Consider the following 55842-nt stretch of genomic DNA (forward strand, 5'->3'; position numbering starts at 1 on the left):
ACTGCTGCCGGTACCTCGCCATCCATTGTTCTGGAACATCGGTCTTGCGTGCCAGCCGGGCCCGTTCGGCCTGCTCCTCGGCGATGACGCGGGCCTCGGCGGGCAGGCGGTGCGCGATGACGGCGTCGACCGGTCCGGGCGTGGTGTCGACGTGCACCGACGCCAGCCCGAGCCGGCGCTGCAGCGGCCCTTGCACGATGCGCACGCTCTGCGTCTTCGCGTGCGGGACGGTGGTGAGGTTGCGGTACAGCACGCCCTCGCGCACCACGACGACGTGCTCGTCGACGCCGTAGGCCAGCTTCTTCCAGCCGAACGGACGCAGCCAGCGAGCCGGCCGCGGGGCGTGCGTCAGCGGCACCGACAGCGGGTCGGTTCCCGGCAGCACGTGCCGCAACACCTCGGCCGCCTCCTCGTACGTCGCCACTGGCAGCAGCGTGGACGTGCGGTGGCTGTCGTCAGACGACTCGCCGCTGTAGCCCGCGACGTCGACGTCCAGCCGCACCCAGCCCTTCCCTCTCCACAACAACGGCTGGCGCATGGCTACTCCCTGCACCCGGCCGGGCGGGACCGTCTGGTGCTGGGTGTCGAGCAGGCCCTTGCGGATGCGGTAGCCGTCGGGCGACTCGGCCAGGACGAACGCGAAGTTGCGGCCCAGCTGCCCCCACAGCGCGGCGCCGATGGCGATGACGCCCGGCAGCATCGCCGACAGCAGCCCGACCGTCAGTTCGCTGTCGCGGTAGAAGAAGAACGCGACGCCGATGCCGACGATGAACACGACGCCGGCGACGAACGCGCCGGACAGCACCGTCGACCACACCAGCCGATCCAGCGGCACCTGGTGCACCACCCGCTCCGGCGCCTCCGGCGTGTCGGCGTCGATGCCGGCGGCCCGCGCCAGCAGCTCGGCCCGCAGCCGGACCGCGTCGTCGACGGCGAGATACTGCAGCGGCGCCTCGGCCTTGCCGCCGCCGGCCACCTCCAGCCGCAGCTCCGAAACGCCGAGCAGCCGGCCGGCCAGTGGACGGTTGATGTCGACGGCCTGCAGGCGGTCCAGCCGGACCCGCCGGGAGCGGCGGTTCAGCATGCCGGAGTCGATGCGCAGCGCGTCGCCGTCGAAGCCGTATCGGGTGAACCACCAGGACAGCAGCCCGACGATCATCCCGAAGACGGCGAACGCGAGCACGGTGAGGCCGAACCGGCCCATCTCGCCGGAGCGCAGCGCGTCCTGCCCGCCGATGCCGATGGCCAACGCGAGGAAGCCCCAGCCGCGCAGCAGCGGGGTCAGCGGGTGGAGGCGGCGGAAGTGCTCGGGCGTCGGGTCGACCCGGGCGGGCTTGCTGCCGTCGGCCTCGCTCCCCGGCGTGGTGGTCACAGACCGGCCGCCTGCGCCTCACCGAGCGCCGACAACCGGTCGCGCAGCCGCGCGGCCTCGGCGGCCGGCAGGCCGGGGATCTTCGCGTCGGTGGCCGGCGAGGCGGTGTGCAGCTGGACGGTGGCCAGGCCGTAGCGCCGCTCCAGCGGTCCCGATGCGACGTCGACGAACTGCATGCGGCCGTACGGCACCACCGTCAGCCGGCGGTACATGACGCCGTGGGTGACCAGCAGGTCGTCCAGCCGCTCGGCGTAGCCCCAGGCGCGCCAGTTGCGCGGGATCAGCCACAGCCCCCACACCAGCGCGATCAGCGCCGCGGCGACGACCGGGAGCACGCCGGCCGGCCCGAAGATCAGCCCCAGCACGACCCCGGCGCCGCCCGCGACCAGCGCCACCGTGATCAGCAGCACCAGCCGGCGCAGGTCGACGAGCTTGCGCGACACCTGCTGCCAGGCCTCGCCGGGCGGCGCGAAGAGCTCCTCCTGGTCCACGGCGTCGAGGCTACCGCGCTGCTCATCGCGCAGCGGCGCGGCTCAGCGGATGACGACCGTCTGGATCTCGGCGACCGGCAGGTCCAGCGACGTCGGCGGTGAGACCACGGCGCCCAGGCTGCCGCCCGCCACCGGGGTGCCGCCCTCCTGGCCGGACCACGACGCGACGTAGGCGCCGGTGGCCGTGACGGTGTAGGCGAGCCCCGGCACCCGGGCCGACGAGCGGGTGTGCAGCAGGCTGCAGCCGGCCGACTGGGGCATGCCGGCCGCGTAGGACGTGCTCGCCTGCTCGGCCGTGCAGCCCGCCGACGGTCCGGCCGACGAGCGGACCGTGAGGCGGTCGGGGTCGGCGACGACGGTGGCGGAGTTGTCGCCCGCCGTGGCGGTGACCTCGAGCGGGACGAAGCCGTCGCGCGGGCCGTCGCCGGACGCCACCCAGAACCAGGTGGGGAGGTTGACGTAGGACGCGGCGGCCGGGTTGCGCAGGGTGTCGGGCGCCGGGATCGAGAGGTGCTCGAACGCCACCTCGGCCAGCAGCTCCAGCGGAACCGGCGGCTGCGGCGGTGTGCTGCCCTCGGGCACCCAGATGGTGTGGGCGCCACCGTTGGCCGCGACCAACCGGTCGAAGCACTCGCTGGCCGCGTCGAACTCGCCGCCGACGTTGAGCAGCGTGCCGAAGGCCCAGTGACCGGGCTCGTCGCGGTGCGCCTCGATCTCCTCCAGCGGCGGGTAGACGAAGGTCTGCTCGTTACCGGGGCCGACGGGGTTGTCGAGGTCGTCGTACTCCAGCGCCCAGTTCTGGTACGCCCACTCGCCGGTGGCGAACTCCATGACCTCCCAGTAGCAGGGCGAGGGCACCGGCCGTCACGCCGGTGAACAGGGCCACTCGTACGCGTCGCACTGTCGTCTCCCGTGGGGGTGTCACTCGGCCAATAGGGCTGGATGCGGCGGAGCGGTCAACCGCAGTCATGATCGGCTCCCTGCACGTCGGCGACGACCCAGCCGTCGCCGTCGGCGGCCAGCTGCACCAGCACCGGCAGGAGGTCGCCGCGACTGCCGGTGACCTCGGCGCCCGCGGCGTCGACGTCGTAGGTGTCGCGGCCGTCCATGCAGTCCTGGATCGCGGCCGTCGGGCCGCTGACCGAGGCCACGAGCGGTTCGAGGCGCAGCGTGCCGATGGTGCGATGGTCGTCGGCCAGCAACTGTTGCGCCACGTCGACGACGCGTTGGCGCTGCGGGTCGGCGGAGAGGTCGAGCAGCGGCTGGTGAGCGGGGTCGGGCAGGCTCAACGCGGTGAGGTCGGCGCGCCAGAAGTCGAGGTACGCCTCGTACACCGCGAGGTCGGCCGGCGCCTCCGGCGGCTCGCCACCGACGTCGAGCGCCCAGTCCTGCTCGGCCGCCGGGCCGGTCGGGTCGCCGGTCGGCTCGGCGGACGGGTCGCTGGTCGGCTCGGCGCCGCCCGTGCCGTCGTCGCCCGGGGTGCTGTCGACGTCCAGCAGGCCCAGTGGCGGCTCGCCGGGCGCCTCACAGCCCGCCAGCAGCACGGCCGACACCGCCACCGCGGCGACCATCCCACGCACTCGCATTCCGCCCACCTCGCGCGAAAGAGATCCATTGCGACAATCTGCCGAAGGTGAGCGTACCGCGTGTCAGCCGATCATTCCCCGTGCCCCGTGGGCGGGATGTACTCACCCGCTGCGACGTCGACGCCGAGGGTGTTGCCGGGCGGCGCCAGCGGGCAGGTCCACGCGGGGTCGTAGGCGCAGGACGGGTTGTAGGCGAAGTTGAGGTCGGCGACCAGCGCGTCGTGCACCGAGCCGCCGAGGTCGGCGCCCTTGACGGTGTCGAGCAGGTAGCGCCCGCCGCCGTACGTCGCCCGCCCGGCCGACGCGTCCTTGACCGGCACGAACACCCCGCCGCCGTAGGAGTCGAGCCACCACACGTCGAGGTCGCCGAGCGGCAGGTGCAGCCGTCCGGCCAGCACGAACGGCACGACGCCATCGGTGGCCGTGGGCACGTCGAGCCGCCGCGGCTCGACGTCGGGGTCGACCGGGAGCACGAACCGCAGGGCGGGGTCGTACGGCGCGTGCCGCAGCCCCGCGAAACCGGCCCGCGCCTCGGGCGGGACCGGCGACGCGGGATGCGTCCGCACCAGCTCGTCGCGACCGGCGACCCACTGCTCGTGGGCCCGCGCCGGGTCCGTCGCGCTCTCGGCCCGCACGTGGGCGTAGAGCTCGTGGACCCGGCGCCGCCAGTCGAGAACGTCGAGCGCGCTGATCGAGGTCAGAGCAGCCCCTTCTCCTCGAGGTACGCCTTCGCGACGTCGGCGGCCTGCTGCCGCTCGGCGTCGACCTGCGCGTTCATCGTGGCGAGGTCCTCGGTGGTGAGCACCTCGGCCAGCTGGTTGAGTGCGTCGGCGATGGCGGGGTCGCTGGCCGACTCGGTGTTGACGACCGGCACGAGGTTGTCGGCGGCCTGCAGGCCCTTGTCGTCCTCGAGGGTCACCAGGTCGAACTGGTCGAGCGTGCCGTCGGTGGTGCCGACCAGGCCGAGCTGCGCGTCGCCGCGCTGAACCGCCTGCTTGGTCTCACTGGTGCTGAACCCGGTGGCCAGCGGCGGGTCGACGATGTCGAGGCCGTAGACCGACTCGAGCCCCGGCTCGCAGAACGGGCGGTCGGGGCACTCCTCGACCGCGGCCAGCGTGATGGGCTGGCCCAGCGCGGCGAGGTCGGACAGTGTGGTGAGGTCGTTCTGCTCGGCGAACTCCTTCGTGACGGCGAACGCGTTCTGGCTGGCCGCCTCGGCGGGGTCGAGGATGGTCAGCCCGCGCTCCTCGGCCAGCGGCCGCGCCGCCTCGACCGTCTGCTGCGCGTCGGACGTGGCGACGGGCGAGGTAGACGGCGCGTCGGGGCCGTTGACGGCGCCGTTGAGGAACTCGGCGAACGTGGCCAGGTACTCGGGCACGACGTCGATGTCGCCGCTCTCGAGCGCCGGCTCGTAGATCTCCCGGGCGTCGACGGACTGGATGTCGACGTTGTAGCCGGCCTTCTCGAGCAGCGCCGCGTACATCTCCTGCATGATCACCATCTCGGTGAAGTTGGCGCCGCCGACCGTGAGGTCACCGCCGCCTCCACCCTCGGTGGCCGTCGAGTCGCTGTCGCCCTCGAACGGGTCGTCGTCGCCGCCGCACGCCGTCAACGACAGCGCCAGGCCGGCCGCGGCCGCCAGCACGGCCGCTCGTCTCCGCATGGTCATGACATTCACCGGTGTCACCTTCTGTGTCCCGTGCCGGGCATCGGGCCCAGCACGCGTGTCCGGCGAGCACCCTCGTTAGCGCCCGCGTGGAATCAGTCAACTACGCGCCACTGACAACCTCGTCCTGGACCAGCGGCATTCCCCGGTCACGATCGGGTCTCGACCGGCGCCGCCGCGCGCGCCGCATGGGGTCGACGGCCCGTTGCAGCCACGCCATCATGCCCTCGACCGACAGTGCGAGCAGCCCGACGATGATCGCCCCGCCGATGATCTGCGGGGTGTCCTGGCGGCCGAAGCCGCTGGTGATGATGCGGCCCAGGCCGGGGCCGGAGATGACGGCCGCGAGGGTCGCGGTGGCCACGATCTGCACCGTCGCCAGCCGGATACCGCCCATGATGAGCGGGACGGCCAGCGGCAGCTCGACGCCGCGCAGCAGCTGGGTGCCGCTCATGCCCATGCCACGGGCCGCCTCGACGGCGTCGCGGTCGACCTCGCGCATGCCGACGTAGGCGTTGGTGAGGATCGGCGGGATGCCGAACAGCACCAGCGCGATGATCGTCGTCCAGTTCGAGAGCCCCAGCGGGGTCATGTACAGCATCGCCAGGATCGCGAACGTCGGCACCGCCCGGCCGATGTTGCTGATGTTGATGGCCAGCGTGCCGCCCCGGCCGAGGTGCCCGAGCCACAGCCCGATCGGCAGCGCCACGAGGCAGGCCAGCAGCACCGACACGCCGCTTATCCACACGTGCTCCACGAGCCGCGTGCCCACCCCCGTCGGACCGGACCAGTTGTCCCCGTCGAACAGCCAGGCCAGGCCGTCCAGCAGCCCGTTCATGCGGTCACCGTCCGTCGCCAGGGCGTGAGCCAGCGTTGCAGGCCGAGCAGCAGCGCGTCGGCGACCAGCGCCAGCACCACGCAGAGCACGGAGGCCGTCAGCACCTCGGCGTGGAAGTTGCTGCTCAGGCCGCGATTGATGAGGTTGCCCAGGCCGCCGTGGTTGACGATCATGCCGATGGTCGTCAGCGCCACGGTCGACACCGTCGCCACCCGCAGCGCCGCGAAGATCGCCGGGACGGCCAGCGGCAGTTCCACCTTGCGCAGCAGCCGCAGACCGTCGTAGCCCATGCCGACCGCCGCCTCGCGGACGTCGTCGGGCACGGCGTCGAGCCCGGTCAGGATGCCGCGGACCAGGATCGTCAGCGAGTACAGCACCAAGCCGACCACGACCGTGCTGGTCGTGATGCCGGTGAACGGCAGCAGCAGCGAGAACATCGCCAGCGACGGGATGGTGTAGAGCGCCGTCGACGTGCCGAGGATCGCGCCACGCAGCCACCGAACCCGGCGGGCGACGACGGCCAGCACCAGCGCGACCACGAAGCCGATGACCACCGAGATCACGGTGATGTAGATGTGCTGGACGAGGGCGTCGGTGATGTCGTCGCGGCGGGTTCTGAGGTACTCGCCACACACCCAGTCGTTGCGAACGAGGCAGTTGTCGGTCAGGGTTGCCGTATGAACGGGCCCGGAGAGCGCCATTCCGCTGACGCTACCGAAGAACCGATGATTCGTCTCGACCGCGTCTCCAAGCGGTACCCCGACGGCACCGTCGCGGTGCAGGAGCTGACCCTCGAAGTGCAGCGCGGCGAGCTGGTCGTCCTCGTCGGGCCATCGGGCTGCGGCAAGACCACCACCATGAAGATGGTCAACCGCCTGGTCGAGCCGACCGGCGGGCGCATCGTGGTCGACGGCGTCGACGTCACCGACGCCGACCCGGTCGCGCTGCGCCGCGGCATCGGCTACGTCATCCAGAACGTCGGGCTGTTCCCGCACCGCACCATCGAAGAGAACATCGCCGTCGTGCCCGAGCTGGTCGGCTGGCCGCGCAAGCGCCGCCACGAGCGGGCTCGCGAGCTGATGGAGCTGGTCGGCCTCGACCCCGCGGTACACGGCAAGCGGTACCCGCACGAGCTCTCCGGCGGCCAGCGGCAGCGCGTCGGCGTGGCCCGCGCGCTCGCCGTCGATCCGCCCGTCCTCCTCATGGACGAGCCGTTCAGCGCCGTCGACCCGGTGGTCCGGGCGCAGCTACAGGACGAGTTCCTGCGGCTGCAGGACGACGTCCGCAAGACCATCCTGTTCGTCACGCACGACATCGAGGAGGCGGTCCGGCTGGGCGACCGCATCGCGGTGTTCAAGCAGGGCGGCCGGCTGGAGCAGTTCGACACCCCGGCGGCCATCCTCGGCGCGCCGGCCACCGACTTCGTCGCCGACTTCGTGGGCGCCGACCGCGGCCTCAAGCGGCTCTCCGTCACCGCCATCACGCCAGCCGATCTCGAGCACCCGCCGGTGGTCGACGTCGACGACGACCTCGCCACGGCCGGCGCCGCCCTCGGCGACGGGCGCTGGGCCGTCGTCCTCGACGGCGACGGCGGGCTGGCCGGCTGGGTGGGCCAAGGCATGCTGACCGGCGCCGGGAAGGTCCGCGACCACGCGCGGCGCATGGAGGCATGGGTCGAGCTGGACGACTCCCTCAAAGTGGCGTTCGCGGAGATGCTGCAGTGGAACGCCGGCTGGATCGCCGTCCTGGACGACGACGACCACTACGTGGGCGTGCTGACGCCGGCAACACTGCACGCGGCGCTGCGCCGGTCGATCGAGGCCGAGGCGCAGGACGTCGCGCGGGCCGAGGTGGTGCTGGAGACGGTGCAGAACGCCTGACTCAGGCGCTGCGCTCCTGGCGCTGCTGCGGCGCCGGGGCGGCCTTCTTCTTGTGGTCGGCCTCGGGCAGCAGGTCGGTGTTCTTGTCTTCCCACTTGATGAGGTCGACCACCGTCGGGGCCTCGGAGAGGTCGGGCCACAGGTCGTTCCACTCCGCGCCCTCGGCCAGCCGGGCCAGCTCGACGCTCGGGGTGGACGCGCCGGGACGGGCGCTGCGGGCGGCCGCGATCTCGGCCTCCAGCAGGTCCAGCTTCGACCGCATGACGTCGATGCGCTCGGACGCGACGTCGAGCAGGCCGACCATGTGGTCGGTGAACTCGCGGTGCTCCTCGGAGTAGCGGGCGTGTGCCTGGGAGTACTCCGCCGCCTGCTCGGCGCGGACCGACGCCACCTCTACCCGCAGCCGCCGCTCCAGCCGGAGCACGAACCCGCCGAGGACCGCCGCACCGATGGCGCCCGCGGCGGCCGCGATGCGCGGCCACGGCCCGTCCAGGACCATGGCGGCGACCGTCAGCGCGATGGCCGCCGCGGGAGCGGCGACGGCGAGCAGACGGACAGCGGTCAGACGGCGGCGGTGACGGACGGAGGCCATGGGCGTCACCGTACCTTCTTGTACGGCGCGAATCGGACTTCACACGCCGCGCCACACCGGGAACTTCCGTCCCGCGTTCACCACCGCCTGCCGGGCGCCCGCAGGCGGAAACCCGGGTGACCCCAGCGCGCTGTCTGGGTAGGGTCGGGCGGTGCCCGAGCTGCAGCGGCTGCATGCTGATCACGCCCCGGCGGTGCTGGCCTTCGAGCTGGCGAACCGCGCCTACTTCGCCGCCTCCATCTCCGACCGCGGCGACGCGTACTTCGAGCGGTTCGCCGAGCGGTTCCACGCCCTGCTGGCCGAGCAGGAGGCCGGCGTCTGCGCCTTCTACGTGCTGGTCGACGCGGACGGCTCGGTACTCGGGCGGTTCAACCTGGTCGACCTCGAGGACGGCGCCGCGACACTCGGCTACCGGGTCGCGCAGCACGTCACGGGCCGTGGCGTGGCGACCGCGACCGTCCGGGAACTGTGCCGGCTCGCGGCGTCGCGGCACGGGCTGCGCACGCTGCGGGCGGCCACCGCCGAGACGGGCGTCGCGTCCCTGAAGGTGCTGACCAAGGCAGGGTTCGTCCTGGTCGGGCCGGCCGACCCGGACGAGCTCGGCGGCAAGCCGGGCAGTTGGTACCAGCGTGACCTGGAGACCTGAATGAGTGGGTCCGATTGATCGTGGCTACGCGGCCAAGAACGGGCACCTATCAGGGGGCAGTCTGGGCACACCTCGATGCCCGGAGCCGTCTTCGATGGCGAGAAACGTCCGAAAGGCCCCTCGAACACGACTCCCGCCATCGAAGACGACTCCGGGAGTCGAGGACGACCAAACGGCGCACCGGCACGAACGACGAACGCCAGCCAGCCAGGCGAACTGCGCACCCGGGCGGGCTCTGCCCGCACTTCCCCCGTCCCCCTGTGGCCATGACGGCCAACCGCCGCACGACGGCGAACCGTCCACTCACCGTGTGAGATCACTGCGCCGGGTGGGGCGGATCACTGTTCCCCTGGCAACAGCAACGCCACCCAGCACACACAGTGATCCCACCCAGTGACGGCGCGTGTCACCGAACGTGGCTGGTCGGAGCCTAGGCAGGCTAGGCGGGGTGGGCGCCGTTCTCCTCGTCGGACGGCGGCGGGACCTCGCCGGCGCGTTCGAGGCGGACAGCGGCCACCGTCAGCACGACCGCGGCCACCACGACGATGGCGGAGAGGATGGCGCGGTTGCGGCCCATCGGCGAGTCGAGCAGGCCGAGCGCCAGCAGGCCGAGCCCCGTGTAGACGCCGGTGAGCAGGGCGCCGAAGTACGCCGACGCCTTGGCGAGGGCGACGGAGCGGGCGACGCGGAGTGCGTCGATGCGCCGGTCGAAGCGCCGCTCGGTGATCCAGCCACGCACCGCCCGTTCGCCGGCGAACATGCCGATGGCCAGGAACAGCAGCAGCAACGGGAGCACCCACGGGATCGGCGGGAGCGCACCCGACGCGGCGTCGACGATGCGGCCGATCGACCAGCCGACCGGGACCGCCACCACGGCGACCCAGATCAGCGAGCCGATCTTCGTCCGTTGCACGGTGTGCCGCGACCCGCGGGTCAGGCCGGGATCTCGAGCGCCTCGTCCAGCCGGCGTACGCCGGTGGCGTCGACGGCCGAGCTCAGCTCCACGACGCGGCCCAGGCCGGGCACCGCGAAGTCGGGGTCGACGTCGGCCCACGGGATGAGCACGAACGCCCGCTCCGCGAGCCGCGGGTGCGGCACGTGCAGGTCGTCGTCGTCGGAGGTGACGTCGCCGACGGCGAGCACGTCGATGTCGAGCGTGCGCGGGCCGTTCGGGACGTCGCGGGTGCGGCCGTAGGCGGTCTCGGTGGACTGGGCCCGCTCCATCAGCGAGCGCGGCGACAGGGTGGTGTCGACGACCAGGACGGCGTTGAAGAAGTTCGGCGAGCCGTCGGGGGTGTCGACCGGCTCGGACTCGTAGACCGGCGAGACCGCGACCGGCACGATCTCGGAGGAGTCGGTGAGGGTGTCGACGGCCGCCTGCAGGAACTCGAGACGGTCGCCGAGGTTGCTGCCCAGCGCGAACGCCGTACGCCGCAGCGGGCGCAGATCACCCGTCAGGGTGTCGGCGTCGACGACGTTGGGGTTGGGGACATTGGTCACGTTCGGGCCCTTCGAATCGTCACGGTCACGTCGTCGAACGGCACCGCCACCGGCGCCTCCGGCTTGTGCACGGTCACTTCCGCCGCCTCTACCCTGGAATCGTCCAGGCAGAGGTCCGCGATGCGCTGAGCGAGGGTCTCGACCAGCCGGACCGGCTCCCCCGAGACGAGGCCGACCACCCGTTCAGCAAGACTGCCATAGTCCACGGTGTCGGTCAGGTCGTCACTCTGGGCCGCCGCACGGGTGTCGACGCTCAAGGCGACGTCGACGCGGAACAGCTGGCCGTTCTCCCGTTCATGGGGGAACCAGCCGTGATGTCCGCGCGCGGTCAGGCCGCGCAGCTCGATACGGTCAGGCACCCCACGACCCTACTGGCCCGCACACGCACATCGTGCACTCGGACGAGGGTGGGATTGGCCACGCCCGCTCACCCTTGCGCGAGCCGGGCCGCGACGCGCACCGCGTCCAGGGTCGCGGGGACGGTGTGGACGCGGACGCACCAGGCTCCGGCCAGCGCGATCGTCGTCGACAGCGCGTCGGTGGCGGCGTCGCGGCCGACCGGCGGGCGGCGTTCCCCGGTCGCCGGGTCGGCCAGCAGCTCGCCCAGGAACGTCTTGCGCGACGCGGCGACGAGCAGCGGCAGTTCCAGCGCGTGCAGCTCGGCCAGCCGGGCCAGCAGCGTCCAGTTGTGGTCCCACGTCTTGGCGAAGCCGAGCCCGGGGTCGACGGCGATGTGCTCCGGCTTCACCCCGGCGGCGAGGGCGGCGTCGACCCGCGGCCGCAGCTCGGCGAGCACGTCGGCGACGACGTCGTCGTAGGCGATCCGCTCCTGCATGTGGTCAGAGTGCCCGCGCCAGTGCATGAGGACGACCGGCACGTCCGCCTCGGCGACGACGCGCAGCATATCCGGATCGGCCAGCCCGCCCGACACGTCGTTGACCAGCCGCGCACCGGCCTCCAGTGCGGGCGCGGCGACCTCGGCCCGCATGGTGTCGATCGAGACGATGGCGCCCGCGGCGGCCAGCTCGCGGATCACCGGCAGCACCCGGCGCCGTTCCTCGTCCGGTGACGGCCGGTCGGCGCCGGGCCGGGTGGACTCGCCGCCGACGTCGACGAGGTCGGCGCCCTGCTCGATCAGCTGCAGCCCGTGCTCGATCGCGTCGCCGGGCTCGTACCAGAAGCCGCCGTCGGAGAAGGAGTCGGGCGTGACGTTCACGACGCCCATGACGAGCGTGCGGTCCGGCCGCGGCAGCCCCGCGACGTAGCGCACCGGGCGGCCGTCGCTCATCGGCGCAACGCGATGTCGGTGCGGTGGTGGCTGCCGTCGAGCCTGATGTGCCCGACCGCCTCGTACGCGCGGGCCCGCGCCTCGTCGATGTCGTCGCCGACCGCCGTGACCGACAGGACGCGGCCGCCGCTGGAGACGACGGCGCCGTCAGTGTCGATCCGGGTGCCGGCGTGCAGCACCTCGACCCCCTTGACGGCGGCCGCGTCGTCCAGCCCGTCGATCCGGTCGCCGGTGCGCGGCGCCGCCGGGTACCCGTGCGCCGCGACGACGACGGTGACCGCGGCGCCGTCCCGCCACACCGGCTCCGGGTGCTGGGCGAGCATGCCGGTGGCCGCGGCCCGCAGCAGCCCGCCGAGCCCGGACCGCAGCCGGGCCAGCACGGCCTGCGTCTCCGGGTCGCCGAAGCGGGCGTTGAACTCGACGACGCGCACACCGCGCGAGGTCAGCGCGAGCCCCACGTACAGCAGGCCGGCGAACGGGGTGCCGCGGCGCAGCATCTCGTCGATGGTCGGCTGGACGACCCGCGCCATGACGTCGTCGACCAGGCCCTCGGGCGCCCACGGCAGCGGCGTGTACGCACCCATGCCGCCGGTGTTGGGGCCCTCGTCGCCGTCGTAGGCGCGCTTGAAGTCCTGCGCCGGGGTGAGCGGCACGGCGACCCGGCCGTCGGTGACGCAGAACAGCGACACCTCGGGGCCGTCGAGGTACTCCTCGATGACGACGCGGCCGCAGGCCTCGGCGTGCGCGAGCGCGGCCGCGCGGTCGTCGGTGACGACGACGCCCTTGCCGGCGGCCAGGCCGTCGTCCTTGACGACGTACGGCGCACCGAAGCGGTCCAGCGCGGCCTCGGCCTCGGCGCGGGTCTCGCAGACCACGGCCATGGCCGTGGGCACCTCGGCCGCGGCCATGACCTCCTTCGCGAAGGCCTTCGACCCCTCCAGCCGGGCGGCCCGCCCGGACGGGCCGAAGCAGGCGATGCCGCGCGCCTTGACGGCGTCGGCGACGCCCGCGACCAGCGGCACCTCGGGACCCACTACGACGAGATCGGCGTCGAGCCGGGCGGCGAGGTCGGCCACGGCCTCGGGCTGGTCGGCGACGACGGAGTGGACGGCGACGTCCGCGGCGATGCCGGCGTTGCCCGGTGCGGCGTGCACCTCGGAGACCTCGGGGTCGCGCAGAAGGCAGCGCACGAGGGCGTGCTCGCGGGCGCCGGAACCGATGACGAGTACCTTCACGGACGCCGACCCTATCGGGCGAGGGCGGCCGCCACTTCCAGTGTCCGCACCTGGTCCTGCGCCGGGCCGACCGGCAGCACCATCAGCTCGTCCACGCCGGCGTCGGCGAGGGCGCGGAAGGCCCGGCCGACGACCGCCTCGTCGCCGACGACGACGGTCTCGGCGGGGGTCCGGACGCCCTCGCGGTCCAGCTGGGCCCGGTAGCTCGGCAGGTCGCCTGCGATGCCGAAATGCCGCTGCACCCAGTCGCGCGCGCCGTCCGGGTCGCTGGTGACCGCGACGCCGACCCCGGCGACGACGGCGGGCCGTTCGCGCCCGGCCGCGGCAGCGGCGGCGGTGAGCGCCGGGACGACGTGCTCGCCGATCGAGCGCGGCCCGGCCCACATGGTGACGACGCCGTCGGCGAGTTCGCCGGCCACCCGCAGCATCGCCGGGCCGAGCGCGGCCAGCAGCAGCGGCGGCGTCTCCACCCCGGCCACGGTGACCTGCCCGTTCGCCGTCAGCAGCTCGCCGGAGTATTCGACCGGCTCGCCGCGCAGCAGCGGTCGCAGCGCGGTCAGGTACTCGCGGGTGTGCCGGACCGGCCGGTCGAACGGCAGGCCGTACTGCCCCTCGACGATCGGCGCGTGGCTCGGCCCGACGCCCAGCCGCAGCCGCCCGCCGGTCGCGGCCTGCGCCGTCAGCGCCTGGGCGGCCAGCGCCAGCGGATGCCGCGGGTGGGTGCGGACGACGGACGTGCCCAGGCGCACGTCCGGCACGGCCGCGCCGACCGCCGTCAGCAGCGTCAGCGGGTCCCAGCCGGACCGCTCGCTCAGCCACACGGTCTCGTACCCGGCCGATGCCGCCGCCCGGGCCCGTTCGGCCACGGCCGCGACGCTCACGCCGTCGTCGTCGATCCACACTCCGGTGCGCAGGTTGTCCATGTCCCTGAGTCAAGCCGCCGGAACAGTGCGGACCAACGGCCAGTTGTGCTGTGCAGCGATCACGCCCGGTGATCGACACGGGAGGTCGAGGGTGGAGCTGCGCCAGCTCAGGTACTTCGTCGCGGTCGCCGAGGAGCTGCACTTCGGCCGGGCCGCCGAGCGGCTGCACATCGTCCAGCCCGCGGTCAGCCAGCAGATCGGCCGGCTGGAGCGGGAGTTCGGCGTGCGGCTGTTCGACCGCTCGTCGCGCCACGTGCGGCTCACCGACGCCGGCCGCCGGCTGCTGGAGCGGGCCCGGCGGGTGCTGGCCGCGGCCGCCGACACGACCGCGCTGGCGGACGAGCTGGCCGGACGGTCCGGCGTGCTGCGGCTGGGCGCCGGCGCCGGGCTGGAGCGACGGGTCGCGCGCGGGCTGGCGGCGCTACGGGCGGACCGGCCGGACCTCGGGGTGGAGTTCGCCGACGGCCCGATGAGCGCCCACCTGGACGCGCTGCGCCGCGGCGACCTGCACGCCGTCCTGGTCCGCGGCGCCGTCGAGAGCGACGACGAGCTGGTCGCCACGCCGGCGTGGTCCGACGAGGTCGTGGCGGCGCTCCCTGCCGGGCATCCGCGGGCCGGCGCCGACGCCGTCCGCGTCGCCGACCTCGCCGGTCACCCGGCCCGGCTGCCCGCACCACAGTGCGACGGGCCGTTCCACCACCTGCTGGCCGGGGCTGGGGTGCGGCCGGCGCCGGACCGCCCGGCGGGCACTGTCGAGCGGACCCTGCTGGAGCTGGCCGGCGGCACCGACCAGTGGGCTCCGATCCCGGCCAGCGGACCTCCGCCGCCCGCCGGCGTGCGCACGCTCCGGTTCGACCCGCCGCTGCCGTTGCCGGGCGTCGTCGTGACGTCGGCGCGGATGCTCGCGGACTGCCGGGCCGGGCTGGTGGCTGCCTTCGGCGGGCCCGACATCATCGACTACGGTGGACGCTGATGAGCGAACGATGGATCGACCTCGTCGGCGCGGTCAACGTCCGCGACCTCGGCGGGCTGCCCACCACCGACGGCGGCGTCACCCGGTTCGGCCAGGTGCTGCGCTCCGACAACCTGCAGGACCTCATCGGCGACGACATCGGCCGGCTCACCGGCGAGCACGGCCTGCGCGACGTCGTCGACCTGCGCACGACGTACGAGGTGACGTCCGAGGGCCCCGGCCCGCTGGCCCGCGTCCCCGACGTCACCATCCACCACCTGTCGCTCTACCCCGAGACCGGCGTCGCCACCGACGTCGAGGCCGACAGCGTGCTGCCGTGGACCGCCAAGACCGGCGGCGAAGCCAGCTGGGTGAACACCGGCGTCTACTACACGAACTACCTGCGGCACCGGCCCGGCAACGTCGTCGCGGCGCTGCGGACGATGGCGACGTCAGGCGGCTCCACGCTGGTGCACTGCGCGGCCGGCAAGGACCGCACCGGCGTCGTGTGCGCGCTGGCGCTGTCCGTCGTCGGCGTCGACCGCCAGGCCGTCGTCGACGACTACGCGCAGACCGGCGAGCGGATCGACGCCATCATGAGCCGGCTCAAGGCCACGGCCACCTACGCCGCCGATCTCGATGGCCGCCCCAACGACAGCAACGTGCCGCGGCCCGAGTCGATGCACACATTCCTCGACTTCATCGACACCGAGTTCGGCGGGCCGGCCGGCTGGCTGGGGCAGCACGGCTGGACCGACGCCGAGACGGCCGAGCTGCGCGCCCGGCTGGTCGGCTGACGCGGCCGTCAGACACCCCCTAGCGCCGCCTCCAGCCGTGTCCGCACGCCCGGCCACTCGTCGCGCAGGATCGAGTAGTAGACGGTGTCGCGCCAGCTGCCGTCGGAGCGGCGCATGTGGTGACGGAGCACGCCCTCGCGCACCGCGCCCAGCCGCTCGATCGCGCGCTGCGACCGGACGTTGAGGTGATCGGTCTTCAGCGCCACCCGTTCCAGCCCCAGCGTCTCGAACGCGTGCCCGATGACCAGCAGCTTCGTCGCGGTGTTGACCTCGGTGCGCCACCACGCCGGCCCGATCCAGGTGGCGCCCACCTCGACCCGCCGATTCGCGGCGTCGACGTCGAGGTAGGACGTCGACCCGACGACCTGGCCGTCGGCGCGGCGCCGGATCGCCCACGGCACGACCTCGCCATGAGCGGCCGCCGCCAGCGCCCGCTCCAGCGGTCCGGCCAGCCCGTCCGGCCCCGGCCGCCAGATGTAGACCCAGCGGAACAGCTCGTCCGGCTCGGACACGGCGGCGTCCAGCTCGGCCAGGTGGGCCGGGGACAGCGGCTCCAGCTCGATCCAGTCGTTGGCCAGTGGGACGGCGGCGATGCTCGTGGTCACCGACCCATCATCGCCGATTTGCCAGCCGGGGCGGCTTCTGGCCAAGCTCGGTGCCGAGCCTGACGAAAGGACCATCCGCGTGATCATCCGGCCGTACGAGCCCGCCGACAGCGACGCGCTCTACGACATCTGCCTGCGCACCGGCGACAACGGCGGCGACGCCACCGGCCAGTTCGCCGACCCGCGCCTGCTCGGCGAGATCTTCGTCGGGCCGTACCTGCGCTACGAACCGGACCTGGCGTTCGTCATCGACGACGGCGCACCGGCCGGCTACGTGCTGGGCGTGCGCGACACCCCGGCGTTCGAGCGGGTCTGCGAGCGGGAGTGGTGGCCGCCGCTGCGGGAGAAGTACCCGCCCGGCTCGTTCCCGGCCGGCACCCGCGACGCCTCCTATGTCGAGCGGCTGCACGTGTCCCGCACGGCCAACCCCGAGATCGTCGCCGAGTACCCGGCCCACTTGCACATCGACCTGCTGCCCCGGGCGCAGGGCCAGGGCATGGGCCGGGCGCTGATGGAACGGCTGCTGGCAGCGCTGCACACGGCCGGCGCGCCCGCCGTCCATCTGGGTGTCAGCGCGGGCAACACCCGCGCCCTCGCGTTCTACGAGCGGCTCGGCTTCCAGACCCTGTACCAGTCGCCGAACGGCCGCACGATGGGCCGCCCGACAACCTGAGCGGACGGCGTCAGCGCACGAGGTCGCGGACCGCGACGATCTGCTCGCGGCCCGGCCCGACGCCGACCGCGGAGATCGGCGCCTTGCACAGGTCCTCGACGGCATCGAGGTAGCGGCGCGCGGCCGGCGGGAGGTCGGCCAGCGTGCGGGCGCCGCTGATGTCGTCGTCCCAGCCCTCGAAGTACTCGAAGATCGGGACGGCGTGGTGGAACTCCGTCTGCGTCATCGGCATCTCGTCGTGCCGGACGCCGTCGATCTCGTACGCGACGCACACCGGCACCGGGTCGTAGCCGGTGAGCACGTCGAGCTTCGTCACCACGAGGTCGGTGGTGCCGTTGATGCGGGTGGCGTACCGGCCGATGACGGTGTCGAGCCAGCCGCAGCGGCGCGGGCGTCCGGTCGTCGTGCCGAATTCGCCGCCCGCCTTGCGCAGCCGCTCGCCCTCGTCGCCGAACAGCTCGGTCGGGAACGGGCCCTCACCGACGCGGGTGGTGTACGCCTTGAGCACCGCGATGACGCCGTCGATGCGGGTCGGCGGGATGCCCGAGCCGGTGCAGGCGCCGCCCGCCGTCGCGTTGGACGAGGTGACGAACGGGTAGGTGCCGTGGTCGACGTCGAGCAGGGTGGCCTGCCCGGCCTCCATGATGACGACCTTGCCGTCGGTGAGCGCCTGGTCGAGCAGTAGCGCGGTGTCGGTGACCATGGGCCGCAGCCGCTCGGCATAGCCCAGCAGCTCGTCGGTCACCTCGTCGACGTCGGCCGTGCGCCGGTTGTAGACCTTCACCAGCAGCTGGTTCTTCTGCTCCAGCGCGCCTTCGACCTTCTGCCGCAGGATCTTCTCGTCGAACAGGTCCTGCACCCGCAGCCCGACCCGCGACATCTTGTCGGCGTAGGTGGGGCCGATGCCGCGGCCGGTGGTGCCGATCTTCCGCTTGCCGAGGAACCGCTCGGTCACCTTGTCCAGCGTGCGGTTGTACGACGGGATCAGGTGCGCGTTGGCGCTGACGACCAGCTTCGACGTGTCGACACCGCGGGCCTCGAGCCCGTCGAGCTCCTCGAACAGGACGGCGAGGTCGATGACGACGCCGTTGCCGATGACCGGCGTGACGGTCGGCGTCAGGATGCCCGACGGCAGCAGGTGCAGCGCGTAGGTCTCACCGTCGATGACGACGGTGTGGCCGGCGTTGTTGCCGCCGTTGAACTTCACGACGTAGTCGACCTGGCCGCCGATGAGGTCGGTGGCCTTCCCCTTGCCTTCGTCGCCCCACTGGGCGCCGACGAGCACGATCGCGGGCATGCGGTGTGTCCCCCTGTGTCGAGGTGCGGAGTCGTGCGGGGGACCGGAACGATCCCCCGCACGGTCAGCCGAGCGCTTCGGCGGCTTCCGCGCTGGAGTCGCGGAGGAACTGCGCGCAGCGGGCGGCCTCGTCGGTCTCGCCGATGGCCTCGGCGGCCCGGCCGAGCGCGTTCAGCGACCGCAGGAACCCGCGGTTCGGCTCGTGCGCCCACGGGACGGGTCCCTGGCCGCGCCAGCCGGCCCGCCGCAGCTGGTCGAGTCCGCGGTGGTAGCCGGTGCGGGCGTAGGCATAGGACGTCACCGCGTCGCCCGCTGCGAACGCGCGGTCGGCGAGGTCGGCCCACGCCGCCGAAAAGGACGGGTGAGCCGCCGCCACCGTCGCGGCGTCGACGCCCGACTCCAGCGCCTCGCGGGCCGCCGGGTCGTCGGGCAGCAGCGTCTCGGGCGGGCCGGACAGCAGGTTCTCGCCCGGCATCAGCGGATCTTCTGACCGGCCGACCGCAGCTGCTGGGACGCCTCGACGACGCGCTCGGCGAGGCCCGTCTCGGCCAGCTTGCCCCACGCCCGCGGGTCGTAGGCCTTCTTGTTGCCGACCTCGCCGTCGACCTTCAGCACGCCGTCGTAGTTGGTGAACATGTGCGACACGACCGGACGCGTGAAGGCGTACTGGGTGTCGGTGTCGATGTTCATCTTGATGACGCCGTAGTCGACCGCCGCGCCGATCTCCTCGGCCGTCGAGCCGGAGCCGCCGTGGAAGACGAGATCGAACGGCTTGTCCTTGCCGTAGCGCTCGCCGACCGCCTGCTGGATCTCGCGCAGGATCTCGGGGCGCAGCTTGACGTTGCCCGGCTTGTAGACGCCGTGCACGTTGCCGAACGTCAGCGCCACGATGTAGCGGCCGCGCTCACCCAGCCCGAGCGCCTCGGCGGTGGCCAGGCCGTCCTCGACGGTGGTGTACAGCTTGTCGTTGATCTCGTGGGCGACGCCGTCCTCCTCGCCGCCGACGACGCCGACCTCGATCTCGAGAATGGAGTTGGCCGCGGCCGACAGCGCCAGCAGCTCCTCGGCGACCTTGAGGTTCTGGTCGAGCGGCACGGCCGAGCCGTCCCACATGTGCGAGTTGAACAGCGGCGCGCCGCCGTTCTTGACCCGCGAGGTGGACAGCTCCAGCAGCGGCTTCACCCAGTGCTCGACGGCGTCGAGCGGCGCGTGGTCGGTGTGCAGCGCGATCTGGACGTCGTAGCTCTGCGCGACCTCGTAGGCGAACGCGGAGAACGCGACGGCGCCGCGGACGCGGTCCTTGACCGTCGGGCCGGAGATGTACTCGGCACCCCCGGTGGAGATCTGGATGATGCCGTCGCTCTCGGCCTCGGCGAACCCGCGGATCGCCGCGTTGATGGTCTGCGACGACGTCACGTTGATGGCCGGATAGGCGAACGAGCCGTTCTTGGCCCGGTCGATCATCTCGGCGTAGACCTCGGGAGTGGCGATGGGCATAGACGCTCCGTTCCGGTCGGACGGCAGTACCCAGCCGCCCGGGCTCAGCCCCACGTCTACGGGGGGCACGCATGTCAGGCCCAGTATTCACTGTAACCCGGCGGTAACGCGAAACCGCCCGCACCGGCGCCGCGAACGGGCACGCCACAAGGCCCGGCCGATAGGCTGGGGGTCGCTTTACCCACGAGCTCAGCAGAGGAGACGCCGTGCCTGAGCGCACCGCAGTCGTCGCAAGCAAGGCCGGTCTGCATGCCCGGCCCGCCGCGGTCTTCGTCAAGGCCGCCGCGGAACAGCCCACCAAGGTGTCGATCCGCAAACCCGACGGAGACCCGGTCGACGCGTCCAGCATCCTGTCGATCATGACGCTCGGTGTCGAGCAGGGCGACCAGGTGATCCTGTCCGCCGATGGCGAGAAGGCCGACGACGCCCTCGACGCCCTCGTTGCGCTGCTGGAACGCGACCTCGACGAGTAGGCGGCACTTCGCACTTCGCTCGACGCTGCAGGTGGCTCGTCCACCTGCAGCGTCGTCGTTTACGGGTGGGTCCGGCGGCGCTTGTGGTCCCGGACATTACTCGGTTATCCTACAAATCAACGCCATGCCGGGAGGAGTTCACGTGGCCCAGGGGGATCAGCTCACGCGACTGACGGCGCTGCCGCGGCCGCCGAGCCTGCACGAGTCCGTGCAGGCAGCGCTGCGCGACTACATCCTCACCAACGGACTGCGCGCCGGCGACGGCCTACCGGCCGAGGGCGCGCTGGCCCAGCAGCTCGGCGTCAGCCGCAACTCCGTCCGCGAGGCGGTCAAGGGACTGGTGTCCCTCGGCATCCTCGAGACCCGGCGCGGCAGCGGCGTGTTCGTCAAGGACTTCTCGCTGTCCCTGCTCATCGACAACCTCCCGTTCAACCTGCTGTTCGACTTCAGCGAGCTGGCCGACCTGCTCGAAGTGCGCCGCGCCGTCGAGAACGACCTCATCGAGCGGGCCGTGCGCGACATGACCGACCGCACCCGGTCCGAGCTCGGGCAGATCCTCAGCGAGATGAAGGAGAAGGCCGACCGTGGCGCGGACGTGCTCGACGAGGACCGCCGGTTCCACCGCACCCTCTTCGCCGACGCCGGCAACGCCGTCGCGCTGAAGCTGCTCGACGCGTTCTGGCTGACGATGAGCCGCGCGGTGTCGCAGCGCGCCGAGATCGCCGACGACCGGCCGTCCGACACCTACCGCCAGCACGACGCCATCTACCGGGCCGTGCTCGACGGCGACGTCGCGGCCGTCCACGACGCCCTGTCCGACCACTACTCGCCGATCCTGACCCGGCTCGACCGCACCAAGCCGCTCTGAGTCCTGCCGTTGCGGGCGCGGACCTCCGCTGGTCCCGCGCCCGGCTTCGCCCTGCTCTCTTCCGTTCGCATCGATGCCTTCGAGGAGCTGCCATGTCCGTGTCGCCGATGACCCGGCGTGGTGGGGTGGTAGCGAACATCGTGCCGCGCCAGAGCCCCGGCCCTGACGGCCGAAGCCGTCGTCCGGCACTTCGGTTCGCCGAGTCTGTCGGTGCCCGCCCGTAGGGTGGGCACCCTCCCTAGAGGGGCGGGTCATACCTACCCGTCGTTCGCGGCCTACCCGTCGTTCGCACCAGCGCCACTGGCCGCCGGAGTCCGCGGCAGCCGCAACGCGGCCACCAGTCCCAACAGCCCGGCGGCCGCGAGCACGACCATCGCCAGCCCGTAGGCACGGTCCGGCGTGGCCGTCAGCCCGGCCACCAGCACGGTGCCGGCGATCGCCGTCCCCAGCGTCGAGCCGAGGTTCGAGACGCTGCGCGACAGGCCGGAGATCTCACCCTGCAGGTCCTCACCGAAGCTGGACTGGACGACGTTCACCGACGGCGTCAGCATCAGGCCCAGCCCGAGGCCGATCACCAGCAGGCCCGGCGCGAACGCCCATACCGACGGCGACCCGATCACCAGTGCCAGCAGCACCCCGATCCCGACAATCGCCAGGACGAAACCGGCGACGATCAGCGTGCGCTGCGCCCGTCGCCGGGCCAACCGCTCCGCCGTCAGCGACGACACCAGCAGGCCGGCCGTCGCGGCGGTGAAGATCACGCCCGTTTCGATGGCGTCGTACCCGCGCACCACCTGCAGGAACGTCGCGACGACGAAGGACGTGCCGAGCAGTATCAGCCACTGGGCGTTCTGTGTGACCAGCCCGAGGTTCGCGGTCCGGCTGCGGAACACCGCGGTGGACAGCAGCGGCTCCTCACCGGCCCGCTCCTTCGCCCGGATCGACCACACGAACCCCGCCAGCAGCAGCGCGCCGGCGACCAGCAGCACCACCATCAGCACCGCGCTGTTGTCGGCCGCCAGGATGCCCATGACCACCGCCGCCAGCCCGACCGCCGACAACACCGCGCCCCGCACGTCGAACGGACGACTGGGGTCGGGCGGCAGCGGGTCGCGCAGGTCGCGGCTGAGCCAGACGATCACGGCGACCACCAGCGCCTGGAACACGAACGCCGCGCGCCAGCTGATCGCCCACGTGATCAGCCCGCCGATCAGCGGCCCGGCCGCGCCGCCGACCCCGCCCATCGCGCTGATCAGGCCGAACGCCCGCGCCCGCGACGTCACCTCGGTGAACAGCAGCGTCGCCAGGATGTAGACCGGCGGGATCAGCAGCGCCGTCCCGACGCCCTCCAAGATCGAGTTGCCCAGGATCAGCACGCCGAGTCCGGGCGCCGCGGCGCTGAGCAGCGCGCCGACGCCGTAGATCGTCAGGCCGACCCGGAAGCACAGCTTGCGCCCGTACTTGTCCGTCAGCTTGCCGCCCGGGATCATCAGCGCCGCCATCACCAGCAGGAACACGGTGATCGCGACCTGGACGCCCTGCACGCTGGTGTCCAGGTCACGGCTGATGTCGTTGATCATCACGTTCATGTTCGAGCCGGCGAAGCTGCAGATGAACTGCGCGAGCGCGAGCGGGACCAGAACCTTCCGCAGCGCCTTCGCCGGCCGGCCCGACGACATCGTGTGCTCGGCCACGGTGCACCCCTGCCCTTGATGCTGGCACGGCGGCGGGGCCGCGGCCAGTGATCAGCGGCGGTCGGTGATGATCCGCGGCCGGGCCGGGTCGGTGTGGTCGACGACGAGGTCGGCGCGGTCCAGCGGCCGGTCCCGCTCGCGGTAGAGCGCCTGGGCGGGCAGGTAGCGGTGGGTGTACCGCTCGACGACGCGCTGCTCGCCGCCGAACAGGTCGCGGTCGCGGACCACGGCGCGGCGCAGCGTCTCGTCCGGCTCGACGTGCAGGTAGACGCTGAGCTCCCACGCGTCGCGGAGCTCCGGGCGCAGCAGCAGCACCCCGTCGACGATGACGACGGCGTCGGGCGGCGCCTCGGCGGTGGCCCGCTCCGTCGGGCGGCCGGCCCGGTAGTCGAAGGTCGACCGTAGGTAGCGACGATCACCGCCGGGGCCGAGCGGGCGGAGCACATCGTCGCGGATGGCGTCCAGGTCGAACGCGTCGAGGTAGTAGCCCTCCGCCGACAGGGGACCGCGCCGCGACCGCACCTCCGGCGGCTGGTGGAAGTCGTCGACGCCGAGCCGGATCACCGGCCGGACGCCGTCGAGCGTCGCGGCGAGCTCGTCGGCGAACGTCGTCTTCCCGGCCGCGTCCGGCCCGTCGACGGCGACGCGGACCGGGTGGCCGGGATCGCGCGCCCGCAACGTCGTCGCGATCGATTCCAGCAGTCGCTGGCGTTCCATGTCCGGGCCCTTCTCTCGGCGTTCGGCGATTGTCCCCTGGTTGGCTGCGGGTGCGTGCTAGCCTGCCGCGCGGTTCTGCCACCTCTTGCTGGGACGTCCCCCATGTCGTTGTCGTTCGTCCGCCGCGCCGCCATGCTCTGCGCCGGCGTCGTCCTCGCCCTCACCGCATGCGGCTCCTCCGACGACGACCCGTCCGCGGGCGGGACGGACACCCCGGCCCCGACCTCGGCGGCGCCGTCGGAGGAGCCGACGTCGGACCCGACGACCGAGCCGCCGGCGGAACCGTCGGAGCCACCCGCGGAGACGCCCGCCGAGACCCCGGCCGCGCCGCCGGCCGGCGGGTCGGGGTCGCCGGAGACCACCGACGCGGCGATCACGCGATTCGAGACGTTCCTGCACGCGCTCGGCGCGGCCGACGTCCCGACGATGTGCGCCATCGCCGGCCCGGCGGCCGCGCAGGCCGAGGCGGACGGCTTCGGCCCGTGCGAGTCGACCATGGCGATCATGGCGGGCATGGTGTCGGAGGAGCAGCTGACCGCGCTGCAGACCGCCACCGTCGACCCCGAGCTGGTCGACGACAGCACGCCCAGCCAGGTGACGATCCCGATCGAGGCCGTGGTGGCCGACGCCTCGTTCAGCGAGGAAGAGCTGGGCGACACCGTCCTCGCCTACCAGGACGGCGACTGGTTCATCGTCGACTAGGGATCCTTGCTCTTCGCCAGGAAGTAGGCGAACGACCGCCCGGCGCCCTTCGGGTTCGGCTCGTCCAGCCGCGCCACCACCGTCAGCCCCGCCTCGTCGATGAGGGCCGCGATGCGCTCGCCCGGCAGCAGGTACCACTCGTACGAGACCGGGTGCCCGCCGTACGCCTCGGCCGGGCGCAGGTGCTCGTCCTGGCCGAGGTGGGTGGCCAGCAGCAGGTGGCCGCCCGGCGCGAGCACCCGGCGGAACTCGGCGAACACGGCCGGCAGATGCGCGGGCGGCGTGTGGTGAGTGGAGAAGTGCGCGACGAGGCCGCCCAGGCCGCCGTCGGGGAGGTCGAGCGCCGTCATGGAGCCGACCGAGAACGCCAGCTCCGGGTGCGCCGCGCGGGCCAGCTCGACCATGCGCGGCGAGAGGTCGATGCCCGACACGTCCAGCCCGTGCCCCGCCAGCTCGGCCGTCAAGCCACCCGGCCCGCACCCGACGTCGGCCACCGGTCCCTTGCTCTCGGCCAGCACGACCTCGGCGAACGCGCGCAGCATGGCGTGGCCCAGCGGTCCCAGCCGCGACGGCGGGAACCGCTCGACATAGGTGTCGGCGACGGTGTCGTAGGAGCTGCTGATGGCGGCGAGGAACGCGGGTTCGGTCACACGGCCGACGCTAGCCGCCGCCACCGACAGCCTCGCCTGAGTCCCCCTCGGCAACCGGCGGGCCGGACGCAGTCCGCATGAGTGGCCGGAGCGGGTTGTACGGGCGGGGACGGGTGACCTGAGCGCCAACAGTTGGCGCTCATGTCAACACGTCGGATCGCAACAGCCCCAGCACAGGCCGCGGCGGTGAAGAAATCTCCACCCAGCGGGCCGAACGCCGTCGGCATGAGTGGCCGGAACCGGTGGTACGGGCGGGGACGGGTGACCTGAGCGCCAACAGTTGGCGCTCATGTCAACACGTCGGATCGCAACAGCCCCAGCACAGGCCGCGGCGGCACCGGCAAGCGCTTGCCGACGGGCGGTTCGTCTGTTTGACTCCGCTCTGTCAGGTCTAGGCCTCTGCCGAGGAGGACCCGTGGAACTCAGTCGCCGCCGAGTGCTGTCGATCCTGTCCGCCGCGGGCCTGGCCGCGGTCGTCCACCCGCCGCCAGTGGGAGCGGCCCGCGCGGCCGCCACCGCCAACCCGGCCACAGCAGGCACCGACCGGCTGCTCGCCAACACCGGCACGATCTTCGCCGGCACGCCGGACGTCAACGCGCACCCGGCCGTGGCCGCGAAACTGGCCGCCATCGACCGGACCGCCGCCACCTGGCGGGCCGCCCTCGACGGCGCCGGCGCGGGCGAGTTGTTCGCCGCCCTGCCGCTCGGGACCAGCGACCCGAACCTCAACGCGACCTTCCAGCACCTCTACGAGATCGCGCTGGCGACCGCCACCCCGGGCGCAGCCCTGCACGGCGACGCCACCGCCCAGACGCAAGTGCGAGACGGCCTGCGATGGCTGTACGACCACTACTACGGCGACCAGCAGGCCGGCTACTACGGCAACTGGTTCACCTGGGAAATCGGCGTCTCGACGCACGTCGGCAAGACCCTCGCACTGCTCGGTGAGACCGGCGACCTCGTCCAGACCTACGTCGCCTCCATGGACGCGTACCTGCGCAACGGCATCGACGGCGACGTGAACCTGGACTCCCGCTTCCACACCGGCGCCAACCTCGCCGACATCACGACCAACCGGATGATCCAGGGCGCCCTGCTCGGCGACGAGGCGCGCATCCGCAAGGCGATCGAGGACCAGCTCACCGTCTTCGCGACGATCGACCCGTACGCGCTGCGGCACGGCAACACCGACGGCTACTACGCGGACGGCTCGTTCATCCAGCACCACTCGGTCGCGTACACCGGCGCGTACGGCCGCGCGCTGCTGACCCGCGTCGTGCAGACGCTGAAGATCCTGGAAGGCACCGGGTTCGCCGACGGCGCCGTGCTGGCCCCGATCGTGCAGCGGTGGGTGACCGACGGGTTCGCGCCGCTGATCTTCGAGGGCTGGATGATGGAGATCGTCAAGGGGCGGTCGGTCTCGCGCACGTCGACGGGGTACACCGACGTCGCGCAGGTGGTCGAGGCCGTCGTCGACCTCGCCGGCCACGTGCCCGACCCGGCGCCGCTGCGCGGCTACGTGAAGTTCATCCGGTCGACGTCGCGGGCGGCGCTGGACCCGGCGACGTTCGTCTCGCCGGTCAGCGTCGCACGCTTCGCCGACCTCATCGCCGACGACACGGTCGAGCCCGCCGACCTCAACCCGCGCGAGCGCTGCGTCGCCTTCAACGCCATGGACAAGACGGTGCACCGCCGCCCCGGCTACGCGTTCGCGCTGGCCCGCAGCTCGGACCGGATCAGCAAGTACGAGTACATGAGCGGCGAGAACCTGCTGTCGTGGTTCCAGGGCGACGGCGCGCACTACCTGTACCTGTCCGGCGGCGACCAGACGCAGGCGTTCGGCGTCGACTACTTCACGACGGTGTCGCCGTACGGCCTCGCGGGCGTGACGGCGCCGGTCGAGGAGCGGCGGACGATCCCGCAGCTCTACGGCACGCCGTACTACGACAACCCGGGCCACCCGCTGAACTTCACGTCCTCGTCGGAGTCGCAGAACGCCTACGTGTACTTCCCACGCGGCACGAACGCGCACTCCGGCGGCGCGACACTGGACGCGTACGGCGCCGCGGCCCTGGTCCAGTCCAGCGACGTCGCGTGGCGCGACAAGGCGGAGGGCATCCTGCCGGACGACTTCGTCGTGTACCGCAACGCCACGGCGACGAAGTCGTGGTTCCTGTTCGACGACGAGATCGTCGTGCTCGCGGCCGGGGTCGGAGGCGACGCGGGCCGGGCGGCGACGACGTCGGTCGACGCGCGCATCGCGGGGGCGGCGGACCCGGTGACGGCCGCCGGCGCGCTGCGCTCCGGCGGCGCGTGGACCGGGCCCGGCACCGCCGATCTCGCCTGGCTGCGCTGGGCGAACCCGTCCCAGGACGCCGCCGTCGGCTACGTGTTCCTCTCCGCGCAGCCGGTCCGCGTCGCGCTCGACACCATCACCCGCAGCCGCCGCGTCGTCCGCACCGCGAACCCGGACACCGCCGTGACCAAGCGGGTCCTCGGGGTGACGATCGACCACCCGGCCGGCGCGGCACCGGCCGCGCTGGCCTACGCGCTGGTCCCGAACGCGACGGAGGCGGCGCTGACGGCGTACGCGGACGGCCCGCTGGAGGTACTCGCGAACACCACCGGCGTCCAGGCCGTGCGCCACACCGGGCTCCAGCTGACCGGCGTCAACACGTTCACCGCCGGCCGGCACGACGCCGGCGGGCTGCGCGTCGACGGACCGGCGTCGGTGCTGACGCGGGCCCGGGCCGGCCGGCTCACCAACGTCGCGGTGTCGGACCCGACGATGGACCGCGACGTCGTCGAGGTCGTCGTCACCGGCCGGACGCTGACCCGCGTGGCCGGCGACCGCGCCGTCACCGTCCGGCACACGACCGAGGGCACGCTGCTGCGCGTCGCGACCCGGCATGCCTACGGCCGCTCGCTCACCGTGACGCTGCGCGGCTGACCGTCTGCCCCGGACCGAGGAGGTGCGTCAGCGCTTCTTTGTCGACGGGATGATCTCGATCTTGGACTTCGCGTCGGCCTTGGCGGCCTTGTCGGCGCGCTTCTCCTTGAGCGACTTGCCGGCCTTCTTGGTCAGGTGTTGTCGCGGCGACTTGTCGGCCATGGCTGCTCTCCCTGTTCGGGGAGCCTGGTCAGCCCCTTGTGGTGGCCACAGTACGCCTCATTCGCCGTCGTCAGGACTGGGCGATCTTGGCGGCGACGGCCAGCTCGTCGACGAGGTCGTTCATGGGGTCGCCGGAGTGGCCCTTGACCCAGTGGAAGACGACGTCGCCGCGGTCCTCGACGAGGTCGACGAACGGCTCCCAGAGGTCGCGGTTGGCCACCGGCGACTTGGTGGACGTGACCCAGCCGCGCGTGCGCCAGTTGCGCCACCAGCCGTCGCGGAAGCAGTTGACGACGTAGGCGGAGTCGCTGACGACGACCAGCGGGCCGGACAGCGCCTTGACCGCCTCGAGCGCCGCCGTGATCTCCATGCGCTGGTTGGTGGTGCTCGGCGCGGACCCGGACGCGGACCGCTCGCGCGAGATGGCCCACGCCCAGCCGCCCGGGCCGGGCGTGCCGGAGCAGGCGCCGTCGGTGTAGACCTCGACCGCGCCCTCGGGCGCCACCATGGCCGGCGGACGCGGCCGCTTGGCCCGCGCCGGTTTCGCGGCGAGTTCGGCGTCGCCGGGGACCGGGATCAGGGCGGGCGCGCCGGCGCAGGCCGCGTGCACCCAGGCGCGGTTGCGGCCGTTGCCCGAGCTCTCGAGCTCGTCGCCGGGATGGATGTCTCCACCGCACGCACCACACCGGCCGGCGTACTTCGCGAGCACGAGCACCTCTCCCTTCGACGAACGGACTCCCGGCACCTTACCCGCGGCCGCCGACGGGACCGTGGATCACACTCGGCGCCGCAGCAGGACGCTCGCGAGGGCGACGTCGGCGGGGTCCAGCGCGGCCTTGCCGTCCTCGATCTCCCAGAGCGCGTTCTGCAGGACGCGGCCCAGCGTCCAGCCCGCGGCCCGCCGTCGATCGACGCCGGTCAGCTCGCCGAGCAGGTCGAACCGGCGCAGCACGACGCGCTCGAGCCCACCGGTGACGACATCGTCCCAGCGGCTGTTCAGCGCCGGCCACAGGTCGAAGCCGGGATCGCCGGCCAGCGGCACGGGATCGATCGCCAGCCACGGCTCCCGCCCGCCGGCCAGGACGTTCTCGTCGTGCAGGTCCCAGTGCAGCAGGCGGTCGCCGGACTCGGGCAGCAGCTCCGCGACGGCGGCCGCGCAGGTCTCGACCAGCCGGCGTTCGGCGGGGTCGGCCAGCGACGGCACCGCCTCGGGCGCAGCGGCGACCATCGCCGCGGCGACGTCGGCCAGCCGCGGCAGGCCGTCCGGCGCGGGCCGCGTGGTCAGCCGGGCCAGCAGCCCGCCGAGCACCGTCATGACGGCGTCGTCGTCGCGCAGCGCCGCCAGCGGCCGCCCGCCGTCGAGCCGCTCCAGCAGCATCGCGCCGGTGCCGGCGTCATGGTCGAGCAGCCGGACGGCGCCGTCGCCGGCCCACGTCCGCAGCCCGACGACGGCGGCCGCGGACTCCTCGTTGGCCGGCTGCAGCCGGAGCACCGCGGGCCTGCCGTCGGCCCGGACGACCGGCTGGACCAGCGCCGCCATGCCGTTCGCGGCCGGCCCGTCCGGGCGCAGCTCCCACTGCTCAATGGTCACGGCCAGCAGCCGGGGCAGGTCCGCCAGCCAGGCCCGCCCGGCGTCGTCGCGCCCGTACGACGCGACGAGCGTCGGTGGAGCCTCGTCGATGATCACCCCGCCATCGTAGGAACCGCCGCTCAGTCGGCGAGGTAGCGGGCCAGGTACTCGGCGGTGTACGTCGACCCGTCAGCGGCCAGGGCGGCGGGCGTGCCCTCGAACACGACGCGGCCGCCGTCGTGGCCGGCGCCGGGGCCGAGGTCGATCACCCAGTCGGCGGCCGCGACGACGTCGAGGTTGTGCTCGATGACGATGAGGGTGTTGCCGTCGTCGACCAGCCGGTGCAGCAGCGCGACCAGGTGCTCGACGTCGGCGAGGTGCAGGCCGGTGGTGGGCTCGTCGAGCACGTAGAGCTTGCCGCCGACGACCAGCTCGCTGGCCAGCTTCAGCCGCTGCCGCTCGCCGCCGGACAGCGTGGTGAGGGTCTGGCCGAGCGTGAGGTAGTCGAGGCCGACGTCGCTGAGGCGCTGCAGCGTGGGCCGGATCGCCTTCTCGGTGAAGAACTCCAGCGCCTCGGCGACGCTCAGCTCGAACACGTCGGCGATCGACCGGCCGCGCACGAGGTGCTGCTGCGCCTCGTCCTTGAACCGGCGGCCGCGGCAGACCTCGCAGATCGTCGTGACACCGTCCATGAACGCGAGGTCGGTGAAGATGACCCCGGCGCCCTGGCACTCCGGGCAGCCGCCGTCGGAGTTCGGGCTGAACAGCGCCGCCGGCGCGCCCGTCGCCCGGGCGAACAGCGACCGGATCGGGTCGAGCACGCCGGTGAACGTCGCCGGGCTGGACCGCCGCGACCCGCGCACCGGGCTCTGGTCCAGCATGATGGCGTCGGGGCGGACGGCGGGCAGATGGCCGCGGATCAGGCTGCTCTTCCCCGACCCCGCCACCCCCGTGACGACCGTCAGCACCCCCAGCGGCAGGTCGACGGTGACGTCGCGCAGGTTGTGCGTCGACGCGTGCTCGACGCGCACGTGCCCCGACGGCGTCCGTACGGCGCCGGCGTCGCGCGTCACCCGGGCCGCCCGCAGCCCCAGCCCCGTCCGCGTCTCCGACTTCACCAGCCCGTCGTAGGACCCCTCGTACGTGACGGCGCCACCCGCCCGCCCCGCCCCCGGCCCCATGTCGATGCAGTGGTCCGCGATGGCCATGATCTCCGGATCGTGCTCCACGACGACCACCGTGTTGCCCTTGTCGCGCAGCTCGATCAGCAGCTCGCCGAGGCGGTGCACGTCGCGCGGGTGCAGCCCGACCGTCGGCTCGTCGAACACGTACAGCAGGTCGGACAGGCTGCTGCCGAGGTGCCGGACCATCTTCACCCGTTGCGACTCGCCACCCGACAGCGTCGACGTGGCGCGGTCGAGGCTGAGGTAGCCGAGGCCCAGGATGCCCAGCCGCTCGACCTGCTCCGCGGCGTCCTGCACCAGCGGCGCGACCGACGGCTCGTCGATGGCCCGGATGACGTCGACCAGGTCGTCGGCCTGCAGGGCGTTGAGGTCGGCGATGGAGCGGCCGTCGATCAGCGACGAGCGCGGGCCCTCCGCCAGCCGCGTCCCCCCGCAGTCCGGGCACACCCCGCGCGTGACGATGCGCTCGAACGCCTCACGCGTCTTGCCCTTGTAGGCGTCGGCCTCCTTGTGCAGGTAGAGCCGGTTGAACCGGGCGATGACGCCCTCGTAGCTGGTGACCTCGTCGTTCGGCGCCTTCAGCTCGCCCTGCTCGGCGTACATGAGGATGCGCCACTGCTCGTCGGTGTACTCACGCAGCGGCACCGACGGGTCGAAGAATCCGCTCCGCGCGTAGGACCGCCAGAACCAGTGCCCCACGCCGAACGCCGGCCAGTCCAGCGCGCCGTCCTCGAGCGACCGGTCGCGGTCGACCAGCTGCGACTCGTCCACCACGCTCACGACGCCCAGCCCCTGGCACGCCGGGCACATCCCCTGCGGGTCGTTGAACGAGAACGCGTTGGAGTACCCGGCGAACGGCCGCCCGGCACGGGAGAAGACCAGCCGTAGCCGGGCGCCGATGTCGGTCACGGTGCCGACGGTGGACCGCGCGCCGCCGCCGAGCCGCTTCTGGTCGACGACGGTGACGGCGCACAGGTGCGCCATGCGGTCGACGTCGGGCTGGCCATAGCTGGGCAGCCGGTTCCGCGCGAACGCGCTGAACGTGGCGTTGAGCTGGCGTTGCGACTCGGCGGCCAGGGTGTCGAAGACCAGCGACGACTTGCCCGACCCGGACACGCCGGTGACCACGGTCAGCTGGAGTTTCGGGATGTCGACGTCGATGTTCTTGAGGGTGTGCTCACGGGCACCACGGACCTCGATATGGCCGTGTCGGGCCAGTGTCATCGGTTCAGCCTCCGGTAGGCAGCAGCGGACAGCGGCGCGAACACCGCCACCATCAGGATCGGCCATATCACTGACAACTCCTGTCCGTGATCGGCCGGCCAACTTCCACCGGCGACGCCGGGGTTGCCGAACAGCTCGCGCACCGCGTCGGCCGTCGCCGAGAGCGGGTTCCACTCCGCCACGGCGCCCAGCCACGACGGCATCGTCGCCGGGTCGAGGAACACCGTGGACAGGAACCCGACCGGCCAGACCATGATCTGCACCGCCGCGACGGCCTCCGGGCCGGACGCCTTCAGGCCGGCCCACACGCCCACCCACAGCAGCCCGAACCGCAGCAGGAGCAGCAGCCCGTACGCCGCCAGCACCTCGCCCGGACCGGCCGACCACCGCCAGCCCAGCGCGAACCCGGCCAGCGTCATCGCGGCCAGCCCGGCCACCGACGCGGCGAGGTCGGCGAGGCACCGCCCGGCGACCACCGACCCGCTGTGCAGCGGCAGCGACCGGAACCGGTCCGTCACCCCGCGCGACGCGTCGGCCGTGATCGCCGCCATCGTGGTCTCGAGCCCGAACAGCATCGTCAGCGCCAGCACGCCGGGCACGACGAATGGAACGTAGTCGCCCGCGCTGCCGGCGATGGCGCCGCCGAACAGGCCGCCCATCATCAGCACGATCAGCACCGGGAACAGCAGCGTCACCACGAACGGCACCGGCTGCGCCCGCCAGTGCCCGAACGTGCGACCGGCCAGCACCAGCGAGCCATGGACCAGCGAACTCATCGCGTCCCCTCCGAGACCGTGTTGACGTGCATGAAGACGTCGTCGAGCGTGGGCCGGCGGACGGCGACGTCGACCGGCGCCAGGCCGGCCCCGGCCAGCGCCGCACAGAACCCAGTGACGGCGCCCGCGTCGGCCACCGGGACGGCGACGCCCACGCCGGACACCTCCACCGGCCCGACGGCGTACCGCCCGGCCGCCCGCCCCGCCGCCGCGGCGTCGTCCGGTGCTCCGAACCGCGCCTCGACCCGCGTCTCCCCGATCAGCGACGTCAGCTCGGCCGGGCTGCCCTCCAGCACGACCCGGCCGTCGCGGAGCATGGCCACGTGGTCGGCCAGCTCGTCGGCCTCTTCCAGATACTGCGTGGTGAGCAGCACCGTGACGCCGTCGTCCACCAGCCGCCGGACCGTCGCCCACACGTCGCGGCGGGCGTCCGGGTCGAGGCCGGTCGTCGGCTCGTCGACGAACAGCACCGACGGCGGCACGACCAGGCTCGCGGCGAGGTCGAGCCGGCGTCGCATGCCGCCCGAGTAGGTGCCCACGGCGCGCCCGGCCGCGTCGGACAGTCCGAACCGCGAGATCAACTCGTCCGCCCGGGCCCGCGCGGCGGCCTTGGCCAGCCCGCGCAGCCGGCCGAACAGCACCAGGTTGGCCCGGCCGCCCAGGATCTCGTCGACGGCGGCGTTCTGCCCGACCAGCCCGATGGCCCGCCGTACGCCGTCGCCGTCGGTCCGCACGTCGTGTCCCGCCACCGTCGCCGCGCCGTCGTCCATGGCCAGCAAGGTCGTCATGATCCGTACCGCCGTCGTCTTGCCCGCGCCGTTGCGGCCCAGCAGCGCGCACACCGTCCCGGCGGCGACCCGCAGGTCGAACCCGTCCAGCGCCGGCCGCTCCGCCCCGCGGTAGTGCTTGCGCACCGCCCGCGCCTCGATGGCTGCGTCCACTCACCCTCCTCGTCGTCGATTGTCCGTACAGTGTACGGTACAACGTACGGAAGGTGAGAGGATATTTCCGTGCCCTCGAACGCGCCCCGCCCGTCCGACCCCAGCCGGCTGGTCTCACTGCTCTGGGAGCCGTCCGACCGGCCCGGCCGCACCGGGCTCACGAAGCAGGCCGTGGTCGAGAACGCCATCGCCATCGCCGACGCCGAGGGCATCGGCGCGCTCACCATGCGGCGGGTCGCCGACCGCCTCGGCGTCGGCGCGATGACCCTCTACACGCACGTCCCGGGCAAGCCCGAGCTGGTCGAGCTGATGATCGACGCCGTCGCCGGCGAGGCGTACGCCGACGGCGCGCTGCCGGGCGAGCAGGACGGCTGGCGGGCCGGGCTGCGGCACATCGCCGAGCGCAACTGGCGCCACCACCTGCGGCACCCGTGGACCGTCGAGGTGGTGCCCGGACGGCCGGTGCTCGGGCCCGGCGTCTCCGCGAAGTACGAGCTGGAGCTGGCGCCGCTGGACGGCATCGGGCTGTCCGACCTCGAGATGGACCAGGTGCTGTGCGGCGTGCTCGCGCTGGTCGAGTCGACGGCGCGGCAGCAGGTCGGCCTCGACCGCGTGCGCGCCGGCGGCGGCGACCTCGACTGGTGGGCGACGGTGAGTCCGGCGCTCGCGCGGTCGATGAGCGGATCCCGGTTCCCGCTGGCCGAGCGGGTCGGCGCAGCATCCGGCGAGGCGGTCGAGGCGGGCGACCCGCACGCCGTCATGCGACTGTCGCTGGAGCTCCTCCTCGACGGCGTCGCCGGCCGGCTGCGCTGACCCGCGTCAGGCCGCCGACGGCGCCCCGTCAGTGAGGAACGCGGTCTGGGTGAGGTGCACCCTGGTCCCGCCGCGCTCCGGGACCAGGGCGAACGCGACCAGCAGCGGCGGGCGTCCACCGTACTCGGGCGAGGACGAGCGGTAGCAGATCCGCCGCGGCGGGTCGGCGTCGACGACGGCGAGCGCGACCGTCCCCGACCCGGCGATGACCGTGTTGCGCCACATCAGCTCGCCCCGTGCGCCCACGACCGGCTCGAACCGTTGATCGTCGGGCCACCACCGGCGCAGGTGCTCGGGCCGGCTGAGCACCTCGTAGACCACATGCGGAGGCGCCTCGACGTGGATGACGCGTTCGATGGAGCCCTGCTCCACCGGGTCGATCACGGGCTACTGCGCCGGCGCCGGGAACGCGGTGCCCTGGTCGTAGATCGACAGCCAGCGGCCGCGCTCGAACGTGTACGTCACAACGGTGAGCGCGCGCGACTTGAAGCCGACACGGGGCAGCTCGTAGGTGGCGTCGTACTCGATGGTCGCGGTCTTGCAGCCGTGGACGTGCCGGTCGATCTCGGTCCACGTCCAGATCGCCTCGCGGTTCTCGAAGTGGCTCTTCTGCGCGGCCATGATCGCGTCGATGCCCGAGAACCGGTGGCCGCTGGCGAAGACGCTGACGGCGTCCTCGTGGTGGCCGTCGCGCCACGTCTCGGCGTCGAAGTCGCGGAACGACTCCATGTCGGCCCGCTGCGCCTCGTCGAACCTCGCGGCGCACCCGCGGTTCTCGCCGCGCGCGTCGTCGGTCGCCGCCGCGATGCCGGGCAGCGCCACCGCGCCCGCGGCCAGCACCGCGACGAGCGTCCGTACCGTGTTCTTTCGCATCGTCACCCCTCTGTCGTCCTGCCGATGCCCGGCACGCTAGCCAGGTCCGGACGGCGTCCGCTGGGCCACAGCGAGGGGTTCCGCGCTGAGCCGGTCACGGCGGGGTCACCGACACCCCTAGGCTCAGGCTCCATGGACCTGCACGTGCGGCTGGACGGCCGGGGCGACCTGTCCGGGCAGCTGTACCGGCAGGTCCGCGCGGCGATCCTGGCCGGACGGCTGCCGGCCGGACAGCCGCTGCCGCCGTCCCGCGAGCTGGCCGGCGACCTCGGCATCGCGCGCAACACCGTCAGCATGGCCTACGACCGGCTGGCCGCCGAGGGCTTCCTCACCGCCCGTCCCGGCGTCGGCACCTTCGTCGCCGACGACCTCGCCCAGGACGGACCGTCCGGCGACGACGATGACCAGGTCGCCCTCGCGCCGCGGGCGGTGTGGGCCGGGCTGCCCGAGGCGACCGACCTCGCCTCGGCCGACGCCGAGTACGACTTCCGGCCCGGTGTCCCGGACGCGACGCTGTTCCCGTACGCGACGTGGCGCCGGGTGACCGCCCGCCAGCTGCGCGCGTCGGCGGTCGGGACGGGCGCGCACATCGCGTCGGCCGGGCACCCGCCACTGCGGGCCGCCATCGCCCGCCACGTCGCCGTCGCTCGTGGCGTCCCGGCGTCGGCCGACGACGTGATCGTGACCAGCGGCAGCCAGCAGGCCGTCGACCTCCTCACCCGGGTCCTGCTGGCGCCCGGCGACGTCGTCGCGGTCGAGGATCCCGGGTACCCGCTGCCGCGCAGGATGCTGACGTCGTCCGGCTTCACCGTGGTGCCGGTCCCGGTGGACGCTGACGGCCTGGTGGTCGGCTCGCTGCCGGACACCGCCCGCCTGGTCTACGTCACGCCGTCGCATCAGTTCCCGCTCGGCCCGTCGATGTCGCTGGGGCGGCGGCTGGCGCTGCTGGAGTGGGCCCGGCGGACCGGCGCCCTGATCGTCGAGGACGACTACGACAGCGAGTTCCGGTTCGCCGGGCGCCCGTTCGAGCCGCTGGCCGGGCTCGGCGCCCCCGGCCACGTCGCCTATGTCGGCTCGTTCTCGAAGACGCTGCTGCCCACGCTGCGCCTCGGCTTCGTCGTCGCGCCGCGATCCCTGCGCGACGCCATGCACAAGGCCAAGCAACTGCTCGACTGGCACACCGCGGTGCCCGCCCAGGCGGCGCTCGCCGAGCTGATCGACGACGGCCTGTTCGCCCGGCACCTCAAGGCGATGCGCCGCGTGTACGCGCGGCGGCACCACCTGGTGACGTCGCTGCTGCGCCGCGACTTCGCCGGCCTGCTCGAACCGGTCCCGTCGCTGGTCGGCCTGCACGTGACGGCGCTGCTCACCGACCCCTCCGCCGACGACGTCGAGGTCGCCGCCCGCGCCCGCTCGGCCGGGGTCGAGGTGCTGCCGCTGTCGCCGCTGGCGATGACGCACCCGGTCCAGGGGCTGGCGCTCGGCTACGGGGCGATCGCCGACGACCGCATCGCCGCCGGCCTCGCCCGCCTCCGCGAGAGCCTGCCCTGAGGACTCCCAGCGACGAAACGGACCCACCATGCCTCCTGTGCACGTCCGCCCTTACGACGACGCCGACGCGCCGAACTGGCTTCGCTGCCGGCTCCTGAGCTTCTTCACCACCCAGTACTACGACGATGTCGTCACGCGGCGGCCCCGCTACGACGAACCATCGATCCAGCTCGTGGCGGCCGACTGCGCCGAGATCGTCGGAATCCTCGACGTGAGCATCGGGGCCGGCGCCGCCACGATCGAGACCGTGGCCGTTCTGCCCGAGCACTCGCGTGCGGGCATCGCCACCCGGCTGCTGCACGCCGCGCTTCCCGAGCTCGAACAACGGGAACTCCCGACCCTGGATGCATGGACGCGGGAGGACCCGGCGGCCAACGCGTGGTACCGGCGCAACGGGTTCCGCGAGGAGCACCGCTACCTGCACGTCTACCAGGACTGGGACGAGCGCGACGCCGAGTCCACCGCGCACGGCGACCTCGGCACGCCCGTCCGGGTGTTCGCCCATGCCCCGATCGAACGGGAAGCGCAGCTGCGCGCCCGGTTCCGCCGGGTCCATGTGTGCCGGCAGTACGTGCTGAGCCTCGCACGCTAGACCGCGGTCAGCTCCAGCGTGAGCACCTGGGCCGGGTTCAGCGTCGGAGCCTGCAGGCCGACCGTCGCGAGCACCCGGCCGGGGAGCTCCACCGCGCCCGCCTCCAGCCAGGCCGCCGGCCGGGCCCACCGCGGCAACGCGCTGCTCAACCCCGGCACCGGAACGACCCGGTAGGTGGTGGACGGGTCGAGGCCGGGCAGGCGCAGGCGGGGCGGGATGTCGGCGGTCATCGTCTCCAGGGCGACGTAGCTGAACACCGCCTGACCCGGGCCCACCACGCCATGGAGGACGTGCGCGTCGTCGGTGTCGGCGCGGACGACGCGGCCGGTGTGCAGGAGCGGACGCAGCCGCTTGTACGTCGCCGCCCACTCGCGCAGCACGGCGAGCTCGGACGGCGAGCACTCGGTGATGTCCCACTCGATGCCGGCGTGCCCGAACAACGCCGTGGCGCAGCGCAGCTCCAGCGAGGTCACCCGCCCCGACACGTGCGTGTGCGACGGGCCGACATGCGCGCCGATCAGCTCCGGCGGCAGCAGCAGCGACGTCCACCGCTGGATCGCCTGGCGGTCCAGCGGGTCGTTGCTGTCCGACGCCCACACGCGGTCGGTGCGCTGGATGATGCCGAGGTCGACCCGGGCGCCGCCGGACGAGCACGACTCGATCTCCAGCGCCGGGTGCCGCGACCGCAGCTCGTCCAGCAGCCGGTACACGGCGGCGGTCTGCTCGTGCACGCCGGCGCGGCCCTCGTGGACGGCCTCCAGCAGGTCGCGGTTGTGGTCCCACTTGAGGTAGTCGATGCCGTACTCGCTCACCAGCGCGTCCAGCCGTTCCAGCAGGTAGGCGTAGGCCTTCGGGTTCGCGACGTCGACGGTGTGCTGGTTGCGCCATTCCCGTGGCACCCGCGAAGGGTCGTTGAGCAGCCAGTCGGGGTGCTCCTCGACCAGCCGCGACCGCGGGTTCGCCATCTCCGGCTCCACCCACAGCCCGAACTGCATGCCCAGCGACTTCACGTGGTCGACCAGCGGGTGCAGCCCGTCCGGCCACAGGTCGGGGTCGACGTACCAGTCGCCGAGGCCGCCGAGGTCGTTGCGGCGGCCGAGGAACCAGCCGTCGTCGACGACGAAGCGCTCGACCCCCACCGACGCCGCGACATCGGCCAGCCCGCGCATCCGATCGAGGTCGTGGTCGAAATAGACCGCCTCCCACGTGTTCAGCACCAGCGGCCGCGGCGTCGACGGGTGCGCCGGCCGGGACCGCAGCGACGCGTGCAGCCGCGAGGACAACCCGTCCAGCCCGGAGTCGGAGTAGACGAAGTACACGTCCGGCGTCGCGTACGACTCCCCCGGCGCCAGCACGACCTCGCCGGATGCCAGCAGCTCACCGGCGCCCAGCGTCGACCAGCCCTCGGCGACCCGCTCCGCGTCGTGCACCGTCCAGCCGCTCCAGCCGGCGTGCACGCCCCACACCTCGCCGGACCCGAAACCGAACCCGGCCGAGCCGGCCACCAGCAGCCCGGTGTGCGAGTGGCCGGTGCGCCCGCGCCGCGTCTCCAGCGACCGGATGCCGGGCCGGAACGCCTCGCGCTGCGGGATCTTCTCCAGCCCCCACCGGCCACTGAAGTGCAGCAGCTCGGCGGCGTGGTCGGGCACCGGCAGGACGGCGCGCAGCCCGCCCACCGTCCACGCACTGGAACCCTCGTTGGTGAGCATGTGCCGCACCCGCAGCACACCGGCATCGTCGAGGACGAGCGAGCTGACGACGGACACACCGGCGTCCGAATCGCGCGACGTCACCTCGACGCCGCCGCCGTCAGGCGCGACGGAGACCTCGACCGGCGCCAGCCGCAGGTGCGGGTAGGCACGGTCGCGCGCTCCCTCGACGCCGAGCCGCCCGGCCCACCGGCCCACCCGTCGGCCTGGGCCGGCAGCAGCGACGGCGCCGCCGGGTCGGCCGGCGCCCCACCTCTCCGGCCGGGGACCGCCACGGACCGCAGCGCAGCGCCGTCGACCCCGGGGCCGAGGTCGGCGCCCCAGTGCAGCACCCGCGGCAGCCACGGCGTGTCCAGGTCGAGCACCAGGCCGGCACCGGCCCGGGCCAGCACCACCAGCGACAGGTCCATCGGGCGAATCTCCCTCACGCGGCGACACGTCCGGACCAGCCTGTCAGACCCCGCGCAGCGGTCCGGCGGCGGCCGCCTCGAGCTCCTTGACCAGCGCGTCGACCGCGGCGAGCGCGTCGGCGCCCAGCCGCCCCCACGGCGCCCGGGCCGACCCCGCGTCCGGCCCGAACCGGTTGATCAGCTCCTTGACGACCGCGATCGAGCCCCACCGGTCGGCGACCGCGGCGATCTGCCGGAACGGACGGTGCAGCGCCAGCGCCGACTCGACCTCGCCGGCCAGGATCCGCGACCGCACCTCGCGGGCCACCGGCGCCAGCACGTTGTACAGGCTGCCGATGGCACCGGTCGCGCCGCAGGCCACAGCGGCCGGCAGCAGCTCGTCCTTGCCGAAGTAGACGCGGACGCCGTCGGCGGCCTCGCGGGTGCGGATGAACTCCAGCAGGTCGCCGTCGGTGAACTTGACGGCGCGCAGGCTCGGCACCCGGGCGGCGGCCTGCTCGACCACCGCCGACGGCGCCGCGCGCAGCCCCGTCATCGACGGGATGTGGTAGTAGCACAGCGGGACGTCCGGCGCGGCCGACGCGATCTCGGCCAGGTAGTCGACGATCGCCGTGACCGAGGGCGGCTCGCCGTAGAACGGCGCCACCGCGGCGATCAGGTCGACGCCGGCGTCGGCCGCGTGCCGGGCCAGCCGCCGCGCGTCCACCAGGCTGAGGTCGCCCACGTGCGCCCCGAGCAGCAGGCGGTCGCCGCGGTGCTCGGCCCACGCGCCGATCAGCTCGGCCCGCTCGTCCACCGTCAGCGCCATCGACTCACCGGTGGTGCCGCCGACGAACGCGCCGTCGATGCCCAGCTCGACCAGGTGCGCTGCCTGGGCGGGCACGACCTCGGCGGCCAGGCTCTCGTCGGCCCGGAACGGGGTCGGCGTCGCCGCCCACAGCTCGAACGAGTCGGTGGTCTCTGTGCTCATGCACTGCTCTCCTCTAGTACTAGCTCTTGGTGGCACCGGCGGTGAGGCCGCCGACGATGTAGCGCTGCAGGAAGACGAAGACGACGATGATCGGCAGCGCGACCACGACGGAGACGGCCATCAGGTCGTTCCAGCGGGTCCCGAACGAGTTCGTCAGCCCGGCCAGCACGACGGTGATCGGCTGCATGCCCGCGTCCGACGCCAGCGCCAGCCCGAACACGAACTCGCCCCAGGCGCCGAGGAAGCTGATGACCGCGACGGTGATCACCCCCGGCACCGAGACCGGCAGCGCGACCCGCAGGAACGCCGTCCAGGTGTTGCAGCCGTCGATCTTGGCGGCCTCGATCACCTCGCCCGGCACCGACAGGAAGTACGGCCGCAGGATCGTGATGGCCAGCGGGATCGCCAGCGAGCAGTTCGCCAGGATCAGCCCCACGTACGAGTTCACCAGGTCGGCCCGGCTGAAGATCACGAACATCGGCAGCGCGAGGTTCACCGCCGGGATCATCTGCACGACCAGGAACAGCAGCATCAGCAGCGCGACGAACCGCACCCGCAGCCGGGCCAGCGCGTACGCCGCCGGCACCGCGACCGCCAGCGACACGACGGTCGTCCCGACGGCGATGACGGTGCTGTTCAGCAGCCCGCGGCCGATGCCGGCGTGGTTGACGACCGTCTCGGTGTACGACGTCAGGCTGATCGGCGACGGGAACAGGTCCGGCGGCGTGGAGAAGATGTCCGAGGACTGCTTCAGTGACGTCGCCAGCATCCAGTACACCGGCAGCAGGTAGACGACGGTGATGAGCACGCCGCCCACGCTCAGCCAGCCGCGCTTGCGCCGGGCCGCCGTCACGACAGTTCCTCGCGGCGCAGCGAGCGGAAGTAGAAGACCGACAGGCCGAGCGGCACCACCAGCATCAGCGTCGTCGCGACGGCGCCGGTGTCGAACCGGAAGAACTCGAACGCCTCGTTGTAGGCGTAGATCGGCAGGATCATCGTCGCCTCGCCCGGACCGCCGCGGGTCATCAGGAACACCGTGTCGAAGGTCTTGAAGGTGGAGATGAAGCAGAGCAGCAGCGCCGTCAGGTTGACCGGCTTCAGCAGCGGCAGCGTCACACTGGTGAACCGCCGCCACGCGCCCGCGCCGTCGATCTTCGCGGCCTCGTACAACGTGTCCGGGATGCCCTGCAGGCCGGCCAGCAGCAGGATCATGATGAACGGCGTGAACGACCACGCCGTCGCGATGACCACGGCGAACAGCGCCGGCACCGGCCGGGCCAGCCAGAACACGTCGCCGTCGACCAGCCCGACCGCGCCGAGCAGCGTGTTGATCAGCCCGTAGCTGCCGTCGAGCATCCAGCGCCAGACGTTCGCGCTGACGACCGTCGGCAGGATCCAGGCGAGCAGCAGCAGCGACCGCATGAGGTTGCGGCCCGGGAAGCGCTGGTTGAAGTAGACCGCCAGCGCCATGCCGAGCGCGAACGCGACGGCCACGGCGAGCCCGGTGTAGAGCAGCGAGATCACCAGCGCGTGCCAGAAGGAGTCCCGGCCCAGCTGGTCGGCGTAGTTCTCCCAGCCGACCCATTCGGCCCCGCCCGTGACGATCTGGGCGACGCCGACGTCACGGAAGCTGAGGTCGATGTTGAAGATCAGCGGGTAGAGCACGGTCGCCGCGACGAAGAGGACCGCGGGGACGACGAACAGGTGGTCGCCCCAGCGCCGGGCCCGCCGAGGGGCCCGGGCCGGAGTGGTGCTCGCCGTTCCCGGCGGGGCGACGGTGGTGGTCACTCGACGTTCGCCAGCGCCTCGTCGATCTGGCCCTGCGCGTCGGCCAGCGCGTCCTGGACACTCGCCCCGCCGCCCGCGGCGGCCTGCAGCGCGCCCTGGATGCGGGTCAGCACCTCCGACGACGCGGCCGCGAGGTCGCCCTCGGGCGCCCACGCCTGCTGCAGTTGCTCGGCGAAGATGGCCCGGACCGGGTCGTCGCCGGTGTCGACGTCGTCGCGCGCGGCCAGCTTGTTGCGCTCCGGCAGGTACTCGGCCAGCACGTCCGGCTGCTGCATCCACGCGATGACGTCCCACGCGGCGTCCGCGTTCTCCGTCGACGTGCTGATGGCGAGGTTCTCCTGGCTGAGGAACGTCGACGCCTGGACGTCGGACGGCAGCAGCGCGACGTTCCACCGCAGCTCCGGGTTCTCCTCGGCCAGGATGCTCAGGTAGGTCGCCGAGTTGATCATCATCGCGGCCTGGCCGTTGGCGAACTGGTTCTTGACGTCCTCCTCGTTCCAGGTGAGGACACCGCCGGACACCGCGCCGCCGGCGATCATGTCCGCGAACTGGGTGAGCGCCGTGGCACCGGCCTCGGTGTCGATGTCGGCGGGGTCGCCGCCGGCCGCGAGCAGCCGGATCACCAGCGCCGTCGCCCCCTCGTCACCCTCGATGCCGCTGAACGCGAGGCCGTAGCGCTCGCCGTCGGACAACCGGGTGGCGTGGTCCTGCATCTCCGCCCACGTGGTCGGGGGCTCGAGGCCGGCCTCGGCCAGCATGGTCTCGTTGTAGTAGACGGCGTACGCGTCGGCCACGTGCGGGACGGCATAGGTGGCGCCGTCGACCTGCGTGGTCTCCCAGCCGGTCTCGAAGTAGGCGTCGGCCTCGCCCCACTCGTCGACGCGGTCGCTGAGGTCCTGGATGACCCCGGCGTCGGCCAGCGCCTGCGTGCTGAAGCCGTTGATCAGCGCGATGTCCGGCAGGTCGCCGCCGGCCGCGGACTGCAGCAGCGTGCGGGTGAAGTCGCCGAACGGGATGTGCCGCGCCTCGATGGTGACGCCGTCGTGCTCGTCCTCGTACCGGTCGAGCAGGCCCTGCAACGCCGCCCCCGTCGGGGTGTCCGGCGTCCCGTAGTAGTGCCACAGCGAGAGCGTCGTCGTGCCGCCGTCGCCACCGCTGGCCTCGTCGTCGGAGCCGCCGCTGCCGCACGCGGCGAGCAGTCCCGCCGCGGCGAGCACCCCCACCGCCCGTGCCGTCCATGCGGCCGCCGACCGCCCGCCTGTCGTACCCATGACACCTCCCTGTGTCCGCGATTCGCGCCTCGCGGAGACAGTAGTCAGATATCCCATATCCCGTCAATGGGTGGATCTGCGGCAGCAGATCCAGGGTGATGACGGACTCAGACGGCCGGTCCGCCGGACACGTAGACCACCTGCCCGGTGACGAAGCCGGCATCGGGACTGACCAGGTACGACGCGGTGTGCGCGATGTCTTCGGGGTGGCCCACCCGGCCGACCGGGATGGACTCGGCGGCGATGCGCTGGTGCTCCTCGACGTCGCGGCCCAGCCGCCGTGCCGTGGCCGCCGTCATGTCGCTGACGATGAACCCGGGCGCGATCGCGTTGACGGTGACCCCGTTCCGGCCGAGCTCGAGCGCCAGCGACTTGGTGAAGCCGAGCAACCCGGCCTTCGCGCTGGAGTAGTGCGACCGGCCGTCGTCGCCGAGCGCGGAGACGCTGGAGACGTTGACGATGCGCCCCCAGCCGGCCGCGACCAGGTGCCCGACGACGGCGCGGGTGACCAGGAAGTGCCCGCGCAGGTTGATGCCGAGCAACTGGTCCCACTGCTCGACGGTCATCTCGGTGATGGCGGCGGGCGGGCCGACGCCGGCGTTGTTCACCAGCACGGTGGGCGCTCCGAGTTCGGCGACGACCTGGTCGGTCGCGGCCGTCACGGCGGCCTCGTCGGCGATGTCGCAGCGCAGGCCGATGGCGCGCCCGCCGGCGGCGGTGATGGCGGCCGCGGTCTCCACGGCGCCGGATTCATTCAGGTCCAGAACGGCGACGGCATGTCCGTCGCGGGCCAGCCGTGCGGCGACGGCTGCGCCGATGCCATGGGCGCCGCCGGTCACGACGGCCACCGGGGTGTCGGGTCGAGTCATGGGCAGCAGCATCGCGCCAGCTCCCATGATCATCAACCTTTCGCGCTGCCCTGACGACACAAAAGGTTGATGATCATGGGGCGGCGGGGAACCGGAGCACCACCTGAAGCGCCTCGGCCGGACGGTGGTCGAGCAGCTCGAACGCGCCGGCCACCTCCGTCACCGGCAGGACGTGCGACAGCAGCGGGGCGACGTCCAGGCGGCCGGACGCGACCAGGTCCATGACCACCTGCAGCAGCCGGTCGTGGTTCCACCGGTCGCCGAGGGCCCGCGGCGTGCCGCCGATCTGGCTGGCCACGATCTCGACCCGGTTGTGGTGGAACTCCTCCCCCAGTAGCAGCCCACCCGCCTCACCCTGATAGAAGCCGGCCGCCACGACCCGTCCGCCAGGACGCACCGACCGGATCGCCTCGTGCAACGCGCGGTAGTTGCCACTCAGCTCGATCGCCGTGTCGGCGCCGACCCCACCGGTGACCGACCGCACCGCGACCGCCGCACCGCCGGCCACGTCCGCCGGGACCGCCCGCACCGCGCCGAACCGCGACGCCAGCGCGACCCGGTCCGGCAACCCGTCGACCGCCACCACGGAGCCGCCGTTGAGCTCCGCGAGCCGGGTGGCCAGCAGCCCGATGACGCCCTGGCCGAAGATCGCCACGTGCTCGCCGAGGTGCACGTCGGCGGCGAGCACGGCGTTCAGCGCGATGGCGCCGACCCGTGCGAACACGCCGTGCACCGGGTCGACGCCGGCCGGGAGCAGCCGTCGCGCGGCGATGACGGCCGGCACGACCGTCTCGGCGCGGTGGCCCCAGATGCCGTAGACGACGTCGCCGACCCGCGGCGTCGCGACGTCCGGCGCGACCTCGGTGACCTGCCCGACCTCCTGGTAGCCCCAGCCGGAGACGGGGTAGGTGAACGCCGGCGCGCCGTCGGTGAACAGCCGCGCCGCCGCGTCCCACGTCTTCGTCAGGTACGGGTTGGAGCCGCGGTAGGCGGTCAGCTCGGTGCCGGCGGAGATGCCGGAGTACCAGGTGGCGATGCGAACCTGCCCCGCACCCAGCGGCGATGCCGCCTCCTCGGCCACGCCGACCTGACCGGGTCCGGTGAACTGCACGACCAGCGGCATGGGCTCTCCAATTTAGTCCAGCAAGCGTACAGATTATGTCTTGCCATCGGACATTATTAGGTGTTTCATGACCGTAACCCAGAGGCTGTCACCCAAGAACTTTCCACTCTCGACGATGAGAGGTTCGCATGAGAGCAACCAGCATCGGCCGCGGGGCCGCCGCCGTCCTGGCCGGGTCCATCGCGCTCGCCGCCTGCGGCGGTGGCGACGACAGCAGCGGCGGGTCGCAGGCTGCCGACAGCATCACCGTGTGGGTGGTCGAGGACATCGCCGACCGCGTCACCGCCATCGAGGCGATCACCGACGCCTTCAGCCAGTCCTCCGGCGTCGACGTCGAGCTGGTGTCGGTGGCCGAGAACGACTTCGACCAGCTCGTCACGTCGTCAGCGGCGGCCGGCGACCTGCCCGACGTCATCGGCGCGACGTCGCTGGCCGGCGTGCAGTCGATGGCCGTCAACGAGCTGCTGGACACCGAGACGCCGGCGAGCATCGTCGACGACCTCGGCGAAGACACCTTCGCGCAGGCCGCACTCGAGCTGACCCGCGACGGCGACGTCCAGCTGGCGGTGCCCAGCGACGGCTGGCCGCAGCTCATGGTCTACCGCAAGGACCTGTTCGACGCAGCCGGGCTGGAGCCGCCGACGACGTTCGACGCCATCACGACCGCCGCCGAGATGCTGGACGGCGACGCGGTCGCCGGCATCGCCGCGCCGACCATCCCCGGCGACGCGTTCACCCAGCAGAGCTTCGAGTACTTCGCGCTGGGCAACGGCTGCGAGCTGGTCGACGACGAGGGCACCGTCACGCTGGACTCGCCGGAGTGCGCCGAGACGTTCGACTTCTACGCGAACCTCGTCCGCGACTACTCGGTGGCCGGCAACCAGGACGTCGACACCACCCGGGCCACCTACTTCGCCGGCCAGGCCGCGATGGTCGTGTGGTCGTCGTTCATCCTCGACGAGCTGGCCGGGCTGCGCAACGACGCGCTGCCGACCTGCCCCGAGTGCCGGGCCGACCCCACGTTCCTGGCGCAGAACAGCGGCGTCGTCACGGCGGTCCAGGGGCCCAGCGGCGACGAGCCGGCGTCGTACGGCGAGATCACGTCGTGGGTGCTGACCGCGGACTCCGCCACCGACCCGGCGTCGGAGTTCGTCCGGTACGTCATGTCCGATGGCTACGTCGACTGGCTCGCCGTCGCGCCGGAGGGCCGCATCCCGACCCGTCAGGGCACGGCCGACGACCCGGAGGAGTACGTCACGGCGTGGGAGGGCCTGGACGCCGGCGTCGACACGCTGGCGCCGCTCGGCGACTTCTACGACGCCGAGACGCTGGAGACCGTGCGCACCAGTCCGGAGACCATCCAGCGGTGGGGGTTCGAGCAGGGCCAGGGCCAGCTGGTCGGCGCCACGCTCGGCGAGCTGCCCGTCGCGGCCGCGCTGAACGAGCTGGTCAGCGGCAGCGGCACCGGTGAGGAGGCCGCCCAGCAGGCGCAGGACGCCGTCGCCGAGATCCAGCAGAGCCTGGAGTGACGACGGTGCCCCGCACCGACACACTCGCCCGCCAGGAATCCCGGCTGGCGTTCCGGCTGCTCTCGCCGACGCTGCTCATCGTGGTCGTCGTCGTGGTGCTGCCGGTGATCTGGACGATCTCGCTGGCGTTCCAGGACGTCCGGCTGATCAACCTGCGCGACGCCGGGTTCTTCGGCGAGTACAGCCTGGACAACTTCGCGACGGTGTTCGGCTCGGCCGGGTTCTGGTCGTCGCTGTGGACGACGGTCGTGTACACCGTCGGCGCGACGCTCGGCTCGATCGCCATCGGGCTGATCGCCGCGCTGGCGCTGCGCAAGCCGTTCCGCGGCCGCGGCATGCTGCGGGCGGCGATGCTGCTGCCGTACGTCGCGCCCGTCGTCGCCGTGACGTTCGTGTGGTCGGTGGCGCTGAACCCGCAGTTCGGCATCGTCAACGCCTGGGGCACCCGGTTCCTGGGCTGGGACGAGCCGGTGCCGTTCCTGTCGCAGCGCGACTACACCGTCGGCCTGTTCGGGGTGGACGTGACGGTGCCGCTGGCGCTGCTGACGGTCATCGCGTTCGAGGCGTGGCGGTACTTCCCGTTCGCGTTCCTGTTCATCATCGCCCGGCTGCAGGCGCTGCCCGGCGAGCTGGACGAGGCCGCCATGGTGGACGGGACGTCGATCTGGCAGCGGTTCCGCCACATCACGCTGCCGCAGCTGATGCCAGTCATCGCGCTGCTGACGATCCTGCGGTTCATCTTCACGTTCAACAAGTTCGACGACGTGTACCTGCTGACCGGCGGCGGCGCGGGCACCGACGTGGTGTCGATCCGGGTGTACGAGTTCCTGACCGCCCGCACCGACATCGGCGCGGCGGCGGCCCAGTCGCTGGTGCTGGCCGGCGTGCTGGTCGTCTTCATCGCCGTCTACCTGCGGACGGCCGCGGCCCGAGGGGAGACGTCGTGAGCGTGGACACCGTCACGACCGCACCGCCCACGGCGCCGGACCGCCCGCCGTCGCGCCGGCGCCGTCCCCGCAGCCGCGAGGAACGGGTCTGGGGCACCCTGCGGGTCGTCACGATCGTCGGGCTGGCACTGGTCACGATCGTGCCGTTCGTCTACATGCTGGTGCTGTCGGTGCGCCCGATCGCCGAGGTGCTGCTGGAGCCCGGCCGGCTGTGGGTGTCGCCGTCGGAGGTCACCACCGACACCTACCGCGAGGTGCTGACGTCCGTCGACGACGGCGGCCAGGGCTTCCTGCAGTACATGGGCAACAGCGCGCTGGTGGCCACCGTGACCGTCGTGGTGACGCTGGTGGCGTCGGTCCTCGGCGCCTACGCGGTGAGCCGGCTGGCGTTCCGCGGCCGCGGCGCGTCGGGCTTCCTGTTCCTCATCGTCTACCTGTTCCCGCCGATCCTGCTGGCGATCCCGCTGTTCGTGCTGTTCTCGCAGCTCAGCCTCCGCGGCAACCTGCTGGCCCTGGCGATCGTCTACGTGGCGCAGACTGTGCCCGTGGCGATCTACATGCTGCGCAACTACTTCGCGACCATCCCGGTGTCACTGGAGGAGGCGGCGCTGATCGACGGGTGCACGCGCTTCGGCGTCATCCGGCGCATCAGCCTGCCGCTGTCGATGCCGTCGCTGATCGCCACGGGGCTGTACGTGTTCATGATCGCGTGGAACGAGTTCCTGTTCGCGCTGCTGTTCCTGGTCGAGCGGCGCGACAACTGGACGGTCAGCCTCGGGCTGTCGCGGCTGTCCGGGTCGATCGAGGTGCCGACGACGGTGCTGATGGCCGGCTCGGTGGTGCTCACGCTGCCGATCATCGCGTTGTTCTTCCTGGCCGAGCGGATGCTCGTCGAGGGCCTCACCAGCGGCGCGGAGAAGGGATGACGGGGACGACGGCGGGGCAGATCCTGCAGCTGGTCCGCTCCGGCGAGGTGAGCACCCGCCGCGAGTTGCTGGAGCAGACCGGGCTGTCCCGGTCGACGCTGACCCAGCGGCTGGCCATGCTGACGGCGGCCGGCTATCTGAGCGAGGCGGCAGCGCAGCACTCGGGCGTGGCCGGGCGGCCGGCGAAGGGGCTGTCGTTCGTCGACACCGACAAGTACGTGCTGACCGCCGACCTCGGCGCGACGCACGCGCGGCTGGCGCTGCAGGACGCCGCCGGGGCGATCCTGGCCGAGAGCACCAGCCGCATCCGCATCCAGGACGGCCCGGACCCGGTGCTGACGGCGGTTCTGGACGGGTTCGCGGCGCTGCTCGCGTCGGCCGGGCCGGCGGCCCGCGACGGCCTGTGCGGCATCGGCATCGGCGTGCCCGGGCCAGTCAACGTCGCGACGAAACGGCTGCAGCAGCCGCCGATCATGCCCGGCTGGGACGACCACCCGGTGACGACGGTGTTCGAGGCGCGGTTCGGGGTGCCCACCCTGATCGACAACGACGCCAACCTCATGGGGCTGGGCGAGGCGCGACGGTTCCATCCGGACGTGCCGAGCCTGCTCTACGTCAAGGTCGGCACCGGAATCGGCGCCGGGCTGATCATCGGCGGACGGCCGGAACGCGGCATCGCGGGCGGCGCCGGCGACATCGGCCACATCCGCATCGCGCACCCCGTCGCCGGGGCGGTCTGCGCGTGCGGCGCCAACGGCTGCCTCGCCGCGCACGCCAGCGGCGGCGCGCTGGTCCGGCAGCTCACCGACCGCGGCATCGCGGCCGAGACCGCCACCGACGTCGCCCGCCTGGTGCGGGCCGGCAACGCCGACGCCATCGCGCTGGTGCGCACCGCCGGCCAGCTGGTCGGCGAGGTGCTGGCGACGGCGGTGGCGCTGCTCAACCCGGGCGTGCTGGTGATCGGCGGGTCGATGGCGCTGACGCACGAGCACTTCCTCATCGGCGTGCGCGAGTCGCTGTACGAGCGGACGGTGCCGCTGGCCACCCGCGACCTCACCATCACGGCGTCGGCCCTGCAGGACCGCGCCGCCGTCGAGGGCGCCCGCATCATGGTCGTCGACCACGTGTTCTCCGCCGCCGCCGTCGACGCCCGCCTCGGCGCCACCTGACCCCGTCGTCCCGCCGGGATCATCGCTGCCTCAGCGATCAGGAGCCGGTGACCGCCGTCATGCGGATCGAGACGAGGATCCCAGGAATCTCGGCTCCGAGCTTCGCGGCGTAGCGCGCCGGGGGCGGGTCCGAGAACCAGTTGGCGTACTCCTCGTTCATGCCCGGGAAGTCCGCCGGATCGCTCAACAGGATTCCGACCTCTACGACGTCATCAAGGGTGGCGCCCTCTGAGCGAAGCACCGCCTCACAGTTGGCAATCGCCTGTCGCGTCTGCTCCTGAATCGTCGGACCGGCGGGCTCGCCGGTCGCTACATCGACGCCTACCAACCCCGACACGAAGATGTGCTGGCCCGCCTTGATCGCCTGACTGAAGAGCGGCGAGGCCGGGGCCTCCGAGATAGCGATCGCTTCGCGCACGCGACGCAAGGTACTGCGCCCCCTCCGGCGCTGTCCAGCCCCCACGGGCGGTAAGGATGGGCCTCAGTCGGATGAATTCGACGTCGCCATCGAGGTCGCGCATCCGCAGCCCGGCGACGCACGCGTTCAGTCAGGTGAGGGGTGGGAGCTCCGCGTGGACGGCGGCGCGGGCGGCCTTGGCGTCCGGCGCGGCCAGCGCCAGTTCGGCCAGCCGCACGCACTCGGCCCGCGTGACGGAGAGCAGCGTCGCCGCGACCTCGGGGATGGCCCGCGCCGTCATCGACAGGCTGGTCACGCCGAGGCCGGCCAGCACGACGGCGAGCGCGGGGTCGGCCGCGGCCTCGCCGCAGACGCCGACCGGACGGTCCGCCTGCCGGCCCGCCTCCGCCGTCAGGTGCACCAGCCGCAACACCGCCGGCTGCCACCCGTCGCTCAGCTCGGCCAGCTCGCCGAGCAGGCGGTCGGCCGCCATCGTGTACTGGGTGAGGTCGTTGGTGCCGAGGCTGGCGAAGCCGACCTTCGCCATCAGGTGGTCGGGCGTCAGCGCGAGGGCCGGCACCTCGACCATCACCCCGGCGGTGGCCAGGCCGAACGTGGCGGCCCGGGCGACGAAGTCGGCGGCCTCGGCGGGCGTGGAGATCATCGGCGCCATCACCCACACCTCGGCGCCGGACGCCTCGCCCGCCCGGGCGATCGCCTCCAGCTGGTGGTCGAGCACCTCCGGGTGCCGCCACGCGGTGCGGTAGCCGCGCACGCCCAGCGCCGGGTTCGCCTCGGACGCGTCGGTCAGGAACGGCAGCGGCTTGTCCGCGCCCGCGTCGAGGGTCCGGACCACCACCTTCTTGCCGGCGAACGGCGCCAGCACGGCCGTGTACTGCGCGACCTGCTCGTCGACGGTCGGCTCCTCGGCGCGGTCGAGGAAGCAGAACTCGGTGCGGAACAGCCCGACGCCCTCGGCGCCGGCCTCCGCGGCGGCCGCGGCGCCCTTCGGGTCGCCGACGTTGGCCAGCAGCTGGACGCGGTGGCCGTCGGACGTGCGGCCGACGCCGTCGAACGTCAGCACCCGGGCGGCCGCGGCCCGGACCTGCGCGACGATGTCGGCCGGCGGGTCCGGCTGGACCGTCCCGGCGCCGCCGTCGACCAGCACGACGGTGTCCTCGGCGACGTCCAGGATGCCGGGCGCCGCGACGACGGCGGGCAGGCCGAGCGCCCGGGCCAGGATCGCCGTGTGCGACGTCGGCCCGCCGCCCTCGGTCACCAGCGCCAGGCAGGTCGCCGGGTCCAGCGTCGCGGTGTCGGCCGGGGCGAGATCGTGCGCCACCAGGACGAACGGCTCGGCCCGCTCGGGCACGCCCGGCGCCGGGCGGCCGTCGAGCACGGCGACGATGCGGTCGCGGACGTCGGCGACGTCGCGGGCCCGCTCGGCCATGTACCCGCCCAGCGACTCCAGCATCGCCTGCACCTCGGCCGCCGCGTCCCACACCGAGCGGGCCGCCGTCGTACCGTCGGACAGCTTCTTCTGCGCTGCCGTGACCAGCGCGGGGTCGGCCGCCATCAGCGCCGTCGCCTCCAGCACCGCGACGCCGTCGCCGTGTGCCGCCGCCGCCCGCCGCTCGAGGTCGGCGCGGACCTGCTCCGCGGCCGCGGCGATGCGGGCACCCTCGGCCGCGACGTCGGCGCCGTCAGGCAAGGTCGCGCCGGCCGGCGGCTCATCCACCGGATCCGGCATCCGGACCACCGGACCCACCGCGCGTCCGGAACTGACACCCACACCGCTGATCACTGCCACCACTCCTCCTTGCGTGTCCTCACACGATCATCGGCACTTCCCGGCCCGCGTGGGCCGGAAAGTGCCGATGGTCACTGTGGTGCTGGTTACTTCGGCTCGCCGTTCGAGGACGGCCCCGCCGGGGGCTCGGGCGCCGGGGGCGGGCCCGATGACGGGCCGTCCGGGGATGCACCGAGATCCGCCGTGGCGGGAGCGGGCGCCGGCGCGCCGGCCGGGACCTTCTCCTCCTCCTGGACGAGCTCCGCGGCCTCCTCGCCGAGCGAGGCCTCGACCGCCGCCTCGTCGTCATCGCGGCCCGGGGTGCGCAGGTTCCACTTGGTGATCACCCAGCGGAACAGGAAGTAGTAGACCACCGCATAGCCCAAGCCGATGACGATCAACAACAGCGGTTTCTCCGCGATCCGGAAGTTGATCGCGTAGTCGATGAAGCCAGCCGAGAAGCCGAACCCGTCGCGGATGTCCAGCGCGTTGGTGAGCGCCAGTGCCGTTCCCGTCAGGATCGCGTGGATGAAGTACAACGGGAACGCGACGAACAGGAACGAGAACTCCAGCGGCTCGGTGACGCCGGTGAGGAACGAGGTCAGCGCGGCGCCGAGCATGATGCCGCCGACGATCTTCTTCTGCGCGGGCTTGGCGGTCTGCCAGATCGCCAGCGCGGCGGCCGGCAGCGCGAACATCATGATCGGGAAGAAGCCGGTCATGAACGCACCCGCGGTCGGGTCGCCGTTGAGGAAGCGCAGGATGTCGCCCTGGACCGCCTCACCACCCGGCGGGGTGTACTCGCCCAGCTGGAACCACGGGAACGAGTTCAGGATGTGGTGCAGGCCGAGCGGGATCAGCAGCCGGTTGAAGAACCCGTACAGCCCGCCGCCGAGCACGTCGTTCTCGGTGACCCACTCGCCGAGGTTGGTCAGCCCGTCGTTGAACGGCTTGTACAGGAAGCTCATGCCGACGGCGATGAAGATCGCCACGAGCGCGGTGATGATCGGCACGAATCGGCGGCCGCCGAAGAAGGCCAGGTACGGAGGCAGCTTGATCCGGTAGAACCGCTGCCACAGCAGCGCCGCGGTGATGCCCATGATGATGCCGCCGAGCACGCCGAAGTTGATCAGCTCCTGCGTCGCACCCTCGGCGGGCGCGCCGAGGATGTGCGGCGACATCGCGTCGGTGACGCTCTTGTAGACCAGGTAGCCGATCACGGCGGCCAGCGCCGTCGAGCCGTCGGACTTGCGGGCGAACCCGATCGCGACACCGAGCGCGAAGATCAGCGGCAGGTTGTTGAAGATGCCCGCTCCGGCCGCCCCCACGACCTCGGACACCGGCTGCAGCCAGTGCAGCCCGTCGTACTGCGCCAGACCGGCGGGCAGGCCTTCCGGCACGGTGCCGGGCTCGCCACCGAGCATGTCGTTCGAACCGAGGCGCAGCAGCAGGGCAGCCGCCGGCAGGACGGCGATCGGCAGCATGAGGCTGCGGCCGATGCGCTGCAGCACCGCGAGGCCGGGGAAGCCGCGCTTCCCGGTCGCGGTGGCGGTCACCGCGCTCATCAGGCTGCTCCTCTCGTCGTCGTATGGATGCGAGGGTTCACGTGCGTTCTCCTCTACAGGTGGTGTCCGGGCCCGGCACCTGCCGAGCCCGTGGTGGGGGTGCGTTCCAGCGTCATGTGCACCTGGTACCGGTCGGCGCGGTACCACGAGGTGACGTGCTCCATCGGCCGCCCGGCGGCGTAGGAGGTCTTGCGGAACACCAGCAGCGGCGCGGCCGGCGGCACGCGCAGCAGCCGGGCCCGCAGCGGGTCCGCGCCCTCCGCCCACACCGTCTGGGCGGCAGAGTCGAGGACGCGGCCGTAGTCGTGGGCCAGGATCGAGTAGACGGAACTGGTGAGATCGCGCTCGAGCAGCCCGGGTAGCGGCGCGGCCGGCAGCCAGGACACCTCGTGCGCCATCGGGGCGCCGTCGGCCGAGCGCAGCCGCTCGATCCGGTAGGCGCGGTCGGTGACGTCCAGGCCGAGCGCGGCGCGGGCCGGCGGCGGCGCCGCGGTCTCGTCGGCGCCCAGCACCACGGTCGACGGCTTGTGCCCGCGGCGGCGCATGTCCTCGGTGAACGAGGACAGGTGCATCTGCGATTCGATGCTGGCCGCCGCGACGAACGTGCCCTTCCCGCGCACGCGGTAGAGGCGGCCCTCGGCGACGAGGCGCCCGACGGCCTCGCGTACTGTGGCACGGCTGACCTTGAAGCGGGCCACCAGCTCGCGTTCGGAGGGCACCGGTGCGTCGGGCACCAGCTCGCCCTCGATCATCGCGAGCAGGATCTCCCTCAGTTGCCGGTGTTTGGGCACCGGTCCGTCGACCACGTTCACGGAGACCCCTCTTTCCCGACATCTCGGTCAGTGGTAGGAACTGGTCTAGATGACTTGACCAGTGGCCCATACAATGTGGCTGCACCTCGAACTTGTCAAGGGGTGTGTACCGAATCGACCGGCCGGCCGGATGCCCGGTGGCCCCGACCCGATGCGAGTCCTGTGCTGTCCTTGCGCCGATCGACGCTCAAGTACCTGCAGGTGCGCGACTACCTGCGGAGTCTCGTCGTCAGTGAGCTGCGTCCGGGCGACCCCGTCCCGTCAGAGCGCATGCTGTGCGAGCGGTTCGCCGTGTCCCGCATGACGGTGCGCCAGGCCGTCGACGCACTGGTCGTCGAGGGCGTGCTGGAACGCGTCCAGGGCCGCGGCACGTTCGTCGCGCCGCCCAAGGTCGACCTGCAGGTCCGGCTGGCGTCGTTCACCGAGGAGATGACCCGCCGCGGCATGACCGCCGGCGTCAAGGTGCTCGCGTCCGAACTGGTGCGGGCCGAGCCCGACATCGCCGAGGCGCTCAAGGTCGCGCCCGGCGAGCAGTTGGTGCACCTGCACCGGCTGCGCTACGCCGACGACGAGCCGATGGCCGTCGAGCACACCTGGCTGCCCGCCGACCGGCTGCCCGGCTTCCTCGACGGCGGCACCCCTGACAGCGTGTACGTCGAACTGGACGCCCGCGGGCTGATCCCCGACTGGGGCGAGGACACCATAGACGCCGGCGAGGCCGACCACGAGGAGGCCAAGCTGCTGATGATCAAGCCCGGCAAGCCGGTGCTGCGCATCTCGCGGCGCGCGTTCACCGGCGACTCCGCCATCGAGTACAGCCGGTCCGCGTTCCGGTCCGACCGCTACACCCTGTGGGTGCCGGTCGCCCGGCCGCAACCGGCGGTGGTGCCGCGCAAACGCACCGAAGAGACCGGCGCCGCCGCACCCGGCGCCACCACCTGAAACCCGTCCACGTCACCGACCCACCCCGACAGGAGAGATCGCCTCGTG

General features: G+C 72.7%; 59 protein-coding genes. 17 read left to right on the forward strand and 42 right to left on the reverse strand.

The genetic code is table 11. The features are described from left to right. The 8 genes from ACW62_RS14385 to ACW62_RS14420 form a co-directional block, all read right to left on the reverse strand. Positions 1-1372, reverse strand: a 1372-nt coding sequence (locus tag ACW62_RS14385; protein WP_157574768.1) for a PH domain-containing protein, incomplete at its 3' end; no start/stop codon positions are given. After that, positions 1369-1863, reverse strand: a complete 495-nt coding sequence (locus ACW62_RS14390; RefSeq protein WP_053204795.1) for a PH domain-containing protein — start codon at positions 1861-1863, stop codon at positions 1369-1371. The genes ACW62_RS14390 and ACW62_RS14385, both read right to left, overlap by 4 nt. Positions 1864-1905: 42 nt before the next feature. Then, positions 1906-2694 carry a hypothetical protein gene (locus tag ACW62_RS14395; protein ID WP_053204796.1) on the reverse strand — a complete coding sequence of 263 codons (789 nt, stop codon included), beginning with the start codon at positions 2692-2694 and terminating at the stop codon, positions 1906-1908. Positions 2695-2819: 125 nt separating this feature from the next. After that, positions 2820-3449 (reverse strand): hypothetical protein, encoded by a 630-nt coding sequence (locus tag ACW62_RS14400; protein ID WP_157574755.1) that lies wholly within the window; start codon positions 3447-3449, stop codon positions 2820-2822. Between the two features lie 71 nt (positions 3450-3520). Further along, positions 3521-4084 carry a DUF1684 domain-containing protein gene (locus ACW62_RS14405; protein WP_205629346.1) on the reverse strand — a complete coding sequence of 188 codons (564 nt, stop codon included), beginning with the start codon at positions 4082-4084 and terminating at the stop codon, positions 3521-3523. Positions 4085-4146: 62 nt separating this feature from the next. Beyond that, entirely contained in the window at positions 4147-5118 is a 972-nt protein-coding gene (locus ACW62_RS14410; RefSeq protein ID WP_053204799.1) for an ABC transporter substrate-binding protein, read from the reverse strand. Positions 5119-5218: 100 nt separating this feature from the next. Continuing rightward, positions 5219-5953, reverse strand: coding sequence for an ABC transporter permease (locus ACW62_RS14415; RefSeq protein ID WP_053204800.1), 735 nt, complete (start codon positions 5951-5953; stop codon positions 5219-5221). Continuing rightward, positions 5950-6654 carry an ABC transporter permease gene (locus ACW62_RS14420; RefSeq protein ID WP_053204801.1) on the reverse strand — a complete coding sequence of 235 codons (705 nt, stop codon included), beginning with the start codon at positions 6652-6654 and terminating at the stop codon, positions 5950-5952. The genes ACW62_RS14415 and ACW62_RS14420 overlap by 4 nt, the downstream gene beginning before the upstream one ends. Positions 6655-6678: 24 nt before the next feature. Between ACW62_RS14420 and ACW62_RS14425 the strand changes: the two genes are divergently transcribed. Then, a complete protein-coding gene (locus ACW62_RS14425) occupies positions 6679-7833 on the forward strand; it encodes an ABC transporter ATP-binding protein (protein ID WP_053204802.1) in 1155 nt (384 codons plus the stop codon). Position 7834: 1 nt separating this feature from the next. On the opposite strand, the gene ACW62_RS14430 is transcribed toward ACW62_RS14425, so the two are convergent. Further along, entirely contained in the window at positions 7835-8425 is a 591-nt protein-coding gene (locus tag ACW62_RS14430) for a hypothetical protein (RefSeq protein ID WP_053204803.1), read from the reverse strand. Between the two features lie 151 nt (positions 8426-8576). Between ACW62_RS14430 and ACW62_RS14435 the strand changes: the two genes are divergently transcribed. After that, positions 8577-9071, forward strand: coding sequence for a GNAT family N-acetyltransferase (locus tag ACW62_RS14435; RefSeq protein WP_053204804.1), 495 nt, complete (start codon positions 8577-8579; stop codon positions 9069-9071). 439 nt (positions 9072-9510) lie between these two features. On the opposite strand, the gene ACW62_RS14440 is transcribed toward ACW62_RS14435, so the two are convergent. From ACW62_RS14440 to ACW62_RS14465, 6 genes are all read right to left on the reverse strand, one after another. Continuing rightward, the gene (locus ACW62_RS14440) at positions 9511-9984 is read right to left on the reverse strand and encodes a DUF3180 domain-containing protein (RefSeq protein WP_053204805.1); all 474 of its coding nucleotides are present in this window, start codon (positions 9982-9984) and stop codon (positions 9511-9513) included. Positions 9985-10004: 20 nt separating this feature from the next. After that, complete coding sequence (folK, locus tag ACW62_RS14445; RefSeq protein ID WP_053204806.1) at positions 10005-10571, reverse strand: 2-amino-4-hydroxy-6-hydroxymethyldihydropteridine diphosphokinase; 567 nt, start codon at positions 10569-10571, stop codon at positions 10005-10007. Then, complete coding sequence (folB, locus tag ACW62_RS14450; protein WP_053204807.1) at positions 10568-10930, reverse strand: dihydroneopterin aldolase; 363 nt, start codon at positions 10928-10930, stop codon at positions 10568-10570. Before folB ends, folK begins: the two co-directional genes overlap by 4 nt. A 68-nt stretch (positions 10931-10998) precedes the next feature. After that, positions 10999-11859: a dihydropteroate synthase gene (folP, locus tag ACW62_RS14455; protein ID WP_205629347.1), complete on the reverse strand. Its 861-nt coding sequence runs from the start codon at positions 11857-11859 to the stop codon at positions 10999-11001. Further along, complete coding sequence (gene purD / locus ACW62_RS14460; RefSeq protein WP_053204808.1) at positions 11856-13094, reverse strand: phosphoribosylamine--glycine ligase; 1239 nt, start codon at positions 13092-13094, stop codon at positions 11856-11858. Before purD ends, folP begins: the two co-directional genes overlap by 4 nt. 11 nt (positions 13095-13105) lie before the next feature. Continuing rightward, positions 13106-14017, reverse strand: a complete 912-nt coding sequence (locus tag ACW62_RS14465; protein ID WP_205629348.1) for a TIGR03564 family F420-dependent LLM class oxidoreductase — start codon at positions 14015-14017, stop codon at positions 13106-13108. 91 nt (positions 14018-14108) lie between these two features. Between ACW62_RS14465 and ACW62_RS14470 the strand changes: the two genes are divergently transcribed. Together ACW62_RS14470 and ACW62_RS14475 are read left to right on the forward strand one after the other, a co-directional pair. After that, the gene (locus ACW62_RS14470) at positions 14109-14990 is read left to right on the forward strand and encodes a LysR family transcriptional regulator (protein WP_053204809.1); all 882 of its coding nucleotides are present in this window, start codon (positions 14109-14111) and stop codon (positions 14988-14990) included. After that, positions 14990-15766 (forward strand): tyrosine-protein phosphatase, encoded by a 777-nt coding sequence (locus tag ACW62_RS14475; protein WP_053204810.1) that lies wholly within the window; start codon positions 14990-14992, stop codon positions 15764-15766. Before ACW62_RS14470 ends, ACW62_RS14475 begins: the two co-directional genes overlap by 1 nt. A gap of 8 nt (positions 15767-15774) precedes the next feature. Here ACW62_RS14475 and ACW62_RS14480 read toward each other — a convergent pair whose 3' ends face one another. After that, a complete protein-coding gene (locus ACW62_RS14480; RefSeq protein ID WP_053204811.1) occupies positions 15775-16371 on the reverse strand; it encodes a GNAT family N-acetyltransferase in 597 nt (198 codons plus the stop codon). A gap of 79 nt (positions 16372-16450) precedes the next feature. Here ACW62_RS14480 and ACW62_RS14485 point away from each other — a divergent pair, with 79 nt between their 5' ends. Then, positions 16451-17044, forward strand: a complete 594-nt coding sequence (locus tag ACW62_RS14485; RefSeq protein ID WP_205629349.1) for a GNAT family N-acetyltransferase — start codon at positions 16451-16453, stop codon at positions 17042-17044. A gap of 10 nt (positions 17045-17054) precedes the next feature. Here the strand turns inward: ACW62_RS14485 and ACW62_RS14490 are convergent, their stop codons facing one another. The 3 genes from ACW62_RS14490 to fbaA form a co-directional block, all read right to left on the reverse strand. Beyond that, positions 17055-18341: an adenylosuccinate synthase gene (locus ACW62_RS14490; RefSeq protein ID WP_053204812.1), complete on the reverse strand. Its 1287-nt coding sequence runs from the start codon at positions 18339-18341 to the stop codon at positions 17055-17057. 64 nt (positions 18342-18405) lie between these two features. Next, positions 18406-18816, reverse strand: coding sequence for a DUF3151 domain-containing protein (locus ACW62_RS14495; RefSeq protein WP_053204813.1), 411 nt, complete (start codon positions 18814-18816; stop codon positions 18406-18408). Then, positions 18816-19838 carry a class II fructose-bisphosphate aldolase gene (gene fbaA / locus ACW62_RS14500; RefSeq protein ID WP_053204814.1) on the reverse strand — a complete coding sequence of 341 codons (1023 nt, stop codon included), beginning with the start codon at positions 19836-19838 and terminating at the stop codon, positions 18816-18818. The genes ACW62_RS14495 and fbaA overlap by 1 nt, the downstream gene beginning before the upstream one ends. 206 nt (positions 19839-20044) lie before the next feature. On the opposite strand from fbaA, the gene ACW62_RS14505 reads away from it, so the two are divergent. Then, entirely contained in the window at positions 20045-20311 is a 267-nt protein-coding gene (locus ACW62_RS14505; RefSeq protein WP_053204815.1) for an HPr family phosphocarrier protein, read from the forward strand. 142 nt (positions 20312-20453) lie between these two features. Further along, entirely contained in the window at positions 20454-21179 is a 726-nt protein-coding gene (locus tag ACW62_RS14510; RefSeq protein ID WP_053204816.1) for a FadR/GntR family transcriptional regulator, read from the forward strand. 275 nt (positions 21180-21454) lie between these two features. Here ACW62_RS14510 and ACW62_RS14515 read toward each other — a convergent pair whose 3' ends face one another. Next, a complete protein-coding gene (locus ACW62_RS14515) occupies positions 21455-22858 on the reverse strand; it encodes an MFS transporter (protein ID WP_053204918.1) in 1404 nt (467 codons plus the stop codon). A 66-nt stretch (positions 22859-22924) separates the two neighbouring features. Then, positions 22925-23590, reverse strand: coding sequence for a nucleoside/nucleotide kinase family protein (locus ACW62_RS14520; protein ID WP_053204817.1), 666 nt, complete (start codon positions 23588-23590; stop codon positions 22925-22927). A gap of 102 nt (positions 23591-23692) precedes the next feature. On the opposite strand from ACW62_RS14520, the gene ACW62_RS14525 reads away from it, so the two are divergent. Further along, complete coding sequence (locus ACW62_RS14525) at positions 23693-24292, forward strand: hypothetical protein (RefSeq protein ID WP_053204818.1); 600 nt, start codon at positions 23693-23695, stop codon at positions 24290-24292. Here ACW62_RS14525 and ACW62_RS14530 read toward each other — a convergent pair. Next, entirely contained in the window at positions 24289-24942 is a 654-nt protein-coding gene (locus tag ACW62_RS14530) for a class I SAM-dependent methyltransferase (protein WP_053204819.1), read from the reverse strand. The two genes, ACW62_RS14525 and ACW62_RS14530, sit on opposite strands and share 4 nt — an antisense overlap. Positions 24943-25357: 415 nt before the next feature. On the opposite strand from ACW62_RS14530, the gene ACW62_RS14535 reads away from it, so the two are divergent. Then, positions 25358-27892: a polysaccharide lyase family 8 super-sandwich domain-containing protein gene (locus tag ACW62_RS14535; RefSeq protein WP_053204820.1), complete on the forward strand. Its 2535-nt coding sequence runs from the start codon at positions 25358-25360 to the stop codon at positions 27890-27892. Between the two features lie 27 nt (positions 27893-27919). On the opposite strand, the gene ACW62_RS36185 is transcribed toward ACW62_RS14535, so the two are convergent. The 6 genes from ACW62_RS36185 to ACW62_RS14560 form a co-directional block, all read right to left on the reverse strand. Beyond that, positions 27920-28054 carry a hypothetical protein gene (locus ACW62_RS36185; RefSeq protein WP_276202952.1) on the reverse strand — a complete coding sequence of 45 codons (135 nt, stop codon included), beginning with the start codon at positions 28052-28054 and terminating at the stop codon, positions 27920-27922. A gap of 70 nt (positions 28055-28124) precedes the next feature. After that, a complete protein-coding gene (locus tag ACW62_RS14540) occupies positions 28125-28769 on the reverse strand; it encodes a ribonuclease H family protein (RefSeq protein WP_205629351.1) in 645 nt (214 codons plus the stop codon). 60 nt (positions 28770-28829) lie between these two features. After that, entirely contained in the window at positions 28830-29741 is a 912-nt protein-coding gene (locus ACW62_RS14545; RefSeq protein WP_205629352.1) for an aminoglycoside phosphotransferase family protein, read from the reverse strand. A 23-nt stretch (positions 29742-29764) separates the two neighbouring features. Then, positions 29765-32032, reverse strand: coding sequence for an ATP-binding cassette domain-containing protein (locus ACW62_RS14550; RefSeq protein WP_053204821.1), 2268 nt, complete (start codon positions 32030-32032; stop codon positions 29765-29767). After that, complete coding sequence (locus tag ACW62_RS14555) at positions 32029-32808, reverse strand: ABC transporter permease (RefSeq protein ID WP_053204822.1); 780 nt, start codon at positions 32806-32808, stop codon at positions 32029-32031. The genes ACW62_RS14550 and ACW62_RS14555 overlap by 4 nt, the downstream gene beginning before the upstream one ends. After that, the gene (locus ACW62_RS14560) at positions 32805-33749 is read right to left on the reverse strand and encodes an ABC transporter ATP-binding protein (protein WP_053204823.1); all 945 of its coding nucleotides are present in this window, start codon (positions 33747-33749) and stop codon (positions 32805-32807) included. Before ACW62_RS14560 ends, ACW62_RS14555 begins: the two co-directional genes overlap by 4 nt. A gap of 69 nt (positions 33750-33818) precedes the next feature. Between ACW62_RS14560 and ACW62_RS14565 the strand changes: the two genes are divergently transcribed. Then, entirely contained in the window at positions 33819-34562 is a 744-nt protein-coding gene (locus tag ACW62_RS14565; protein ID WP_053204824.1) for a TetR/AcrR family transcriptional regulator, read from the forward strand. A gap of 6 nt (positions 34563-34568) precedes the next feature. Here the strand turns inward: ACW62_RS14565 and ACW62_RS14570 are convergent, their stop codons facing one another. Further along, positions 34569-34946: an SRPBCC domain-containing protein gene (locus ACW62_RS14570; protein WP_083459754.1), complete on the reverse strand. Its 378-nt coding sequence runs from the start codon at positions 34944-34946 to the stop codon at positions 34569-34571. A gap of 3 nt (positions 34947-34949) precedes the next feature. Further along, entirely contained in the window at positions 34950-35435 is a 486-nt protein-coding gene (locus ACW62_RS14575) for a Cif family virulence factor (protein ID WP_157574756.1), read from the reverse strand. Between the two features lie 132 nt (positions 35436-35567). Here ACW62_RS14575 and pdxR point away from each other — a divergent pair, with 132 nt between their 5' ends. Together pdxR and ACW62_RS14585 are read left to right on the forward strand one after the other, a co-directional pair. Beyond that, positions 35568-36986: a MocR-like pyridoxine biosynthesis transcription factor PdxR gene (pdxR, locus tag ACW62_RS14580; protein ID WP_053204827.1), complete on the forward strand. Its 1419-nt coding sequence runs from the start codon at positions 35568-35570 to the stop codon at positions 36984-36986. Between the two features lie 37 nt (positions 36987-37023). Further along, complete coding sequence (locus ACW62_RS14585; RefSeq protein WP_205629353.1) at positions 37024-37578, forward strand: GNAT family N-acetyltransferase; 555 nt, start codon at positions 37024-37026, stop codon at positions 37576-37578. Here the strand turns inward: ACW62_RS14585 and ACW62_RS14590 are convergent. The 8 genes from ACW62_RS14590 to ACW62_RS14620 all read right to left on the reverse strand — a co-directional run bounded on the left by ACW62_RS14590 (position 37575) and on the right by ACW62_RS14620 (position 45718). Beyond that, on the reverse strand, positions 37575-39485 hold the full coding sequence (locus ACW62_RS14590) for an alpha-galactosidase (protein ID WP_205629354.1): 1911 nt from the start codon (positions 39483-39485) through the stop codon (positions 37575-37577). The genes ACW62_RS14585 and ACW62_RS14590 overlap by 4 nt on opposite strands. Next, a complete protein-coding gene (locus ACW62_RS35245; protein ID WP_205629355.1) occupies positions 39368-39715 on the reverse strand; it encodes a hypothetical protein in 348 nt (115 codons plus the stop codon). Before ACW62_RS35245 ends, ACW62_RS14590 begins: the two co-directional genes overlap by 118 nt. 25 nt (positions 39716-39740) lie before the next feature. Beyond that, positions 39741-40667 carry a dihydrodipicolinate synthase family protein gene (locus tag ACW62_RS14595; RefSeq protein ID WP_053204829.1) on the reverse strand — a complete coding sequence of 309 codons (927 nt, stop codon included), beginning with the start codon at positions 40665-40667 and terminating at the stop codon, positions 39741-39743. Positions 40668-40686: 19 nt separating this feature from the next. Continuing rightward, positions 40687-41520 carry a carbohydrate ABC transporter permease gene (locus ACW62_RS14600; RefSeq protein WP_053204830.1) on the reverse strand — a complete coding sequence of 278 codons (834 nt, stop codon included), beginning with the start codon at positions 41518-41520 and terminating at the stop codon, positions 40687-40689. After that, complete coding sequence (locus ACW62_RS14605; protein WP_053204831.1) at positions 41517-42455, reverse strand: carbohydrate ABC transporter permease; 939 nt, start codon at positions 42453-42455, stop codon at positions 41517-41519. Before ACW62_RS14605 ends, ACW62_RS14600 begins: the two co-directional genes overlap by 4 nt. Next, on the reverse strand, positions 42452-43726 hold the full coding sequence (locus tag ACW62_RS14610) for an ABC transporter substrate-binding protein (protein ID WP_169792058.1): 1275 nt from the start codon (positions 43724-43726) through the stop codon (positions 42452-42454). The genes ACW62_RS14605 and ACW62_RS14610 overlap by 4 nt, the downstream gene beginning before the upstream one ends. 107 nt (positions 43727-43833) lie before the next feature. Next, positions 43834-44595, reverse strand: coding sequence for an SDR family NAD(P)-dependent oxidoreductase (locus ACW62_RS14615; RefSeq protein WP_053204921.1), 762 nt, complete (start codon positions 44593-44595; stop codon positions 43834-43836). 73 nt (positions 44596-44668) lie between these two features. After that, positions 44669-45718 carry a zinc-dependent alcohol dehydrogenase gene (locus ACW62_RS14620; RefSeq protein ID WP_053204833.1) on the reverse strand — a complete coding sequence of 350 codons (1050 nt, stop codon included), beginning with the start codon at positions 45716-45718 and terminating at the stop codon, positions 44669-44671. 128 nt (positions 45719-45846) lie between these two features. Between ACW62_RS14620 and ACW62_RS14625 the strand changes: the two genes are divergently transcribed. The 4 genes from ACW62_RS14625 (at position 45847) to ACW62_RS14640 (ending at position 50289) form a co-directional block, all read left to right on the forward strand. Beyond that, on the forward strand, positions 45847-47247 hold the full coding sequence (locus ACW62_RS14625) for an ABC transporter substrate-binding protein (protein ID WP_053204834.1): 1401 nt from the start codon (positions 45847-45849) through the stop codon (positions 47245-47247). Positions 47248-47252: 5 nt separating this feature from the next. Then, complete coding sequence (locus ACW62_RS14630) at positions 47253-48194, forward strand: carbohydrate ABC transporter permease (RefSeq protein WP_205629356.1); 942 nt, start codon at positions 47253-47255, stop codon at positions 48192-48194. A gap of 98 nt (positions 48195-48292) precedes the next feature. Next, entirely contained in the window at positions 48293-49120 is an 828-nt protein-coding gene (locus tag ACW62_RS14635) for a carbohydrate ABC transporter permease (RefSeq protein ID WP_053204922.1), read from the forward strand. Then, positions 49117-50289 carry an ROK family transcriptional regulator gene (locus tag ACW62_RS14640; RefSeq protein WP_053204836.1) on the forward strand — a complete coding sequence of 391 codons (1173 nt, stop codon included), beginning with the start codon at positions 49117-49119 and terminating at the stop codon, positions 50287-50289. Before ACW62_RS14635 ends, ACW62_RS14640 begins: the two co-directional genes overlap by 4 nt. Before the next feature lie 37 nt (positions 50290-50326). On the opposite strand, the gene ACW62_RS14645 is transcribed toward ACW62_RS14640, so the two are convergent. The 4 genes from ACW62_RS14645 to ACW62_RS14660 form a co-directional block, all read right to left on the reverse strand. Further along, positions 50327-50707 carry a RidA family protein gene (locus ACW62_RS14645; protein WP_053204837.1) on the reverse strand — a complete coding sequence of 127 codons (381 nt, stop codon included), beginning with the start codon at positions 50705-50707 and terminating at the stop codon, positions 50327-50329. A 130-nt stretch (positions 50708-50837) separates the two neighbouring features. Continuing rightward, a complete protein-coding gene (ptsP, locus tag ACW62_RS14650; RefSeq protein ID WP_205629358.1) occupies positions 50838-52496 on the reverse strand; it encodes a phosphoenolpyruvate--protein phosphotransferase in 1659 nt (552 codons plus the stop codon). 86 nt (positions 52497-52582) lie between these two features. Continuing rightward, positions 52583-54040, reverse strand: coding sequence for a PTS transporter subunit EIIC (locus ACW62_RS14655; protein WP_083459756.1), 1458 nt, complete (start codon positions 54038-54040; stop codon positions 52583-52585). 53 nt (positions 54041-54093) lie between these two features. After that, positions 54094-54792 carry a GntR family transcriptional regulator gene (locus ACW62_RS14660; RefSeq protein WP_083459778.1) on the reverse strand — a complete coding sequence of 233 codons (699 nt, stop codon included), beginning with the start codon at positions 54790-54792 and terminating at the stop codon, positions 54094-54096. 222 nt (positions 54793-55014) lie between these two features. Between ACW62_RS14660 and ACW62_RS14665 the strand changes: the two genes are divergently transcribed. After that, entirely contained in the window at positions 55015-55794 is a 780-nt protein-coding gene (locus ACW62_RS14665) for a GntR family transcriptional regulator (RefSeq protein ID WP_420843580.1), read from the forward strand. Positions 55795-55842: the final 48 nt, after the last annotated feature.

The sequence above is a fragment of the Jiangella muralis genome, from assembly GCF_001270745.1.
Classification (GTDB): Bacteria; Actinomycetota; Actinomycetes; order Jiangellales; family Jiangellaceae; genus Jiangella; species Jiangella muralis.

Excerpts from the sequence above, each read along its gene's own strand:
- ACW62_RS14410 (WP_053204799.1), bottom strand. The coding sequence starts at position 5,118 with ATGACCATGCGGAGACGAGCGGCCGTGCTGGCGGCCGCGGCCGGCCTG.
- ACW62_RS14490 (WP_053204812.1), bottom strand. The coding sequence starts at position 18,341 with ATGCCCGCGATCGTGCTCGTCGGCGCCCAGTGGGGCGACGAAGGCAAG.
- ACW62_RS14615 (WP_053204921.1), bottom strand. The coding sequence starts at position 44,595 with ATGACTCGACCCGACACCCCGGTGGCCGTCGTGACCGGCGGCGCCCAT.
- ACW62_RS14620 (WP_053204833.1), bottom strand. The coding sequence starts at position 45,718 with ATGCCGCTGGTCGTGCAGTTCACCGGACCCGGTCAGGTCGGCGTGGCC.
- ACW62_RS14610 (WP_169792058.1), bottom strand. The coding sequence starts at position 43,726 with ATGGGTACGACAGGCGGGCGGTCGGCGGCCGCATGGACGGCACGGGCG.
- ACW62_RS14595 (WP_053204829.1), bottom strand. The coding sequence starts at position 40,667 with ATGAGCACAGAGACCACCGACTCGTTCGAGCTGTGGGCGGCGACGCCG.
- ACW62_RS14425 (WP_053204802.1), top strand. The coding sequence starts at position 6,679 with ATGATTCGTCTCGACCGCGTCTCCAAGCGGTACCCCGACGGCACCGTC.
- ACW62_RS14525 (WP_053204818.1), top strand. The coding sequence starts at position 23,693 with ATGTCGTTGTCGTTCGTCCGCCGCGCCGCCATGCTCTGCGCCGGCGTC.
- ACW62_RS14640 (WP_053204836.1), top strand. The coding sequence starts at position 49,117 with ATGACGGGGACGACGGCGGGGCAGATCCTGCAGCTGGTCCGCTCCGGC.
- ACW62_RS14465 (WP_205629348.1), bottom strand. The coding sequence starts at position 14,017 with ATGGACAACCTGCGCACCGGAGTGTGGATCGACGACGACGGCGTGAGC.
- ACW62_RS14550 (WP_053204821.1), bottom strand. The coding sequence starts at position 32,032 with ATGACACTGGCCCGACACGGCCATATCGAGGTCCGTGGTGCCCGTGAG.
- ACW62_RS14495 (WP_053204813.1), bottom strand. The coding sequence starts at position 18,816 with ATGCCGGGCGAGAACCTGCTGTCCGGCCCGCCCGAGACGCTGCTGCCC.
- ACW62_RS14415 (WP_053204800.1), bottom strand. The coding sequence starts at position 5,953 with ATGAACGGGCTGCTGGACGGCCTGGCCTGGCTGTTCGACGGGGACAAC.
- ACW62_RS14400 (WP_157574755.1), bottom strand. The coding sequence starts at position 3,449 with ATGCGAGTGCGTGGGATGGTCGCCGCGGTGGCGGTGTCGGCCGTGCTG.
- ACW62_RS14420 (WP_053204801.1), bottom strand. The coding sequence starts at position 6,654 with ATGGCGCTCTCCGGGCCCGTTCATACGGCAACCCTGACCGACAACTGC.
- fbaA (WP_053204814.1), bottom strand. The coding sequence starts at position 19,838 with ATGCCCATCGCCACTCCCGAGGTCTACGCCGAGATGATCGACCGGGCC.
- ACW62_RS14625 (WP_053204834.1), top strand. The coding sequence starts at position 45,847 with ATGAGAGCAACCAGCATCGGCCGCGGGGCCGCCGCCGTCCTGGCCGGG.
- ACW62_RS14515 (WP_053204918.1), bottom strand. The coding sequence starts at position 22,858 with ATGTCGTCGGGCCGGCCGGCGAAGGCGCTGCGGAAGGTTCTGGTCCCG.
- ACW62_RS14660 (WP_083459778.1), bottom strand. The coding sequence starts at position 54,792 with ATGATCGAGGGCGAGCTGGTGCCCGACGCACCGGTGCCCTCCGAACGC.
- ACW62_RS14395 (WP_053204796.1), bottom strand. The coding sequence starts at position 2,694 with ATGGAGTTCGCCACCGGCGAGTGGGCGTACCAGAACTGGGCGCTGGAG.
- ACW62_RS36185 (WP_276202952.1), bottom strand. The coding sequence starts at position 28,054 with ATGGCCGACAAGTCGCCGCGACAACACCTGACCAAGAAGGCCGGCAAG.
- ACW62_RS14430 (WP_053204803.1), bottom strand. The coding sequence starts at position 8,425 with ATGGCCTCCGTCCGTCACCGCCGCCGTCTGACCGCTGTCCGTCTGCTC.
- pdxR (WP_053204827.1), top strand. The coding sequence starts at position 35,568 with ATGGACCTGCACGTGCGGCTGGACGGCCGGGGCGACCTGTCCGGGCAG.
- ACW62_RS14555 (WP_053204822.1), bottom strand. The coding sequence starts at position 32,808 with ATGAGTTCGCTGGTCCATGGCTCGCTGGTGCTGGCCGGTCGCACGTTC.
- ACW62_RS14475 (WP_053204810.1), top strand. The coding sequence starts at position 14,990 with ATGAGCGAACGATGGATCGACCTCGTCGGCGCGGTCAACGTCCGCGAC.
- ACW62_RS14575 (WP_157574756.1), bottom strand. The coding sequence starts at position 35,435 with ATGCGAAAGAACACGGTACGGACGCTCGTCGCGGTGCTGGCCGCGGGC.
- ACW62_RS14520 (WP_053204817.1), bottom strand. The coding sequence starts at position 23,590 with ATGGAACGCCAGCGACTGCTGGAATCGATCGCGACGACGTTGCGGGCG.
- ACW62_RS14655 (WP_083459756.1), bottom strand. The coding sequence starts at position 54,040 with ATGAGCGCGGTGACCGCCACCGCGACCGGGAAGCGCGGCTTCCCCGGC.
- folP (WP_205629347.1), bottom strand. The coding sequence starts at position 11,859 with ATGAGCGACGGCCGCCCGGTGCGCTACGTCGCGGGGCTGCCGCGGCCG.